This window comes from Fulvivirga sp. AWR4_260, assembly GCF_056158185.1.
Genome location: NZ_JBSWSU010000015.1, coordinates 3,748,643 through 3,806,313 on the forward strand (window position 1 = coordinate 3,748,643; position 57,671 = coordinate 3,806,313).

At 37.8% G+C, this 57,671-nt stretch carries 42 protein-coding genes, 1 tRNA gene and 2 riboswitches (2 of these 45 running past the window's edge); of the genes, 21 read left to right on the top strand and 22 right to left on the bottom strand.

From position 1 onward, the window contains the following. The 4 genes from ACXACQ_RS21660 to ACXACQ_RS21675 all read right to left on the bottom strand — a co-directional run. Positions 1-520, bottom strand: partial view of a cellulase family glycosylhydrolase gene (locus ACXACQ_RS21660; protein WP_474978095.1) — the beginning only. 2,255 nt of this gene lie to the left of the window's left edge; the window shows 520 of its 2,775 coding nt (coding positions 1-520); the start codon lies at positions 518-520; the stop codon falls past the left edge of the window. Between the two features lie 62 nt (positions 521-582). Next, positions 583-1,431, bottom strand: a complete 849-nt coding sequence (locus ACXACQ_RS21665; RefSeq protein ID WP_474978096.1) for a hypothetical protein — start codon at positions 1,429-1,431, stop codon at positions 583-585. Positions 1,432-1,458: 27 nt separating this feature from the next. Further along, positions 1,459-2,994: a RagB/SusD family nutrient uptake outer membrane protein gene (locus ACXACQ_RS21670; protein WP_474978097.1), complete on the bottom strand. Its 1,536-nt coding sequence runs from the start codon at positions 2,992-2,994 to the stop codon at positions 1,459-1,461. A 26-nt stretch (positions 2,995-3,020) separates the two neighbouring features. Then, complete coding sequence (locus tag ACXACQ_RS21675; RefSeq protein WP_474978098.1) at positions 3,021-6,122, bottom strand: SusC/RagA family TonB-linked outer membrane protein; 3,102 nt, start codon at positions 6,120-6,122, stop codon at positions 3,021-3,023. A 347-nt stretch (positions 6,123-6,469) separates the two neighbouring features. Here ACXACQ_RS21675 and ACXACQ_RS21680 point away from each other — a divergent pair, with 347 nt between their 5' ends. The 9 genes from ACXACQ_RS21680 (at position 6,470) to ACXACQ_RS21720 (ending at position 18,128) form a co-directional block, all read left to right on the top strand. Beyond that, positions 6,470-9,367 (top strand): triple tyrosine motif-containing protein, encoded by a 2,898-nt coding sequence (locus tag ACXACQ_RS21680; protein ID WP_474978099.1) that lies wholly within the window; start codon positions 6,470-6,472, stop codon positions 9,365-9,367. A 77-nt stretch (positions 9,368-9,444) separates the two neighbouring features. Further along, a riboswitch (TPP riboswitch) is annotated at positions 9,445-9,535 on the top strand. A 91-nt stretch (positions 9,536-9,626) separates the two neighbouring features. Continuing rightward, positions 9,627-9,830 carry a sulfur carrier protein ThiS gene (gene thiS, locus ACXACQ_RS21685; RefSeq protein ID WP_474978100.1) on the top strand — a complete coding sequence of 68 codons (204 nt, stop codon included), beginning with the start codon at positions 9,627-9,629 and terminating at the stop codon, positions 9,828-9,830. 27 nt (positions 9,831-9,857) lie between these two features. Then, positions 9,858-11,723 (top strand): phosphomethylpyrimidine synthase ThiC, encoded by a 1,866-nt coding sequence (thiC, locus tag ACXACQ_RS21690; protein WP_474978101.1) that lies wholly within the window; start codon positions 9,858-9,860, stop codon positions 11,721-11,723. Beyond that, positions 11,723-12,298, top strand: coding sequence for a thiamine phosphate synthase (locus ACXACQ_RS21695; RefSeq protein WP_474978102.1), 576 nt, complete (start codon positions 11,723-11,725; stop codon positions 12,296-12,298). The genes thiC and ACXACQ_RS21695 overlap by 1 nt, the downstream gene beginning before the upstream one ends. After that, positions 12,295-13,041 (top strand): hydroxymethylpyrimidine/phosphomethylpyrimidine kinase, encoded by a 747-nt coding sequence (locus ACXACQ_RS21700; RefSeq protein ID WP_474978103.1) that lies wholly within the window; start codon positions 12,295-12,297, stop codon positions 13,039-13,041. The genes ACXACQ_RS21695 and ACXACQ_RS21700 overlap by 4 nt, the downstream gene beginning before the upstream one ends. Then, positions 13,038-13,676, top strand: coding sequence for a thiamine phosphate synthase (locus ACXACQ_RS21705; protein ID WP_474978104.1), 639 nt, complete (start codon positions 13,038-13,040; stop codon positions 13,674-13,676). Before ACXACQ_RS21700 ends, ACXACQ_RS21705 begins: the two co-directional genes overlap by 4 nt. Next, entirely contained in the window at positions 13,670-14,434 is a 765-nt protein-coding gene (locus ACXACQ_RS21710; RefSeq protein ID WP_474978105.1) for a thiazole synthase, read from the top strand. The genes ACXACQ_RS21705 and ACXACQ_RS21710 overlap by 7 nt, the downstream gene beginning before the upstream one ends. Continuing rightward, on the top strand, positions 14,431-15,537 hold the full coding sequence (gene thiH / locus ACXACQ_RS21715; protein ID WP_474978106.1) for a 2-iminoacetate synthase ThiH: 1,107 nt from the start codon (positions 14,431-14,433) through the stop codon (positions 15,535-15,537). The genes ACXACQ_RS21710 and thiH overlap by 4 nt, the downstream gene beginning before the upstream one ends. Positions 15,538-15,965: 428 nt before the next feature. Further along, positions 15,966-18,128, top strand: a complete 2,163-nt coding sequence (locus ACXACQ_RS21720) for a family 43 glycosylhydrolase (RefSeq protein ID WP_474978107.1) — start codon at positions 15,966-15,968, stop codon at positions 18,126-18,128. 129 nt (positions 18,129-18,257) lie between these two features. Here the strand turns inward: ACXACQ_RS21720 and ACXACQ_RS21725 are convergent, their stop codons facing one another. The 4 genes from ACXACQ_RS21725 to ACXACQ_RS21740 all read right to left on the bottom strand — a co-directional run bounded on the left by ACXACQ_RS21725 (position 18,258) and on the right by ACXACQ_RS21740 (position 25,549). After that, positions 18,258-18,674, bottom strand: coding sequence for a response regulator (locus ACXACQ_RS21725; RefSeq protein WP_474978108.1), 417 nt, complete (start codon positions 18,672-18,674; stop codon positions 18,258-18,260). A 312-nt stretch (positions 18,675-18,986) separates the two neighbouring features. Further along, complete coding sequence (locus tag ACXACQ_RS21730; protein WP_474978109.1) at positions 18,987-22,214, bottom strand: DUF7948 domain-containing protein; 3,228 nt, start codon at positions 22,212-22,214, stop codon at positions 18,987-18,989. Between the two features lie 85 nt (positions 22,215-22,299). Continuing rightward, positions 22,300-24,864 (bottom strand): ABC transporter permease, encoded by a 2,565-nt coding sequence (locus ACXACQ_RS21735; protein WP_474978110.1) that lies wholly within the window; start codon positions 24,862-24,864, stop codon positions 22,300-22,302. Then, a complete protein-coding gene (locus ACXACQ_RS21740; protein WP_474978111.1) occupies positions 24,851-25,549 on the bottom strand; it encodes an ABC transporter ATP-binding protein in 699 nt (232 codons plus the stop codon). Before ACXACQ_RS21740 ends, ACXACQ_RS21735 begins: the two co-directional genes overlap by 14 nt. Positions 25,550-25,690: 141 nt before the next feature. On the opposite strand from ACXACQ_RS21740, the gene ACXACQ_RS21745 reads away from it, so the two are divergent. Next, positions 25,691-26,314, top strand: coding sequence for an arylesterase (locus ACXACQ_RS21745; protein WP_474978112.1), 624 nt, complete (start codon positions 25,691-25,693; stop codon positions 26,312-26,314). A 1-nt stretch (position 26,315) separates the two neighbouring features. Here ACXACQ_RS21745 and ACXACQ_RS21750 read toward each other — a convergent pair whose 3' ends face one another. After that, the gene (locus tag ACXACQ_RS21750; protein ID WP_474978113.1) at positions 26,316-26,594 is read right to left on the bottom strand and encodes a hypothetical protein; all 279 of its coding nucleotides are present in this window, start codon (positions 26,592-26,594) and stop codon (positions 26,316-26,318) included. A gap of 218 nt (positions 26,595-26,812) precedes the next feature. Between ACXACQ_RS21750 and ACXACQ_RS21755 the strand changes: the two genes are divergently transcribed. Continuing rightward, positions 26,813-27,526: a hypothetical protein gene (locus tag ACXACQ_RS21755; protein WP_474978114.1), complete on the top strand. Its 714-nt coding sequence runs from the start codon at positions 26,813-26,815 to the stop codon at positions 27,524-27,526. 215 nt (positions 27,527-27,741) lie between these two features. On the opposite strand, the gene ACXACQ_RS21760 is transcribed toward ACXACQ_RS21755, so the two are convergent. The 4 genes from ACXACQ_RS21760 to ACXACQ_RS21775 all read right to left on the bottom strand — a co-directional run bounded on the left by ACXACQ_RS21760 (position 27,742) and on the right by ACXACQ_RS21775 (position 32,442). After that, a tRNA-Cys gene (locus ACXACQ_RS21760) sits at positions 27,742-27,812 on the bottom strand. A gap of 115 nt (positions 27,813-27,927) precedes the next feature. Continuing rightward, positions 27,928-28,719, bottom strand: a complete 792-nt coding sequence (locus ACXACQ_RS21765; protein ID WP_474978115.1) for a helix-turn-helix domain-containing protein — start codon at positions 28,717-28,719, stop codon at positions 27,928-27,930. A gap of 27 nt (positions 28,720-28,746) precedes the next feature. Next, positions 28,747-30,162: an aldehyde dehydrogenase family protein gene (locus ACXACQ_RS21770; RefSeq protein ID WP_474978116.1), complete on the bottom strand. Its 1,416-nt coding sequence runs from the start codon at positions 30,160-30,162 to the stop codon at positions 28,747-28,749. Between the two features lie 129 nt (positions 30,163-30,291). After that, the gene (locus ACXACQ_RS21775; RefSeq protein WP_474978117.1) at positions 30,292-32,442 is read right to left on the bottom strand and encodes a glycosyl hydrolase; all 2,151 of its coding nucleotides are present in this window, start codon (positions 32,440-32,442) and stop codon (positions 30,292-30,294) included. A 428-nt stretch (positions 32,443-32,870) separates the two neighbouring features. Here ACXACQ_RS21775 and ACXACQ_RS21780 point away from each other — a divergent pair, with 428 nt between their 5' ends. Further along, positions 32,871-33,548: a hypothetical protein gene (locus ACXACQ_RS21780; protein WP_474978118.1), complete on the top strand. Its 678-nt coding sequence runs from the start codon at positions 32,871-32,873 to the stop codon at positions 33,546-33,548. A 116-nt stretch (positions 33,549-33,664) separates the two neighbouring features. Here ACXACQ_RS21780 and ACXACQ_RS21785 read toward each other — a convergent pair whose 3' ends face one another. From ACXACQ_RS21785 to ACXACQ_RS21820, 8 genes are all read right to left on the bottom strand, one after another. Beyond that, the gene (locus tag ACXACQ_RS21785; protein WP_474978119.1) at positions 33,665-34,834 is read right to left on the bottom strand and encodes an efflux RND transporter periplasmic adaptor subunit; all 1,170 of its coding nucleotides are present in this window, start codon (positions 34,832-34,834) and stop codon (positions 33,665-33,667) included. Between the two features lies 1 nt (position 34,835). Then, positions 34,836-39,179, bottom strand: coding sequence for a CusA/CzcA family heavy metal efflux RND transporter (locus tag ACXACQ_RS21790; protein ID WP_474978120.1), 4,344 nt, complete (start codon positions 39,177-39,179; stop codon positions 34,836-34,838). Positions 39,180-39,291: 112 nt separating this feature from the next. After that, positions 39,292-39,618 (bottom strand): DUF6660 family protein, encoded by a 327-nt coding sequence (locus ACXACQ_RS21795; RefSeq protein ID WP_474978121.1) that lies wholly within the window; start codon positions 39,616-39,618, stop codon positions 39,292-39,294. A gap of 82 nt (positions 39,619-39,700) precedes the next feature. Next, positions 39,701-40,111: a nuclear transport factor 2 family protein gene (locus tag ACXACQ_RS21800; protein WP_474978122.1), complete on the bottom strand. Its 411-nt coding sequence runs from the start codon at positions 40,109-40,111 to the stop codon at positions 39,701-39,703. Position 40,112: 1 nt separating this feature from the next. After that, positions 40,113-40,646 carry a TetR/AcrR family transcriptional regulator gene (locus ACXACQ_RS21805; protein WP_474978123.1) on the bottom strand — a complete coding sequence of 178 codons (534 nt, stop codon included), beginning with the start codon at positions 40,644-40,646 and terminating at the stop codon, positions 40,113-40,115. Between the two features lie 142 nt (positions 40,647-40,788). Then, entirely contained in the window at positions 40,789-41,541 is a 753-nt protein-coding gene (locus tag ACXACQ_RS21810; RefSeq protein ID WP_474978124.1) for an SDR family NAD(P)-dependent oxidoreductase, read from the bottom strand. A 130-nt stretch (positions 41,542-41,671) separates the two neighbouring features. Continuing rightward, positions 41,672-41,944 carry an ArsR/SmtB family transcription factor gene (locus ACXACQ_RS21815; protein WP_474978125.1) on the bottom strand — a complete coding sequence of 91 codons (273 nt, stop codon included), beginning with the start codon at positions 41,942-41,944 and terminating at the stop codon, positions 41,672-41,674. Positions 41,945-42,939: 995 nt separating this feature from the next. Next, complete coding sequence (locus tag ACXACQ_RS21820; protein WP_474978126.1) at positions 42,940-44,247, bottom strand: voltage-gated chloride channel family protein; 1,308 nt, start codon at positions 44,245-44,247, stop codon at positions 42,940-42,942. A gap of 38 nt (positions 44,248-44,285) precedes the next feature. Beyond that, positions 44,286-44,349, bottom strand: a riboswitch (Fluoride riboswitch). 158 nt (positions 44,350-44,507) lie between these two features. On the opposite strand from ACXACQ_RS21820, the gene ACXACQ_RS21825 reads away from it, so the two are divergent. The 3 genes from ACXACQ_RS21825 (at position 44,508) to ACXACQ_RS21835 (ending at position 50,033) form a co-directional block, all read left to right on the top strand. Then, complete coding sequence (locus tag ACXACQ_RS21825; protein WP_474978127.1) at positions 44,508-46,013, top strand: serine hydrolase domain-containing protein; 1,506 nt, start codon at positions 44,508-44,510, stop codon at positions 46,011-46,013. A 310-nt stretch (positions 46,014-46,323) separates the two neighbouring features. Continuing rightward, the gene (locus ACXACQ_RS21830; RefSeq protein WP_474978128.1) at positions 46,324-49,278 is read left to right on the top strand and encodes a BspA family leucine-rich repeat surface protein; all 2,955 of its coding nucleotides are present in this window, start codon (positions 46,324-46,326) and stop codon (positions 49,276-49,278) included. A 131-nt stretch (positions 49,279-49,409) separates the two neighbouring features. Further along, a complete protein-coding gene (locus tag ACXACQ_RS21835) occupies positions 49,410-50,033 on the top strand; it encodes a hypothetical protein (protein WP_474978129.1) in 624 nt (207 codons plus the stop codon). Positions 50,034-50,137: 104 nt separating this feature from the next. Here the strand turns inward: ACXACQ_RS21835 and ACXACQ_RS21840 are convergent, their stop codons facing one another. After that, a complete protein-coding gene (locus tag ACXACQ_RS21840; RefSeq protein WP_474978130.1) occupies positions 50,138-51,682 on the bottom strand; it encodes a tyrosinase family protein in 1,545 nt (514 codons plus the stop codon). 228 nt (positions 51,683-51,910) lie between these two features. Here ACXACQ_RS21840 and ACXACQ_RS21845 point away from each other — a divergent pair, with 228 nt between their 5' ends. The 6 genes from ACXACQ_RS21845 to ACXACQ_RS21870 form a co-directional block, all read left to right on the top strand. Beyond that, positions 51,911-52,669 carry an SOS response-associated peptidase gene (locus ACXACQ_RS21845; RefSeq protein WP_474978131.1) on the top strand — a complete coding sequence of 253 codons (759 nt, stop codon included), beginning with the start codon at positions 51,911-51,913 and terminating at the stop codon, positions 52,667-52,669. A gap of 348 nt (positions 52,670-53,017) precedes the next feature. Then, the gene (gene proC / locus ACXACQ_RS21850; RefSeq protein WP_474978132.1) at positions 53,018-53,818 is read left to right on the top strand and encodes a pyrroline-5-carboxylate reductase; all 801 of its coding nucleotides are present in this window, start codon (positions 53,018-53,020) and stop codon (positions 53,816-53,818) included. Positions 53,819-53,823: 5 nt separating this feature from the next. Next, entirely contained in the window at positions 53,824-54,618 is a 795-nt protein-coding gene (gene proB / locus ACXACQ_RS21855) for a glutamate 5-kinase (RefSeq protein WP_474978133.1), read from the top strand. Between the two features lie 113 nt (positions 54,619-54,731). Beyond that, entirely contained in the window at positions 54,732-55,886 is a 1,155-nt protein-coding gene (locus ACXACQ_RS21860; RefSeq protein ID WP_474978134.1) for a glutamate-5-semialdehyde dehydrogenase, read from the top strand. 176 nt (positions 55,887-56,062) lie between these two features. Continuing rightward, a complete protein-coding gene (locus ACXACQ_RS21865) occupies positions 56,063-56,986 on the top strand; it encodes a sulfotransferase domain-containing protein (protein ID WP_474978135.1) in 924 nt (307 codons plus the stop codon). A gap of 374 nt (positions 56,987-57,360) precedes the next feature. Continuing rightward, a protein-coding gene (locus ACXACQ_RS21870) for a family 43 glycosylhydrolase (RefSeq protein ID WP_474978136.1) crosses the window boundary here: on the top strand, positions 57,361-57,671 show its beginning. 1,789 nt of this gene lie beyond the right edge of the window; the window shows 311 of its 2,100 coding nt (coding positions 1-311); the start codon lies at positions 57,361-57,363; its stop codon lies beyond the right edge, outside the window.

Sequence of the window (57,671 nt, forward strand, 5' to 3'; positions counted from 1 at the left end):
CATTTTCTCCCTGCCCACCAGGCGCAGCATGCAAGTCTAATATTAAGTACATGTTATTGGCTTTACACCATGCTAATAGGTTATCAGTTAATTCAAAGCCTTTATCTATCCAAGTGATCTGCCCTTCTACAGGCTCATCTTCGATAGGTGGTGTAAATAATTTATAGTGCATAGGTAGACGGATCATATTAAATCCCCATGATGCTAGGGAGTCAACATCAGTCTTAGTGGTGTGGTTAGCCAGCCAGGCGTTGTAAAATTCTTCGGTTTTCTCCTCACCTATCAAATCTTGAATATCCGCTTTGATTTGATACTGAGCACCTCCATTAGGCACATTTAGCATGTAGCCCTCTTGAAGCATCCAGCCGCCAAGGCCCATGCCTCGCCAGATTATCGATTTTCCTTCATCATCAACAATTTGCCTACCTTGGGTCTTTAAAAAATCCTGTGCTGATATTGAATGGAGAGACAATAAAATTAAAGAGAGAGAATATATAAATAGTAAATGTCTTGTTTTCATATAGGAGTCGGTTTAAAGAAAATGGCCAGAGAAAACCTCTGGCCAAATTGATTTAAAGTATATTATTTGTAAGCTCTCAAGCGAACATTATCAATAGAAATACCTCCTTCACCTAAATCTTTATTAGTACCTGTCTTAATTAATACATAAATAGTACCTGACTCATCGAAGGTTACTTGTCCTCTTTTACCTACTAAAGATCCTGCACAACCTAAATAAGCTAAATCTCCTTCAAATGGTGAGTTACCACATCCATTCCAAGTATTAAGGGCTATTCTATTACCTCCATCGCCATAATCATTACCTGCTTTTGGTTCCTCTTTTCCAAAGTAAACCTCAAGCCAAGTATCAGTTGCTCCTTCTCCAGAAACATCTGCTGAAAAAGTATACTGTTTACCTGCTTCAACTTGAACTGCCTGATAAATAGCTGCATGTCCACCTTCAGTACCTGATGCAACCATTTTACCATCTTTTAAAGCCCAATCCACATTAGAATTTGCTGCTATAAGTATCTTAGTCCAATAGTCAAAAGCATCTGCTCCCATTTCGCTACCTTCTAAGAAATTAAAGAAATTAGGATCATCTTGAGTTACCTCTACTTCCTGAACATCAGTAGTATCGGCACCAGCCTCTGTTACTGCCACCATTTGAATTTTATAGGTGCCTTTATCAGCATAATAGGCAGATTCCGTTTGATTACCAGGAGCAAAACCACTACCGTAATTCCAATAAGTTATGAACGAACCTGGTGTAGTATTAATTAAAGTAAAAGTATTAGGTTCATCAGCCTTTTCAACTGTGAACGTAGCTTCAGGAATTTCTCCCAATCCCATATCTTCATCATCAGGAGTACAAGCATAAAGGCTTGCTATACCTAGCAGCGGTAGTATATATTTATTTATTAATTTCATCTGAAAGAACTTAAAGTTTATAATTTTTTAATAGGCAGGATCCTGCACAAGACTAGTGTTATTAAGCTCCAATAATGGAATAGGTAAAAATTCATGTTTGCCTTCTGTGAAGCCCATATCACCTAATACAGTAGCCGCTCTGCCATTTCTCACCAAGTCAAACCACCTCATACCTTCACCAGCAAGCTCTAACCTTCTTTCGTTTAGCACTACATCAATATCAGCTACAGTTACAGAGTCAGCCCCTACTCTATTTCTAACAGCATTTACTAAATCTAATGCTCTACCAGTAGTACTTCCTCCTCCTCTTACAAGAGCTTCCGCTTCTAATAAATAAACATCAGCTAAACGGATTTCATAAGTATTTTGTGGGAAGTTCAATTCGTAGTTACCTCCACCTGTAGACTGATTTTCTTTTTTCCCTGAGAATTTTGCTAAGAAATAACCTGTATTATCATAACCAGGATTATAGGTTACTGCTCCCGCAGTTGCCAAGCTATCAATATTATAAATGGTGTATTTATATCTTGGATCGTATTGTCCATTTTTAACAAATGCATTGACTAAACTTTCCGTTACAGGGTTAAAGCTCCACCCCGCAACTAAGTCTGGAGCATCTACCTCAGGGTCTGTTTTACTGTACCCTCTTGGCCCTACCAATATGTTCATTAAGTTACCTTCAGAACAAGCCACACAATCCCAAACACCATTTGAGGAATTTGTATGCGAAACTTCGAGTATAGACTCACTATTAAACTCATTTCCTACTAAAAATAAGTCCCTGAAATTGGGTAATAAACTATAGCCTAACGGGCTAGGTGCGCCAGGGGTACCGTTTACTTTAGCAAATTGCTTAGCAGCATCATCAAATTGGCCTTGTTCCAGATATAATTTACCCAATAAAGTATAAACCACGGCTTTTGAAACGCGCCCTAATTCATCATCAGCAGTTACCATATCAGGTAAATCAGCTTCGGCAGCTAATAAGTCAGCTTCAATAAAATCAAATATAGTTTTTCTATCTACTTGCTTTACATCATATACCTGATCAAAAGGTATTGGCTTATCCATAAGAGGTATGTTCTTAAAGAACCTGATCAAATCAAAGTAGAAGAATGCTCTTAAACATCTAGCTTCAGCAGTAAACCTTGCTTTTGTTTCAGCATCCATATCAATATTTGGAAGCTTATCTAACAATATATTAGCTCTGTAAGCTCCTTGATATCCTTTTGACCATAAACCTTCTTGCGGTCCTTTAGATGGATCAAGAGTATAGTTATTCCACACTTGGAAATTAGTGATATCAGAAGAAGAACCTCCTCCTGCATAAAAATCATCAGAAGCACTATTAATAGCAGGTAATTTTGCTATATAACCACTAGTGGTAAAACCTACTACGTCATACACAGCCACAAGAGCAGCATAAGCCTGATCTTTTGTTTGGTAATAATCTTCTTCCACAGCCTTACCTCTAGGCTCTACTTCTAAGAAGTCTTCAGAGCAACTTCCTGCCAGCATTATAAAGGCAAAAAGTAGAGGGATATATATTAATTTTTTATTCATGTTATGCATGATTTATAAGTTCTTAATTAAAATCCAATGTTTACACCTAACATAATTGATCTCGCTTGAGGATAAATACCTCTATCGATACTCATAACACCACCACCAATTTCGGGATCGTACCCTGTATATTTTGTAAAAGTGATTAGGTTTTCGGCCATTAAATAAACTCTGGCGCTGTTCATGCCTACTTTAGAAATGGCACTTACAGGTAAGTTATAACCGAACTGGATGTTCTTAATTCTGAAGTAATCTCCGTCTTCTAAATAAAAGTCAGAAGGGTTAGTGAAATTATGATTAGGATCTCCATCCACCAACCTTGGATAACTATTAGTAGAACCTTCACCGGTCCATCTGCCTAAAGCTTTAGTTTGGTAGTTAGAAGTAGGAATATCAAGTCTTCTTAAACCTTGGAAAATTTGGTTTCCAGCTACTCCTTGTCCAAAAATCATTAAATCAAAGTTTTTGTACTCTGCTGTAAAAGTTATACCATAAGACCAGTCAGGAATAGGGCTACCAATATACTGACGATCCTCTTGAGTAATACCATCTTTACCGTCAGTATCTTCCCAAATGAAATCCCCTGGCTTAGCATCTGGCTGAATTAAATTCCCTTCACTATCCTTATAGTTTTGAATTTGCTCTTCGTTCTGGAATACACCTAAAGTTTTAAATCCATAAAATGAATTTACTGCCTGACCAACCGCTGTTCTTGTGATAGGGTATGTGCTTGCTTGGAATGACTCTCCTCCATCTAAGTATGCTACATTACCGTACAACTTAGTTACTTCATTTTTCAGGTACGATACGTTACCCGTTAACCCTAAATTAAAATCTCCAACTTTTCTTTTATATCCAACTTCTAGTTCTAGCCCCATATTTTCCATATCGGCCGCATTTCTGGCTGTGTTGCCCACTGTACCATAAAAAGCAGGGATTCTTGGATACTGAAGAATACCTTTAGTAGTCTTCTTATACCAATCGAAAGTAACTGTAACATCGTTTAAAACCGTAGCTTCAAAACCTACGTTGGCTTGGGTAGTTTCCTCCCACTCTAAATCACTGTTACCTGGCGCATCAGGGCTCCAGCCTTGAGAATAAGTACCTGTATTACCAATAGTATAGTTTCTTCCTGGGCTAATGGTTAATAAATAGCCAAAGTCTCCTATATTATCATTTCCTACCACTCCATAGCTACCTCTAATTTTCAAGAAGTTTACAATATCGTTTTTAGGGAAGAAGTTTTCTTCAGATGCAACCCAACCTAATGACCCAGAAGGGAAATATCCATATTTGTTGTCTTTACTGAATCGAGAAGATCCGTCTCTACGTACTGTAGCACTGAATAAGTATTTTTCTTTGTAGTTATAGTTAACACGTGTAAAAAGTGAACTTACCGCATGATCAATATTTTCATACCCTCCAGGGTTAGTGTTTATAGGAGCCGTGTCAAAATTTAATGACGCATCATCAAAATTATCTACTGGCAAATTATAATACGTTACGTTTACTCCTCTAGACCTATTGTCCAAATATGCTCCTTGGCCTAATAAAACACTAAAGTTATGATCTCCTATTACTTTGGAATAAGATACTGTGTTCTCTAAGTTCCAGTCTAACTTCCTATTATCACCCCTGTTAAATGAGTTTTGACCTGTATTAGTAGATCCGTTTAAGTAATACACAGGAGTAAAAGTTTCATCTCCCCAAAATGCCAATTTAGCACCCACTGTAGTTCTGAATTTTAACCCTTCTATAGGCTCAGCCTCTGCATATACGTTACCCACTATATTATCAGACCAGTTATAGTTGCCCAGCCTGGTTTGCACATAAGCGGCAGGGTTAGTTATTTCATTTACCACATATGGCGAAATAGCATAAGGATTGCCATTGGCATCGCGTACTGCTCCATTGTAATTATCATAAGCTGCTGCTTCTTCAGGATCAGTAATTACAACAGGAGTAATAGGGTCTAAATTAATAGCTGAGCTTAATGGCCCCCCAAATTCACTGTTAGTATTGCCTAAACCAATGTTTTTCTCCCTTGAATAACCTAAGTTTTGCCCCACTTTTAACCATTTGGCCAATTTATGAGTTGAGTTTAACCGTATGTTATACCTTTTGTACTCAGAAATATCAGTAGTAACAATACCTTCTTGATCTAAGTAGCCAAATGATAAATAGAAAGTAGAAACATCATTACCTCCACTAATACTTACTTCTTGGTTTTGACGTCTGGCATCATCGTTAAATATTAAATCTTGCCAGTCGGTTCCTTGTCCGAAAGATTGAGGATTCTGAAATACTACACCATTGCCAGCTGCTAAGGAAGCCTCGTTTCTTAGAGTAGCATATTCTGTAGCATTTAATAAGTCTAATTTGCGAGCAGCTTGTGATACACCATAATATCCACTGTAATTAACATTTAGCTGTCCTGACTTACCCTTCTTAGTAGTCACCAAAACTACACCGGCAGCCGCTCTTGCTCCATAAATTGCTTGCGAAGCAGCATCTTTCAACACTTCAATAGACTCAATATCTGATTGATTTAAATAACCGATACCACCGTTATCAACCACTACACCATCAACCACCCATAAAGGGTCGTTATTATTCAATGAAGTAATACCACGAACTCGGATAGTAGCGGCCGAACCAGGCTGACCTGAGTTAGCAGCTATGGTTAAACCTGAAGTTCTTCCTTGCAGAGCCTGCCCTACGTTATTAATTGGCAAAGACTCAAGATCTTCCGCATTAACACTTGTAATAGCTCCGGTTACTACCTTTTTCTTTTGTACACCGTAACCTACCACTACTACTTCTTCAAGAGTTTCAACATCTTGACCTAAAGAAACATTAAAATCAGTTTGTGTTCCCACAGGCATTTCCTGGGTCATGTAACCGATATAAGAAAAAATCAAAACATTATCAGGTGAAGCCTGAAGTGTAAAGGCACCGTTAATGTCTGTTACCGTACCTTTAGAAGTGCCTTTCAAAAGAACACTAACTCCAGGAAGCGGCTCGGCAGTCTCCTCATCTAACACTCGCCCTGTAATAGCGGTAGATTGGGCCATTGCCCAATGTGTCAGAAATAAGAAGCCTAACAATATGTAGCATTTTATTCTCATACATGTAAGAATTTAGTTAAAGAATGATTTAAACGAGGTTGTGATTTCAACAAACGTTTGCAGTCACAAACTCAACTTCAATGGTCAAATCTATTCTTATAAATAATTGTTCTGCAATCGATTACTACACTTTAACTACATCTATAATACAATGCACTACGTTTTAATCACGTCAAATACATATAAAACATTGTAAATCAGATCATTAATGTTAATTTTATATGAGATTTTAAAATAAGATAAGCATGTTAGTTTCTTATCTATTTAAAACGTTTTATTTTCGCATATAGAACTTTTTATATAGAAAAAGGCTTTAGTTTATCTGTAGAAGGCTAATGAAAATATTAATGAAGTATAACTATATCACTAAATACTGGCTTATAACTGCCTTAATATTTATAAATGTACTTCCTGTTTTTGGCCAGATAGCTCCGGAGTTACTCTCAGGAACCCCCTCTTTTACACATTATACCCGATCTGACTTTAAAGCCGATGCCCAATTCTGGGTGGCGTGTGAGGATGAAAATGGCATACTGTACTTCGGAAACAATGATGGTGTATTAGTTTATGACGGTGAAAGGTGGTCTAAAGTAACCTTACCAAACAACTCATCTATAAGATCGCTGGCAGTAGACTCCACCGGCAATGTATTTGCTGGCGGATTCAACGAGTTTGGTCTAATTAAACACCATGATAATGGCGAATATTACTATCAATCTTTATTCGATTCCTTAAAATTTCAGGATTCAAAAATAGAAAACCTATGGCAGGTTAATATAATTAATGGTACAGTCATTTATCGAAGTTTCTGGAAGCTTATTGCTATTACCGGCCAAAAGGTAACTAAACTACCCGCACTTAATGTTTTTGTAAAATCATTTACAGTAAATGGTAATTACTACGTACAAGACATCACCAAAGGCATATTTAAGCTCGATTTTAACCAAATGCGATTAGTGCCCGCATTTGTAGGAAATGACTTAGTAGCTCATAAGCAAATTATTTCTTTGCAGCCATATCACCTACCCGATAAGCTAATGGCTATTACTAAAGAAGGTAGCGTAATGCTCATAGACAAGCAAACGGGCGAATGTAGCATACACCATTACCTGTTTAAGCCTGAAGAAGGTAATCAGGTAGAAAATGTTATTAAAGCGGGCAATAATCTATACATAGCCACACTAAGCACTGGCATTCTCACCACTGATCTGGATGGAAACCTTATTAAGGAAACAAGAAATTTTAAACCAATAAGTAATAAGAGTATACTTAATCTTTTTGCCACACAAAAAGGTGATGTGTGGGCCCTACTCAATAATGGCCTTTATTGTTTTAATTTCAATTCTCCCATCAATACGGTATTCGAAGGGGCATCTGTGTACGATGTTTTGCTTCATCATAATAAAATGTACATTGCCACTAATCAAGGGATATTCTACAATGATTTTAGCACCAAGTCTTCTCGCTACAAGAAATTAAAAGATTTGGAAGGCCAGGCTTGGTCCATTAAGGCTTTCAAAAATGATATAATAGTAGGCCATGACAAGGGGCTGTATCAAATAAAAGAAGACAAAAGCATAAAAATTGGAGACTTTAGCGGCATATGGAAATTAATCCCCACTTCTAAATCACCCAATTTATACATAGCTGCGAGCTATAGCGGCATGTATGTGGTAGAAAATAATAATGGCACTTGGAAGGCTCTGCACAAAATTAAAGGTTTTGAAGAATCTAGCAGAGACATTATAGAATCTGATACCCCCGGTACGTACTGGGTGTGCCATGGTTATAAAGGGGTTTTTAGAATTACGCTAGACAAGGAATACACCAGAGTGATTTCCTTTGAGCATTTCACAACTCAAAACGGTTTCGAGTCGCCATTTAGCATTAACGTTTACCGATGGAACCATCAAATTGTATTTACCACCAATCAAGGAATTTACACATACAATTCGCAAAAAAACCGCTTTGAACCATATGATAAGCTAAACCATATATTAGACCCTAGTAAAAATACTCGAACGCTCATTGAAGATAAAAATAGAACATGGTTTGTTGCCGATGATCAGCTAGGTTATTTTAATGCATCGGACAGCATACTCCATACTGATTATTTTTTAAGGTTTAAGGGCACATTTAATCGCGGCATGGAATGCATCCACCCTATGGGAGATGATAACGTGCTAGTAGGAACCAATACAGGTTTATATAGAGTAAACATAGGCTATCAGAGCCCCAACCTAGCATCAAATACCATCATCACCAAAGGTATCTATAGCATTGAAAATGACATGAGCTACCTTCCTGTATTCACTCAGTCTAACTTTGAGCTGGCGAATAAAACTACTAGCCTAAGGTTTGACTTTGCAGCACCCCAATTACATAACAATGGAGAGATTCAATACAGCTACAAATTGAACCCAATTGATGAAGAATGGTCTACCTGGCAGTCTATACCCTATAAAGAATATGCTCACCTTAAATCTGGCAATTACCAACTAAAAGTAAGAAGCCGTAATATGGTAGGGGTAAAAGGGAACGAAACCAATATTAAGTTCAGAATAAAACCGAAATGGTATCAAACCGTGTGGGCCGTTTTAAGCTATTTCTTTATCGGCATTGTAGCTATTTTGGTTACTATCAAGTATGTAAAGAAAAAGATTGAGAAAGAAAATCAAAAGACACGAGCCGAAGAGCAAAAAGAAAAAAAGCTGCTAGAATTAGAAGTAGAACGACTAAAATTAAAAGCAGAAAAAGAAAAAATCAATAAAGACAAGGCTTCTCTTCAAGAAGACATCATCATCAAAAGTAAAGAGCTGGCAAATTACACCATGCTATTGGTGAAGAAAAAAGACATTTTTGCCGAGATTAAAGAGGACATAAAAGAAATAAGAAGCTCTGTAAAAAATGAAGGGTCTCGTAAAAAGCTTCAAAAGGTTTATAGCAAACTAAACCAACACGCTATAGGAGAAGAATACATGCATATTTTTGAAACCAATTTCGAAAAAGTGCATCACCATTTTTTAACTAACCTAAAAAAATCATTCCCTAATTTATCTCAACGAGAGCTTAGACTTTGTGCATTTATAAAAATGAACCTTACCAATAAAGAAATATCGCCATTGCTCAATATTTCTGTTAGAGGGGTAGAAACTGCGCGTTACCGAATACGCAAAAAATTAAACCTTGAATCAGAACATAATCTGGTAGAGTTTCTCGAAGGTTTATCTGATGATGAAAGCTAAAATAGCTCCACTCCCATCTTAACCAATCTATGAGGATAGATTTGGTAATATGGCGCTTATTACTTAAAATTGAATAAATAATGCTTTAGGGGTGCTGTAAAAGGCTGAGAAATACCCTCAAAACCTGATCCGGGTAATACTGGCGAAGGGAAAAGTGACCGAGGTAGAATAGTATCTGTGCGCAAACCGCTATGTGGTGGTCTGTAAATATTGATCCTTCCTTTTATTCTACACCTCCTAAAGTAAAAAAACTTGTAATATGGAGGTATTTATCAATCAACAATTAACACAAATTCCAGAAAAAGCATCTCTTGACAAAGTTATGCTAGATCGTGGCTTTAATTCGCCAAAAGGCGTTGCTGTAGCCGTTAATGACGAAGTTATTCCTCATACTGATTGGGAGACTCATAGCCTCCTACCCCAAGACAATATTACCATTATAAGAGCCACTCAAGGGGGCTGATTTTACTATTCTAAAAACCTAACAACAATGAGAAAAGACAAAACTCCTAGAGCTGAGGTAATTAGCCGTGCTCCATTTCCTAAAGCCAAGAAAATATATGTTGGTGGTCAGCTACATGATATCCAAGTACCAATGCGCGAAATATCGTTGCATGACACACGCGATCAATCTACCGGTGAGATGATTAAAAATGACAGTATTACTGTTTATGACACCAGTGGGCCATACACGGATCCTAACATAGAGATAGATGTAAACAAAGGCTTGTTACCTGTTAGAGGTCAGTGGATAGAAAAGCGTGAAGACACCATTGCCCTGAACAGTATTTCGTCAGAATATGGCAACGAAAGACTAAAGATGGAAAGCTTAGATAAACTACGTTTTCCAAACTTAAAAAAGCCATTAAAAGCTAAAGAGGGTAAAAATGTTACTCAACTGCACTATGCTCGCAAAGGAATCATCACTCCTGAAATGGAGTACATAGCCATCAGAGAAAACCAAAGGCTACAAGAGGTTTACGATGCCAACAACAGTCTTTTTGATCAGCATCCCGGTCAAAATTTTGGCGCCAATACCCCTAAATTAATTACTCCTGAATTTGTTAGAGAGGAAGTGGCTGCAGGCAGAGCCATAATCCCCGCCAACATTAACCACCCGGAAATTGAACCTATGATAATAGGAAGAAACTTCTTGGTTAAAGTAAATGCCAATATTGGCAACTCCGCAGTTACGTCTTCCATAGAAGAAGAAGTGGAAAAAATGGTTTGGGCCATCCGATGGGGTGCTGATACAGTTATGGACTTATCTACTGGTCAAAATATACATGAAACCAGAGAGTGGGTCATAAGAAACTCACCAGTGCCCATTGGTACGGTGCCCATTTACCAAGCCCTAGAAAAAGTAAATGGTAAAGCTGAAGATTTAACATGGGAGATTTTTAGAGACACACTTATAGAGCAAGCAGAACAAGGAGTAGACTATTTCACCATCCATGCTGGAGTAAGGTTAAAGTACATTCCTTTAACAGCCAAAAGATTGACCGGCATTGTTTCTAGAGGCGGTTCTATTATGGCCAAATGGTGCTTGGCTCATCATAAAGAAAGCTTTCTATACACTCACTTTGAAGAAATATGTGAAATAATGAAAGCATATGATGTTTCATTTTCACTTGGAGATGGCCTTCGTCCGGGCTCATTAGCTGATGCCAATGATGCAGCACAATTCGCAGAGCTAGAAACTCTAGGTGAGCTTACTAAAATAGCTTGGAAGCACGACATACAAGTAATGATTGAAGGGCCAGGGCATGTACCCATGCACATGATTAAAGAAAACATGGACAAGCAACTTGAAGAATGTGACGAAGCTCCATTCTACACCTTAGGGCCGCTCACCACTGATATAGCACCAGGTTATGATCATATTACTTCCGGTATAGGTGCTGCTATGATTGGCTGGTTTGGCACAGCCATGCTATGTTATGTTACTCCTAAAGAACACTTGGGCCTCCCTAATAAAAAAGACGTTAAAGATGGTGTAATCACTTACAAAATAGCCGCACATGCTGCTGACTTAGCCAAAGGGCACCCTGGAGCTCAGTATAGAGACAATACTTTGAGCAAAGCTAGGTTTGAATTCCGCTGGGAAGACCAGTTCAATTTATCACTAGACCCCGACACCGCCAGAGAGTTTCATGATGAAACGTTACCTGCTGAAGGTGCCAAAGTGGCCCATTTCTGCTCCATGTGTGGCCCTCATTTTTGCAGCATGAAAATCACTCAGGATGTAAGAGAATATGCAAAAAACAAAGGCATAGAGCAAGATGAAGCTGTAGAAGCCGGCATGAAAGAAAAGAGCAAAGAATTTAAAAAATCAGGTTCAGAAATATATCTATAGTGAAGAATTTGGCCATAATTACCGATAAAAAAATCATGTCAAATGAACCCGATATTTGGGTTCGTTTGATTGATTTGGGTATAGACAAAATTCATGTGCGCAAGCCACAAGCCAGCAATGCTGCCATAAAAGAACTCATTGAGCCGCTTGGAGAGGCCTATAAAAAAAAACTCATTTTACACTCCAAGCACAAAGAGTTTATAGCATTAGCCCTGGGAGGATATCACATTCCTTCTGATCAACTTGAGGCCCAACAGCATGATAAAAATTACTCTATATCCACTTCAGTACATCATTGGCAAGAAGCTCATAAAGTAGAGGCTCTTTGCGATTATTACTTTATCAGCCCACTTTTTGACAGCATTTCAAAACAAGGCTACAACCAGAATTTATTATTGCAAGAGATACCTCAAAACCTCGATAAGTCTAAAATATATGCTTTGGGGGGTATCAGTATTCATAATATTGAATCAGCATTTAAACTAGGTTATACCAATGTGGCTTGCCTTGGCTATATCTGGGAAGACCCAATTATAAATGCTAAAAAAATGATAGACAAAATAAAGAGTCTATGAGTCACATAACACCGATAACACTTTCATTGGCGGGGTTTGACCCTTCGGCAGGCGCTGGAATCTTGGCTGATTGCAAAACTTTTGAAAAGCTAGGCTGCTACAGCCTAGGAGTAGTTACTGCCAATACTATTCAAAATAGCTCTCTGGTTAAAGATGTGCAATGGGTTGATCTCGAGTTTATTTTTAAACAGCTAGATACCTTATTTGAAGAATTTGAAATTGGTTTTGTGAAAATTGGAATTATAGAAAATTTCGAATCTTTTAAAGAGATCAAAAGCTATTTAATAGGCAAAAATCCTGACGTACAAATTATATGGGATCCTGTCTTAAAGTCCACTTCGGGTTATGCTTTCAGCACTGGAGAATGCGATTTAAATGATATGTTAAAAGGTATCGCGCTATGCACCCCCAACTGGGAAGAAGCTAATATTTTATTCAAAAATGAAGGTAATATAATTAAAGCTTCGCAACAAGCAGCCATACTCCTAAAAGGTGGACACAACCTTCACCTGCTGGGCACCGACCAGCTTTTTCAGAATGGAGAACGGGTTCTCATAACAGGAAACAACAAAAAGCTACCCCCTAAACACGGATCTGGATGCATTTTAAGCAGTGCTATCACGGCCTACTTAAGCAAAGAAAACTCCATAAAAAATGCGTGCACCTTAGGTAAAGCGTACATCGAACAGCACTTAAGTTCTCATCAATCGCTACTCGGATGGCACAACTCATTACAACTATGATCAAAAAATTTCAATTTATAAGTCAGGGAAATACTCCGGAAGCACATATTCAATCTATAAAAAAGGCCTTGGATTGTGGAGTTACATGGGTGCAATTACGGATTAAAAACCATACTGAATCTGAAATAACAAAAACAGCTGAAAAAGCAAAAATAATTTGCGAGGCTTATGAAGCCCAATTAATCATTAATGACCTCCCTACTGTGGCCTTAAAAGTAAATGCAGATGGCCTACACTTAGGCAAAAACGATAAACCCGTAGAGGAAGCCAGGCAAATATTAGGAAAGGATTATATCATAGGAGCTACTGCCAATACATTTGAAGATATTGAATCCATTGCAAAAACAAGTGCAAATTATATCGGTCTTGGTCCTTTTAGATTTACCACTACCAAAGAAAAACTAAGCCCAATTCTAGGGCTAGATGGCTACAAAAGTATTCTTGAACAATGCAGCAAAAGCAGGATCAATCTACCCATTATAGCCATTGGAGGGATTAATGAAAAAGACATTAGCAGTATAATAAAAACGGGTGTATTTGGCATTGCCTCATCGTCTCTGCTGCTTAATCATGTGGAGCCAACAAAAGTCTACCAAGACATCTCAAAAATTTTAAAAGAATCAACATTATGCTAACCATACAAGACAAGAATTTCAGCTCTCGTTTATTTACGGGAACAGGAAAATTTAGCAGTTTACCTCTTATGGAGGAGGCACTATTAAACAGTGGCAGCGAACTAGTGACAGTAGCTCTCCGCAGAGTGGACAATGAAGACCATCAAAACATAGCGTCATACCTTAAGAATGATCAATTCAATTTACTTCCCAATACATCGGGTGTAAGAAATGCCAAGGAAGCCATATTTGCTGCACAGTTAGCAAGAGAGGCATTAGCAACCAACTGGCTAAAACTTGAAATACATCCTGATCCCAAATACCTTATGCCAGATGCTATGGCCACGTTAAAAGCATGTGAAGAATTAAGCAAAATGGGCTTTATAGTATTGCCATATATACATGCTGACCCTGTACTATGCAAACATTTGGAAGATGCTGGAGCCGCAGCTGTAATGCCCCTAGGCTCTCCCATTGGCAGTAACTTAGGCTTAAAGACCAGAGATTTTCTGCAAATTATCATTGAGCAAAGCCATGTACCAGTAGTAGTAGATGCAGGGATTGGCGCACCTTCTCACGCAGCAGAGGCCATGGAACTTGGTGCAGATGCCGTATTGGTAAATACTGCCATAGCAGTATCTGATGAGCCTGTAAAAATGGCAAAGGCTTTTAAACTTGCAGTAGAAGCAGGGAGAATGGCCTACGAAGCCAAGCTAGCGAAACCTCAAATACAAGCCTCCGCATCAAGTCCGTTAACCTCATTTTTAGACCAGTTATGAGTTTTATAGATACATTTAAAAAATACGATTGGGACACCGTACATAAACAGATTTACAGCAAAACTGCTAAAGATGTGGTTCAGGCTTTATCACGTCAAAAAAGAGATTTAAACGATTTTACAGCATTAATTTCACCCGCAGCAGCCCCATTTTTAGAAGAAATGGCTCAACAGAGCCATTCAGTCACTTTGAAAAGGTTTGGTAAAACAATGCAAATGTACGTGCCTTTGTACCTATCAAACGAGTGTCAAAACATTTGCACATACTGTGGTTTCAGCTTAAACAATAAAATCCCCAGAAAAACCTTATCTGACGAAGAGATATTAAAAGAAGTTGACATTATAAAGTCTATGGGCTACGATCATGTATTGTTGGTTACAGGTGAGGCTCAACAGACAGTGGGTTTACATTATTTTAAAAATGTACTAAAACTAATCAAACCCTATTTCTCTCACATTTCTATGGAAGTGCAGCCTTTAGATCTACCTGATTACGAAGAACTGATAGCGCTAGGTTTAAATACTGTATTAGTTTACCAAGAGACATATCACGAAGCAGAATATAAAAAACATCACCCAAAAGGTAAAAAATCAAATTTTGCCTATAGGTTAGATACACCCGATCGATTAGGAAAAGCCAATATCCATAAGATAGGTTTAGGAGCATTATTTGGCTTGGAAGACTGGCGTGCCGATTCTTTTTTCACAGCACTTCATCTACAATATTTAGAAAAAAAATACTGGCAAACTAAATATTCAATTTCCTTTCCAAGATTAAGACCTCATGCTGGCGCCCTCACTCCAAAACTAGAAATGACAGACAGAGATTTAGCTCAACTCATTTGCGCGTACAGGCTACTTAATGAAGAGGTAGAGCTATCACTATCAACTAGAGAGTCGCCCATTTTCCGAGATAATATTATAAAATTAGGTATTACATCTCTAAGTGCCGGTTCTAAAACCAACCCTGGAGGGTACGCAAAAAAAGAGGCCTCTTTGGAGCAATTTGAGATAGATGATAACCGCTCTCCATCTGAAATTGCCGCCATGCTAGCAAACAATGGCTATGATCCGTTATGGAAAGACTGGACAATTTTTCACTAACAATCAAATGTTATCAAAGCCGCGACATTTGTTATCAAAAACAAGCCTATTTCACTACTACAAAGCTAATTCAAACAGTACGCAATGAAATACAACAACTTGACAATCAGTTATATATAAATATATAATCAATTTCACAATTACTACTTAAGGTAAAAATGACTTTTTGGTACAGCCATTCTATTTTCATAACTTGGCATTAAGTTTTATTAGCGCTATAAGGGGTCAGCACCCGTTGTAAAGTGTTAGTAAAGCTAATATAAGCACACATACCTATACCCTAAGTTGATGAACTGACTCTAAGACGACAAGAGAAGGTGAGGCATTCTGAACCTATATGCCGCACTACAAAATTCAACTTAGGGTTTGGTAACTATCCCTCCAATTGATTAATATTATCTACATTTTATAATCAAAACTATTAAGTTGTGAAACAAACAATCAACCTAACCAACCCAAAAAGAAGTAAGATTAGCCTAGTGGTTCTTCTGCTTTTTATGTGCTCAAGTGTGTGGGCGCAAATGACTGGAAATCCAATTTTTCCTGGCGATCACCCTGACCCGGAAGTAAACCTTTTTAATGGAAGGTATTACATTTACCCTACTCAACAAGGTCCTAATGAATTTCATGCATACTCCTCTGCCGATTTAACTAATTGGGTAGATGAAGGACCTATCTTTTCGCTTTTTAATGACTGCAGCTGGGCCAATAACAATGGCTGGGCTCCTTCTGTAATCGAAAGAAATGGCAAGTACTACCTGTACTATACTGCTGAAGTTAAAATCGGGTGTGCCATTAGTGACAGCCCTACAGGCCCTTTTGTTGATCTTGGCTACCCTTTAATTGGTTCTGATCCGTTTACTGTTGACATCATTGATGCCATGGCATTTATTGACGATGACGGACAAGCATACCTCTACTATGGAGGTTCCAACGGGTCACGAATGGCAATGAGAAAGCTTAATCCTGATATGATTTCATTTGCTTCAGAACCAGTGGACATTACTCCTCAAAACTATACTGAAGCTCCATTTTTAATTAAAAGAGATGGCATTTACTATATGACATACTCCAATGGATCATGGTTTAACGAAACATACAATGTTCAATATTCCACTTCTAATTCTCCTATGGGGCCATGGACCTACAGAGGCTCTATATTATCAAGTGCAGATCAAATTACAGGCCCTGGCCACCATTCTGTGTTAAAAATGCCTGGCTGCGATGATTACTACATTGTCTACCATAGATATGATGCTGGAGTGCAAGGCAGAACTTGTAATATCGACAGAATGTATTTCAACCCTGACGGAAGCATTAGAAAAGTTAAGATGACAAAAGATGGAGTAAAAGCAAGAACTCCCAATGGCGGAGAGTGTGGCTCTGGCAACATATTATCTGGTGCTACATACAAACTTATACACAAGGGCACTAACAAAGCTATTGACGTACCTAATAATAGTTCAGAACCTAATACCAACATACACCAATGGACCAGTAATGACAACTTAGCTCAGCAGTGGGTAATTACCCTTGAAGCTGACGGTCATTATAAAATTAGACATAAAGGCACCAACCAATGCTTAGATGCAGTAAACAATAGTTCGGCAGAAGGCACTAACATTATTCAGTATAATGATAATGGTAATGACGCACAAAGATGGATGTTAAGAGCTATGGATGATGGTTATTACAAAATCATACACAAAGGCACTAACCAAGTAATAGATGTAGACTCTAACAGCCCTGATGATGGAGCCAATGTTCATCAATGGACTGATAATGGTAGCAGCGCCCAAAGATTTAAATTACAAATTGTAGCTTCTACAGAAATAGAGCATGATGCTATATATGAATTAGAGCCAGCATGTGCTCCAGGCAAAAGGCTTGATGTAGTAAATGGAGCCAACACTGCCGGAACTAATGTGCAAATATACCAAAGCAACGGGGCTCCGGCTCAGGGCTGGCAAATGCACGGAGTTGGCAATGGCTTTTATGAGCTTATACCAGTATGCGCCCCTAGCTTAAGACTAGATGTTGCCGGAGGACAAAATGAAGCTGGGTCTAACATGCACATTTGGACAGCCAACAACAACCCTGCACAAAGATTTAGATTAATTGATCAAGGAACGGGATACTATGAACTAGAGCCAGAAATAGGACCAGGCAAAAGATTAGATGTTGGAAATACAAGACAAGATAATGGCACTAATGTACTTATGTGGAATGACCTTGATAACCAAGGGCAAAGATGGAGATTAATTAAAAGAAATGGCATTGGAGATCCTGTATCTAAAAAAGCAGCCGCCAGTGCTCAACTGACTGACACAACTCCTTATCCTAATCCTTTTAATGGCACTGTAAACTTTCCTGTAGCGTTAAAAGCTACTAGCAACGTAACCATTACCGTGCGAGACATTACAGGTAAAATTGTAAACAAAGTGGAAGTAGATCAACTACCAGCCGGACAGCACAACATCAAGTGGGATGGAAAAGGCATGCATCAAGCAAGCTTGGAAGCTGGCATTTACACTTATCAAATTAGTGCTGGTGACAGTACTGTTACCGGACGTATAGTAAAAGTCAATTAAGTATATAAACCACACAAAAATAAAGGCAGTCAGAGTATCTGGCTGCCTTTATTTTTGTATGCTAACAATTACCGAGCACCTGTAAGCCTCCATTAGCAGCTAAACAAATACCCTGTAATAAATGAATGTCTAATATTTAGAAGCTAAAATAGTATCTCTTAGCGCATCTAATTTCTCTTCTGTTAATGGTTTAGAAAGATAATGAATTACATCGCTATTGATCTGGATATTCTCCCTATCTTTCATGCTCTTAGAGCTCGTTAAAACTATAATATTAGTTTTCTTCTTAATCTTATCAGAAAAACTAGCGAATTCCATTAAAAACTCATAGCCGTCTACCATAGGCATATTTAAATCTAGAAAGATTAAATCCGGCAAATTCTCTTCTGAGGCAGATTTCAAAAAATCTATTGCCTCTTGTGCTGAATAATGAATTTGAATTTTCTCAGCAAAATTGTCAAATTCCAACACCTTTTGATTAATGAATGTATCGATCTCGTTATCATCAACAAGCATAACAGATCCCATACACTTGCTATTTACCATACCCTATCCTTAGTTAAAAAAGTTATTTAATACATTTTAGTTATAATTCTCATTTTATCCAACGCCTTCCCCACGCTATTTTAGCAGAAAATGGAATTATGCAAAGATTTAGAGATTTAGGAATATAAACCAATCTTTTATTTGGCAAAATTGGGATTACAATTACCTTTTGAGGGGCAAATCTAAGCCTATGCCTTTGATAATTTCAGTCAAATTCATTTTATTTATGATAAATATGAAACTACACAAAGACATAATAGCCACCATAGCATTTTTGATTACAGTACTTATTCTTTGGTTTATTATATAACCTTATTTTATGACCTGCAACCAACCATGGCAAGTTACCTCTTCTTCAATTTCTGCCTCATAATAGTAAACACCTGAAGATACATTATCCCCTACCCAATCGTTTTTATAATTTTCATTTTGATACAGCAACTTACCCCATCGGTTGTAAATAGCTAAATTAACTTGTTCATCTTCACCAGCTATTATTCTAAACTCATCATTATTTCCTAAAACTGCTGGTGTGATAATATTAGGCACCTTGATAGTGGTAACCTTAACCTCTGTGTACTGCTCAAAAACACAAAATTCATTATAAGTCAATAACTTAATCTTATAAGTACCATCCTCCTGATATTGATGATCAAAAACCTGAAGATCGGAAGTAGTACCATCACCCAAATTCCAACTAAAGTTATCCATTCCATTAGTTTCTGCTTCCAAGTGAACTAGAGGTCTAGAAAAACAGTCGTATATTTTATTAGCAGAAAATTCATATTTTATGGAAGGAATAACATTGACAGCAACAGTATCTCTATAAGAGCACCCGTTCACGTCTATCATATCAACAAAATAGCTAGCTGTGTCAGCAGGAGAAACAGTAGTACTAGCAGTGTTACTAGATAAGCTACCATCAATACTGTTTGTCCACTTATAACTCTCAGCACCACTAGCCGTTAATTTAATATTATCACCCTCACATATATCTGCATCATCTGAGACCATAAATTGGGTATCATGAACATCAATGGTTAAGGTGGCAACATCCACTTTTAAACAGGTATTTATATCTTCTGCCACTAAAGTGACCGTATACGTTCCTTCTTTTGCATAATTATGTGCAATGCTAGTTGTATCATCAGTAGTATAATATTCATTATCACCGAAATCCCACTCAAAGGACTTACCTCCTATACTTGCATTTTGAAAAACTATACCGTCAGGCAAACATATAGAAGTGACACCCGGATTATCCAGTGCCAAAGAGTTGGTTTGAATTCCAGCTCTTAATGTGGCCAGATCGAACTTAAAAGCTGCGTTGTTACAATTGTTACTTCGGTTAACACGAGACCAAGCTCCGGGAGTTGTAGGGAAATCAGAAGTAGGGCTACGCGTAGTATTGTTTGCCGAACAACCCGCACATACTGCATGATATACTATTCCTCTTTTATCAAACCGGCTAGTTCCTCCATCAACATGGGTAGCTGAGTTAGGGCCACCTAAAAAAGTAGCATAAAGCAAATCTTTAAAATCGACAGATAAAGCCATAAGGTAAAAATCAGACCCCATGGTAGTTTTTTGAAATGCGTCATCCGTAACCTCCATTCCAATAGTCTCACCTCCAACATATAATGCATTTACTCTTCCGCCCCAACCGGCCAGATATATGTTATTACACTCATTTACCAAAAATGCACTAGGTGATATATCCACTTCATTATCTGCACTACCAAAGGTGGTAGACAATAGCAAATGTTCTAATTCGGGATCGTATTTCTGAATAAACTGTCCATCGCCATAGTTATAAACATTGGCTGTCTCAGGAAATGCCGGAGACTCGGTTTGCCCATATATGTACACATTATCGTCTGTATCCAAATCAAGAAAATAAGCTTGATCGTAATAATTGGTACCAATATATTTACCTGTTATGAAAGCCCCATTAAAAGAAAATTTACCAATCCAGGCATCTATACCTCCTTCATAAGTACCTCCTCCGGGCAAGTCAGGTGAAGTTGTACCTCCGGCTACCAAATAATCTCCCTGAGTGTTTTGCTTAACACTATACAGCGCATCGTAAGAAGTCCCTCCCAAATAAGTAGACCATCTTATCTCTTTTAAATCTGAACTTAACTTTACTAATACACCATCTAGGCTACCCGATAAGGTATCTACATAAGCATTATGCGTAGGAAAATCCGTAGAAAATGTTTTTGAAACAAATACTACATCGCCTTGATTATCGATATAAATATCTCCTCGAGACTCATCTCCATAATTTTGCACCACTAGAGAGGCAATATTAGTCAATCCATCATTACCTGCTCCTCCTAAAAAAGTAGAAGCTAATAATTGACTGCCATCAGCACTAAATTTGGTCACAAAAATATCGCTACCATTATCAAATGCTATGCCTAGTGTATTCAAAGAATCTCCTCGATGATGTATATCCTGCACTACACCATCAGTTACTGGAAAATTAAGACTACCTGTAGCTCCTAATACATAAAGCTCATCCTGTTCATTCACAATTAAACTTTGAGGCAATTCTGATAAAGAACCTCCTAAATAAGTAGCATATTCTAACTTGGTACCTAGGGAATCGTACTTCATAATAGACACATCCCATTTACCTGAGGCCTGCACTTGATAAGCACCTGTAGTAGCAGGAAAACCCTGAGAAGGCTGAGAATCGACTATTCCGGCAGAGTACAAATTACTATGCTTATCATAGGTTGCTGAGTTACCCCAATTATCAGCAGTGCTGCCAGAATAACTACTAAAAACCATAGTAGGATCAATAACCAACTCATAACATGAGTTATATCCGTCCGGAAAATCAAAGCTCACCACATTATCTATGAGCTTAAAATAACACGGCACGATTACTTTCACTCCATTGATCCATTGATAAGCCAAAGGTGTGCTTTCCGTAATAACATTGACAGTGGTAGCTACTTCTAGCTTTTCATGCCTAATGAATAAACTTTCAACATCAGAATATTTCATTTGAATAATAGAGACATCCGCCTCTGGAGCTACTATAAAATCATATTTGGTAGCATCACCGTAACTATAGTAATGCATATCTATACCGGGATATAGCTCAGCATAATTGATTTGAGAGTAAGCCTTCACCTTTGAAGCCCATGTGGATCTATCTCCTAAGAAATAATTATACTCTTCATGGTTAGGGTTTACGCCTATTGGCACTGAAACATTAGAAGCCAAAAACTCAACAGCAAAGGAGTGCCCATGCAAAACCTGATCAGAACTTTCATTATTGTAAATCTTACTCAACAAAGAGTTTTGATCATGATTATGATCTCTAGTGGCAACTTCACTAAAAGAGTAGGTCAACTTGGAGGCCTGAAAGAAAACATGCCCTCCGGGCAATGCTCCATCAAAATAAACTGATTGGTGTTGCTGACCTTTATTTTCTTTAAAATTAATATCACCAGAACCAGCATAATTCACTATGGAATAGCAAAAACAAAATACAAATATCAAAAAATGTAATAAACGTATCATTTTGAAGAGTTGTAGGCAGCTAAAAAGTTACCTTAACATACAAAACTATGCCCTTCAATAAAATGAAAGGGTAAAATAAATTTATTTACACTTCCCTCCTCAACACTTTTAATGGCGATTGTTTTACAACACTCCTAGTGTTAATCCAACCGATAAAAACAGTTAGAAACAACACCACTACTCCTATGAGTAGGATATTAAAATAATTGGGCAGAAATTCTATTTCAAAGAAAAACTTCGCCAGCCCCCACGAAGATATCAATGAGAGGAATATGCCAGAAAAAGCGGCAAAAACACCCAAATAAACATATTCGAAAACGGTAATTTTCACTATCTGCCTAGTGCTTGCTCCAATAGTTCTTAACAAAACATTTTCCTTTAGCCTTAAAAATTTACTGTTAATAACGGCACCAGTCAACACTATAAGTCCTGTAATCAAACTAAATAAAGCCATAAACTGAATAACAAAAGCGACTTTAGAGAAAAAATCATCAATAGTAGACAGTATCAGTCTTAGGTCAATTTGAGAAACATTTGGAAACTGCGCCACCATCTCTCTTTGATAAATATTGGCCTGAGCTTGATCTTCAATGGATGTTGCCAGCACATAGGTCTGGGGCGCTTCTTCAAGGATGCCTGTTGGAAACACAAAAATAAAATTGGGTGGATCTTTGGGCCACTCTACATCTCGAACACCACTAATGTATGTAGTTACAGGATAGCCCTGCACATCAAACTGAATGGTATCACCTATGCCTACATCCAAATCTTCCTGCATTCCTGCTGAAATAGTGACATAGATTGAATCACTTGAAATATGCTGCACCACCCCCTCTTCCATCTTTTCTGAACTGGTTAAAGAATCTCTATAAGTAACTCTGTATTCTCGACCAATAGCCCAATTCTTTATATTGTCAGAGGTATCCTTTTCAATTTCCTCTACGGTTTTTCCATTGAGCTTCTCAATTCTACAAGTAATAATGGGCACCAATTGATTTACTGGCAGGTGGTTATTTTCAGTCAACTTTACCACCTCATCTTTCTGATAGGGCTGAATATCAAACAAAATAGTATTAGATGTATTCTTATTACCTACAAATTCGACCTGATTGAGTAAGCTATCTTGCACAATATTGAGTGTGGCAATCATATAAACCCCTAGCCCAATCACTACAATTAAAATAGTAGTTTGATTATTTGGCCTGAATAAATTGGCCATACTTTGTTTAAATGCAAACGGAAGGTTTTTAGGAAAGTAGCACTTCACAAGAAAAATGAGCAATACAGAAATACCATACAAGCAAACAAAAGCTAACACCAACCCTCCGAAAAAGGCAGCTCCCACAGACCAGCTTTCGGTTTGATATGCGGCAAATAGCAGTGGAAATAAAACAATTACTACCACAACAGCCAACCTAGCCTTCGACCTTACTGTAGTCAATGAATTGCCTGACCTGAGCGCTACTAATGGAGAAACGAAGCGCACATTCATCAATGGCAATGCAGAAAAAAGAAGCGCAATGACTAGCCCCAAAACGATACCCTCTAGCAGTACACTCCATGCAACAGTAATGCTTAATGCTATCGGAATAAAATCTTGCATTAAAACCGGCAATAAGTACTGAATACCCACTCCCAATAACACCCCAACAACACTGCCCAACAACCCTAAAAATGCATTTTGTATAAAAAAGATATTAAAAGCCTGCCAACCAGACGCTCCTACACATCGCAGCATAGCTACAGTTGCTCGCTTTTCTTTAGCATAGATATGCACCGAACTGGCCACACCTATACACCCTAGAATTAGCGCAACAAACGTGAGTAAATTAAAAAACCTATATAGATTTTTGACACCTTTACCAAGATCATCCTTTTGCTCTTGTACCGTATCATAAGAATGGCCATACTTCTGAATAATAGGTTTGAGTTTGCTTAATGCGGCATTGGTTTCCTTCTCTGACCCAAACTTAAAATAATGATTGTACCTCACCCGACTACCGTACTGAACCAAGCCAGTAGAATCAAGATTGGACTTAGAAATGTAAACAGAAGGAGTTAATGAAGACCTTATACCCCCACCACCGGGAATATTGTTTACCTCACCTGCTATTTTAAAAGTGGTATTACCCAGTTTTATAGAATCCTCAGCACTTACATCATAATTACTTGCAAGGCTCGCGTCTACCATAATAAACCGACCTTCCTTAATCTTTTGATAAGCATTAGCTGGGATAGACTCCACCTCCCCATAAAAAGGGAAGTCACCTTCTACGCCCACTACTCGCACAAGCCTAGCACCAGGAGTATTAGTCATAAACATGGCCATGGAAGCTAGTGTAGCATCAGAAGCTTGCGCCTCCCCTAATGAATCAAAACTATTTTCTAGCTCATCCTCAAAAGGACGATTAGCTTTAACGATTAAATCAGCTCCAGTTAAAGATTTCGCCTGATCATTAATGTTATTTTTAAGGTTAATATTAAATGAATTGATAGCCACAAGAGCAGCTATACCCACTACAATAGAAGACATAAAAAGACTCAACCTGCCAAAGTTCTTTTTAGCATCTTTATAGGCCATTTTCCAAACCCACGGATCCTCAAACAACGATCGTTTCTTTCTTATGAGCTTAATTTTATACTGCATCATAAGATTTTGATTTTCTATCTTCTATTAATTTACCACCTCTCAACTGTATTACGCGCTCAGTCAACTCGGCAAGCTCCATATTGTGCGTTACCATAATAAGGGTTGTCCCTTCTTCCTTATTAATGTTAAATAGTAGCTCTGTAACAGTAGAGGCTGTTTCTTCATCTAAATTACCCGTAGGTTCATCCGCAAAAAGTATTTTAGGTGCTGTTATAAATGCTCTGGCTATAGCTACGCGCTGCTGCTCTCCCCCAGAAAGTTGTGATGGGTAATGATGCATTCTGTCTTTAAGCCCCACCCTTTCTAATAGCTCCATTGCCTTTTGTTCAAAACCTTTTTCACCTCTCAACTCCAGCGGCACGGTAACATTTTCAATGGCCGTAAGTGTAGGCAAAAGCTGAAAATTTTGAAATATAAACCCGAGCGACTGATTGCGCACATACGCTCTATCATCTTCATCTAAAGCATTCAACTTTAGCTCTTCAATAGTTACACTGCCCGAGGTAGAAACATCCAAACCTGCACACAACCCCAGCAATGTAGTTTTCCCACTTCCTGATGGCCCTACTATCGCAAGGCTTTCCCCACTATTTACACTGAAAGAGACATTATCCAATACTGTTAATGGCTTATTTCCGGTATTAAATGATTTGGTAAGATTTTCGACTACTAATATTTCTGACATAACATTTATAACAACAAGCTTATAGATTAAGCGTTAAATAATTTAAACAGTTTTTTAAATTCCTTGAGCGGTAAATTCTGGTGTTAAATTTGATAGAATACCATTATATTAACCATTCCAACTATTAAAGAAAAGCCTAAAATGAGAATCAAAAAGAGCATTCCTTTACTTTTAATACCAGTTTCCCTCCTGGTTTGTGCTTTTGCTGACAACGAAAAAAATATTGTATTTTTCGGTGATAGCATCACCGCTGGCTACGGAATAAATAAAACACAAGCATATCCATCAGTTGTGCAAGAATTAATCAATAGCAAAAATTACAATTACAATGTAGTAAATGCAGGCTTAAGTGGTGAAACCAGTGCTGGTGGGCTTTCAAGAATTAACTGGGTATTGAAAAACGAGGTGGACATATTTGTTTTAGAGTTAGGCGCCAACGATGCTTTAAGAGGACTACCTCTGGATCAAACTCAAAAGAATTTGCAAAGTATTATAGACAAGGTGAAACAAAAGTACCCGCAAGCGAAAATAGTAATAGCCGGCATGATGGTGCCCCCCAACCTTGGCAATGACTACACCAATAACTTTCAAAAGATATTTCCAGCATTGGCAGCTAAAAATAATGCTACGCTAATACCATTTTTATTAGAAGGCGTGGCCGGTGACAAATCATTGAACCAGGCTGATGGTATACACCCCAACACACAAGGCCATAAAATAGTGGCAAGTAATGTATGGAAAATACTAGAAGGTGTGATTAAATAAATCACACGGTTCCATCTTCTTTCACAAAAATCCATTGCCGAGTATATATATTTTGTAAGATGTAAATGATATCCTCTTGAAATTTCAAGGATTTTTCATGCCTCCAGATATCAATATGTATTTGCATATGGAGCCTCAACCAAGCTAAGCTCATCCTAGGAATATCGGGAAAATCTTTTTCAATTGTAGATGATATAATGCCTTTTAAATCTTTTTTCTCGATAGCATCAGTAGACTGTAAAAATTGAACCACCATATCTTCGGCATCATTTTTAGACATAATAAATGTGGATTAGCGATGAAAAGGATCAGGTTATTTAGAGCAGCGTATTACTAAAGAAAAATAATATTATATACATAATTTATCAAATGATTTAAAATGTTTTTAGCTTCATATGCAATGAATGCGCAAAAACTCAATAACTTAAAATAAGATAAATTAGAGCAGTTGTTTATTTGCACAAAACAAGAAGGAAACGTCAAAAGTCATAAAACCAAATGAGAAAAAAGTTAATTGTCGCTCTGCTCTTTATTTGTACTACCAACAGTTTTTCTCAAAATAAATGCCATTGGATTAATGATATTGAAGATGATTTAAATAACCTCCAGCAGTTTGATGACTCCTATGTTATAAGCTTAGATTCAAGCTATAGTATATGGAAAAAAGTCATGGCCCACAATAACTATAACTACAGTTACGTCCTCCATGGTTTGGATAATGCGGATAATTACTCCAAAGATTATACTTTTATCAAGGTTCAAGATAGCATTATAACAGAAAGAAAGCATTATAGCTACAGTTTATTCATTGATGGATACAAGATAACATGCTCCCCATCTAAAGATAATTGTGAGTACCTAAATGACATTAGTAAAATAAGTAAATCTGACCCTTCGAGAGCCAGAAAAATTTTAAAGAAACATTTAGAAGAACATTATTCACCTATCTATAAAGAGGGCTTTTACAACTGTTGGGAAGAATACAAAGAATTTGTAGGAGCTCATAAAAAGTTTGCCCCACCACCAAAAACAATGGATCAATTATATAAGGAATGTCAGACTTACCAAAAAGAGAGTAAGAAGAAAGCAGAATATTCTTTCGAATACAAAATTGATAAAGATGGCATTCTATGCGAATGCTACCTTAAGAATGAATTATTAATGGATGGTCAAATTTTACATGGGATCAATATTGTAAAACGTGACTTCTAATCAATTCTGAACAGCGCTAACAGGGCGTACATCACCTTAATTAAATAAATTTTCATCTATCTATTAAGACTCAAAAAGACCTCCTAAAAGTGAAGCTATTTGACTGAATTTATTGTTAAGTTTTACTGTTAAGTTTTGCCGGTTATAAGGCAATTATGTGCAGTTAGAAAAAAAATAAGCCTCTGAAAATCAGAGGCTTATTTTTTTTGGAATAGAGGTGCTGAGCGGATTCGAACCGCTGTACGAGGTTTTGCAGACCTCTGCCTAGCCGCTCGGCCACAGCACCAAATATTAAATTCGGGATTGCAAAACTATAAAATTCTTCGACTTTGAAACAATTCTAGGTAAATAATTTTAAAAAAAATTACACCTTAAAATTTAACCCACTCAAGAACAATAAATTACAACAGCAGATCAGAAGGATTTAGTCCAAAATTATTTTTAAAGGCATATGAAAAATGTGATAGATCCTCAAAACCAACATCCAAATACACCTCGCTGGGCTTCTGCCGCTTCTCTTTTATTAAATAATAAGCCTCTTTAAGTCGTCTTTTCTTCAACCACTTGCCAGGAGCATCATTAAAGATTTTCTTAAAGTCTCTTTTAAATGTAGCAAGACTACGGCCTGTTAAGTAGGCAAATCGATCGATTCCTACATTAAATCTGAAATTTTGGAGCATAAATGCTTCCAAGTCTACCTTACCCGGCTCATTAAAATCAAAAATAATATTCTTCAATTCTGGATTAAATTTCATAATTAACCATAACACCTCACGGGCTTTTAGCTCAAATACTGTTTGTAGATCATCTTTATCATAAGTAAGATAGGGCATCAAAGAGGATATAAAGCTCTCATAAAGCTCATTTTCAGCAAGCTTAAAAGTACCGGGCAGATCTACCTCGTGCCGCCCTTCAATATCTTCCTCAATGCTCATTTCTTTTAATAACCTATCATCTAGCAGTATGGACACAGATTTAAAATCACCTCCAGGCCTGGGGTATTTCACAAATTTGGCTAGTTGATTTCGCCTGATAAATCGATAATCTCCTTCTTCAAAAAAATATACATTGTCACCATCATCCACCTTTAGGCGCCCTTCTATCTGATAACTAAAGATATGGCACGGAACAAATTGCTCCCCCTCCCTACTTACGTCATGATAGCAAGAGTATAATATTCCCAGATTGTCCATTACTGCTAATTTCTAATTGATACGATCTTAAACCAATAAAGATTTAGGTTCTAAGAAACTTTCTAAACCATACACGCCAAATTCGCGCCCAACCCCTGATTGCTTAAAGCCTCCGAATGGCGCTAAAGGATCATGCTTAAAACCATTTACTACAACCCTACCGGCTTCCATGCGCTTAGCTAAGTTAATGGCCGCCTCTTCATTTCCTCCTTGAATATAGGCTGAGAGGCCATAATCTGTATCATTAGCAATATTTACCGCATCATCTAGGTCCTTGTAAGTTATTACGGACAAAACAGGTCCAAAAATTTCCTCTTGCGCAATTTTCATATCGTTAGTTACATTCACAAATACCGTAGGCCGCACAAAATTGCCTTGTTCCAAACCTTCAGGATGCCCTTCTCCTCCAATAAGAATTTCTGCACCTTCAGCTACTCCAGCCTTTATGTACTCCTGCACCCTTTCATATTGTTTCCTGCTTACCATTGGACCTATAGCGGTATCTGCCTCAGCAGGCACGCCTACCTTCATAGCCTGAACGGTAGATTTCAAAAGCGACTTAACTTCATCCAGCTGATCTTCTTGAATGAGTAAACGAGTGGCAGCAATACAAGCCTGACCATTATTCATATAAGCTGCAGCCACCGACAAAGGAATGGCTTCATCAAGGTTAGCATCAGGCATGATAATATTGGGAGATTTACCACCAAGTTCAAGGGTATACCTTTTCACTCCGGCCGCACAGCATTTAGCAATATATTTACCTACCGCAGTAGAGCCCGTAAAGGAAATTTTGGATACATCTGGATGATTAACAATGGCATCACCTACCACTTCTCCTACTCCATTTACAATATTAAAAACTCCTTTAGGCAAACCTGCTTCATGCAAACACTCTGCTATGAGCTGAGTCTGCGCTGCACTCATTTCACTGGGTTTTATCACGGCAGTGCATCCTGCAGCAATAGCTGTAGATAATTTATTACAGATAAAACCATTGCTAGCATTCCAAGGAGTAATAATACCAACTACCCCTACAGCATCTAACTGTACTTGGGTGGAGCCCACCAATTTGGTAAAATCAAATGATTCCAACACCTGAATATTGGAATCCAATCCTCCTACCAAATATTCTGCACTTAACTGACAGAACTGTAGCGGAGCACCATATTCCTCTACCATTACCTGCACAAGTTCCTGCTTTCTGGCATTCACTGCCTCACGCATAGCCTTCAAATAAGCTAGACGTTCAGACTTTGTGGTTTTAGAAAAAGTCTTAAATGCCTCTTTTGCACTAGCTACAGCTGCATTCACATCTTCAGCTGTACCTAATTTAACTCTACCCTTAATCTCATTATTGACAGGGCTTATCAAATCAAAAAAAGTATTACCTGATGCCTCTACAAATGCACCATTGATATAGTTATTATTAATCTCCACCATTATTTCAAATGTATTTTAGTAATTACATCACAAAAATAATGATGGAGATAGGTGCTGCATTTTGCTGTAAAGCTCAAAGCAGCTTTGTTATCCGGCTCATTTCAGAGCTAATTAAAGCACTTGAAATTACTAGTGGTTTATAATTACCTTACGCTGCCACTGCCATGAAGATGATTTAAATTCCAACCAATAAACACCCTCCTTCAACGCTGCCACATCTAACGAAACAGATGCCCCATCTACACTATTTACCCTCAGTACCTCTGAGCCATATACATTATATAAGGATATAGCTCCTTCAGTATTTTGCCTCGGCATCTCCACCTGAAGCACTTTTGATGCTGGGTTAGGGTATATTTTAACGGCCTGAATTTGCTCTGCAGCAGCTGTCTTTAAATTAACGGATCCATTTACCGCTACAAACCTCCAAAGCTGCTCATCGCCCTCAGTATAATTACCGACCGCAATGTTTGCTCCTGTGGAAGTAGATGCAGACTCCACCATCACAGCTTTGCCATTAGACTTATTTAGGATATTATAGTTATCGTCTCCCACCTTACTGATTTTCCACAATTGATTGTCCGCATCAGTACAACCATTTTGCTGTACATTTTCATTGCTAATCTCAAGACAATTATTACTCCAATTACTGATCAATTTCACATATCCATCCTCCACATTTTCCACTCTAAATTGCTGAGCATGCATGCTCCAAAAGTCCCATTGCACAATATTGGCTCCATTAGCTGTTGACCAATCAAGCACATACATGGCCATACCACTATTTTCATTAACCATATAATAATTTCCGTGTGGCAAACTACCACCATTTCCGTCTCCACCGCCATCACCGTCTCCATCACCACCTCCATTGTCATCCTCTCCATACCAATTAGGGAGTTCATCTCTAGTGATAACATCATCATCGTGGTATACCAAATTCAACGTATTAACATTTTGATTGCGGATAAAATCACCACTCCAATTTACAAACCAGCTCCATCGGGTACCAAAAGCTCTAATCTTATCTGGCACAGGCACCGCACCTGTTTCTGACAAGGCTACCATTTTATCCGTTTGCAAAGTACTTAACTGAGTCTGTAATGCATCCCAATTACTACTCATTGAAGAGCCTTCTGGCGCATAAATATCTAGCCCTACAATATCTACATAATCATCTCCAGGGTACCAATCAGCAGAGTTGCCGGCAGTATACACCCAAATGAGGTTGTGCAACTGATGATGGTTTACCAACCTGTCGTGCAACAATTGCCATAAGTCCTTAAAAGGCGCTGCACCTTTTGCACCCCACCAAAACCAGCCTCCTTCTGCCTCATGTAAGGGCCGCCACAACACTGGGATGCCTTCATCATCAAACTTCTTCAATTCAACGGCTATAGCATCAATATCTCGCAAGATTAACTGATACCGCTCGCTCTCTGGATCGCTCAAAGCTGCAGCAATATCAAAAGTAGTAGCCTCCGTGTAAAAGCCTCTCCACCACTGCTTATCAGGTTCTTCATTAATTAAATCAGTTGGGGCATTCCAGTGCCATGATAAGGTAATAATACCAAGACCATTACCTTGCTGCGACCAGTTGATAACACTTTCAGTATACCCCGTAGGCTGCCCTTGAAACTCCACCCTGGAAGGCGAATAATCTATTAAATCAAATGCCCCTACAGCAGGAGTTTTACCAGTAATACTCTCTATATACTGTATTTCCTCAATAGTTTGCTGCCCACTTAAAGTTTTAGTTCCGTACACAGACTTCAGGTAGCCATACAAAGCAACTGCCGATGGTGTGGCCTGTTGATCATGCAAGTTAGGCATAGGAGGTATAGGTGGGGCCACTTCACCATCGCTAACGCGCAACATATCTACCAAATACCACCCCCAATTGGCCACCAGCTTAACTTCATTGTCACCCGCAACAAGTAAAAACTTACCAGCAGAGACTTCACTCCAAGTATCATTCTCTACCATGGTGCCAGTTGAAGCACCGCCATTTACCTCAAGGGTAAAATCTTTAGTACCATATGGTGCACTATATCTAATGAAAATTTCACATAACCGTGAAGTGCTAACATTAACATTTAACACGAAATTATCGGTATTTACATCAAAGCCACCGACATATCCGGTGCCACTATAACCTGGTATTTCGGTAAGAATTTCAGTACCATTCTGCTGAGCCGACTCAGCTTCAAAATATAAATCTTGGGCAATAGCAAAGCCACTAATTAGCCATGCTATTATAATCGAAAAGAACTTTCGCATAGGTTTAGAATTTAGGTTGATTAATAAGAAATAAAAACTAGTTTTCATTTCTTATAAGTTAGTTAATCACCTTCAACTCAATGATGAAATCATGTGCTTAATGGTACACTTATGCTATGAAACCAGAAATATGAAAAGCAGAAAGGAAAGATAATATTCAAATCATAGCTGATTATTATATGCTAATCGTGCACAGTAATTACCAAAGAAGCAAACAATTGTATAAAATAAAGATTTCAAAATTATTTTGCATTGAAAAGCTGACAGCAACCAACTCAAAACGCATAAATGGAATAAAAAAGTTTAAAATCAACAAAGAGGGTTATAATTGAATACCTTAAAAAGATCACCTAAAATCAGAGAAAATAAAGTACTCAACATAAATTGAGAACTCAAAAGAGACACGGTAAATAACAAAACTTACAAACATGAAAAATACCCTTTCATTAATTTACATTTTCCTTTTTTATGCAGCCTGCACCTCTAAAGAAAATAAGAATATATCTACCATAAAAATCAATAGCAAACCGGATACTCTTTACTACGAAACAGGTAATATAAAAACAATTGCTTCACATCTTGATTCAGGAATTCAGGAAAATTTAGATTTTTTTGACACTGGCAGTCTTCAACTTCAGTTCAAATCCACTTCCAAAAAAATTAATGGGGTAAGTCACTACATAACACTATTAGAGTATGATAGCTTGGGCAACTTAATCTCCAACCACAATTATATCAATAGAACAGTTCTAATTGAAAAATCAGCTGACTCCATTTCAATAGGTGATACAATAAGAATTAAAGTGTCTTTAGCAAATCAGAAATATCAATTTAATAGAGCCTATACAGGAAATATAGATCCGGATAGAGGAATTATAAGTACGGATAGTCTTGTCCATTTTATGGGAAATAATAATAGTGTAACTCTGTCTTATGTAGGTAATCATATAGGACAAAATATTATCAAAGGTCATTTAGTAAATTTTGACATCAAACCTGTTGGGAATTCAGTTCATGTGGGCATGAGGGGCTCTGAAATTGGAGATATTATCTACTTTGAATCTTCATATTACGTTACAGAGAAAACAAATGAGAGCAATCAATAAATGAATTAATCCCATGATTCAGCGTTTTCAATTTTACTATAAACCTACTGAGCAGGATACTCTTAATGTTGATTTAACAACAAAAGCCCGATTACTCGGGCTTTTGTTGTATTAAATTAATGATGATGTTCACCTTCTGATTTTGTCATCTCAGCAAGTAGGTAGTAGGCTTTATTTTGGACCACTGGCTGATTCCAATCCATTGCAACTGGGCTTTGAACTTCCACCCAGCCATCAGCTTCAATCCCCTTGGTTATCTCCCTTTTCTCAAACACATACTCCTCTCCTTCGTTAGTCAGTTGAAATATATAATACTTATCACCATCTGCCACCACAGCATCTTCAGGCAATGCCCTTACCCGCTGCTCTCCTACCAACACATATCCCTTCACATACATTCCTGGAATCAAAAGACCTTCTTTATTTTCAATTTCGGCATGAATATGCACCGCCTTGGGCCCTTGCTCAAATGTTTTACCCACTGCATAAACCTCTGCCTTTAGCTCTACATCTGGCGCACTTTCAACCCTAAACCTTACCCTCTGCCCTTTTTTAACCTTATGGACATCTTTTTCAAAAACCATCAAATCGGCATGTATATGTTCATTATTCACTATAGAAAACATCTCATATTGAGGTTCTACATACTGCCCTGTTTTCACCTTAACCTTCTTCACAAACCCTTCAATAGGACTTATAACCGGCACCATTTCATACACTTCACCCACTTTCAACTTCTGTAATCCAAGTCCTACCATTTTTAACTGAGAAGCCAGCCCATTCACCATACCTTTGGTTGAAGCCAATGATGATTTTATCTGCTGTAATTCCTTGCCAGACCCCACTTCAGACTCGTACAAAACCTTTTTCCTTTCGTATTCTTGCTCTAAGAAAATGAGTTCATTGTATGCTTTAATATAATCAGTTTGAAGATTTATTAATTCAGGATGCTTCACCCAAGCCAAAACCTGACCTTTTTCAACTTTATCCCCTTCAATAACATTGATTTTAGACACATTAGCACCAATCACAGCGGTAACAGAGGCTTCATTTTGAGGCGGCACTTCTAGCTCTCCATTTGCAGTAACCATTCCCGCCATTGCTCTTAGACCTACGGTATCTAACTTCACACCCAAGACCTTCAACTGCTGTAAGGTTAAGTGAATTTGATGATCATCAACACTGGCTTCTGTATGTTCATGATCTTCTTTTGCCTGTTTTTGATCACATGAAAATAAGCATGACGCTATCATCAATACTATATTTATTTTATATATCAATTTCATATTAATTGTCTTTTGAGTCTAATGGAGTTAAAAAGAAAAGTAGCTGGTATTTCGCCACCAAAGCATCTTGAAGGGCATCCGCTGCCTCAAATTCGGTTTCAAAAGCATCATTTATTATCTGCACAAAACTTAGGTAGTCTAACTCCCCAGAATTATATGCCTGCAACGCTCCATTTTGCTGCTGCCTGGCCACTTCCAGCGCATTTTCATCATAATATTGCCAAGCATTAAAATATTTGAAGTATTCCTTTTTCTTCAACTCCAGCTCAGCACCTAACTGTATTTGCCACTGTTCTACCTCTGCCGTATTCATTAAACTATTAATTTTAGCAGCCTGAAGCTCTCCCACATCCTTAGAAAAAAACAATGGAATATTGACACCCACCTGAAATGAACGATAGCCAGAAACATCATTCACCTTTTGCCATGCAAACTGACCATTAAGCTTTGGTAAAAATTGTGCCTTCGCTACATTAACCTCTTTATCCGCAACAGCAGCCTCCTGCTCCTTAATACTTATTATGGGATGATTTTCAATACCCATCCCTTCTACATTAATCAATAAAGCGGGATTAACATTATTAAAATCGACATTATAAATTGTATCTGACACCAGCCATTTATTAAATTGTATTAAGGCCATCTGCAAGTCAGCAGCTGCTTCATTTTTGTTTATTTGAAGCTTTTTATACTGATTTTGGGCTGTCAGCCATTCTAACTTACTCGTCTCTTCAGTATCAAAGCGAATTTTAGCTGCCTTCTCAAATCGCCCATAGATAGAATCGAGCTGAATATAAATTTCATAAGTGCGTCCCCTGCCTACAAGATGAGCATAAGCCAATTCCAGTTGCTGTAGTAATTCCAACTTGGTCAGTTGCAACTCCTCTTCAGCTAACGTTACCTTTTCCAATTGTAATTTTTTCTTGGCTGCTACTCCAAAAACATCAATCTGCTGCTGCTGAAGCCCAACAATAGTTTTTACCCCAGCACCATCTTTTAGCTCCTCTCCTCCGGTATACACTTGTGTTCTTCCTAAATCCCATGCTGTTTTTTTCAACTGCTCTTGCCTATGAATATTCAATTCTGATATTCTTTTAGAAGGATAATTCGCCAAACATTTCTGCTGAGCCTCCTCCAATGAGATGACAGGCAGCTGTTGAATCTGTTGCGCATACAATGCATTACCTGAGAAAATAACCAACAAAAGTACAACCACTGCAGCCTTCCCTAATTTAAGCCCCCCACTTCTCAACTCTACTTTTTTATACAAAACAGGTAAAACAAACAGCGTAAGCATAGTAGAGGTAGCCAACCCTCCAATAACCACTGTGGCTAGCGGTCGCTGCACCTCTGCTCCAGATGAAGAGGAAATAGCCATGGGCAAAAAGCCCAAAATATCAGTAAGGGCGGTCAGCAAGATAGGTCTTATCCTCCTTACACTTCCTTCAATTACTCTACGGTCAACATTTTCTTCACCCTCCTCTTTCAGTTCATTAAAACCATTTATCAGCACTAAACCATTAAGCACAGCCACGCCAAATAGCACTATAAATCCTACCCCCGCAGAAATGCTGAAGGGCATACCTCGAAGCCATAAAGAAACTACACCACCTACAGCCGCAAGTGGAATAGCCATATATATCATTAATGTTTGTGTAAAGGATTTGAGAGCAAAAAAGATAAGGATAAAAATGAGTCCCAAAGCAATGGGCACCACTACTTTTAGGCGTTTTGAAGCCCGTTCCAAATTCTCGAATGCCCCTCCATAGCGCACATAATACCCCGGAGGAAGCTGCAGCTCATTCTTTAACTTTTGCTGTATTTCCCTCACCAAGCTCTCTACATCTCTACCTCGTACATTGATCCCTACATTTACCCTGCGTGAGGTGTTATCACGACTGATCTGCATCGGGCCAGATTTATAACTTATTTCGGCTATTTCATTGAGAGGTATTTGCGCTCCATTTTTTGTAGTAACATAGAGTTGTTTTAAATCTCTAATATTCCCCCTATTGCTGTTATTAAGCCTCAACACCACATCAAATCTGCGTTCTCCTTCAAAAATAACTCCTGCCTTACTACCTGCAAATGCTGTCTGAATCAGTGAATTGACGTCACTAATATTTAACCCATATTGAGCTAATTTATCTCGCTGATAATTAACTGTAATCTGTGGCAAGCCAGAAGTAGCCTCCACACGCATATCTGCTACACCATCAATTCCACTAACAATACTACCTATCTGCTGTGCCTTTGAACTCAGCACCTGCAAATCATCTCCAAATAACTTAATGGCTACATCCTCCCTAACACCCGTGAGCAGTTCATTAAACCTCATTTCAATAGGCTGGGTAAACTCAAAACTTAGCCCAGCAACCATAGAAATCTTCTCCTTCATTAAGTCAATCAACTCTTCCTTATTGTCAGTGGTAGTCCACTCTTCACGAGGTTTTAATATCACGAAACAGTCTCCTATATCCATAGGCATTGGGTCTGTAGGCACATCTGCCACACCAAATCGAGTCATGGCGTGTTCTATTTCCGGAAAATTTTCTAACAAGATCTGCTCTACCTGAGTAGAAGCTTGCAAAGACTCTGACAAAGAACTGCCGGGCTTTAATATAACGTGAAAAGCGACATCTCCCTCATCTAATTGTGGAATGAACTCGCCACCTAATCTCGAAAAAAGAAAAACTGCTACCGCCATGAAGACTATTGAAACACCAGCTATCCATTTAAACTTATTTAGTACCGCTATTAATGCATGGTGATATTTTTTCTCTAACCATTTCACCACCTTATCACCCCAACTCTGTTTTTCAGTAGCCTTGGCTCTAATAAAAAAAGATGACATCATAGGCACATAAGTCAGGCACAGTACCATAGCTCCTATTATGGCAAAGCTAAAGGTCAGTGCCATTGGCTTAAACATCTTACCTTCTACGCCTTGTAGTGCTAATATTGGCAAGAACACAATAAGAATAATTAATTGCCCAAAAAAGGCTGAGTTCATCATGTTCTTGGAAGATGACATAGCAATCTCATCTCGCACATTTGCATTAATATTTCTTTTATTGATTTCTGAGTGGAGCATAAAAACCACACTTTCTACTATAATGACAGCTCCATCAACAATAATCCCGAAGTCAATGGCTCCAAGGCTCATCAGGTTAACCCATACACCAAAAGCATTCATCAAAATAAATGCAAACAATAAAGACAGCGGAATGGTAGAAGCCACAATTAAACCGCCTCGCCAGTTACCTAGAAATATAACCAATACAAAAATCACAATCAGCCCGCCTTCAATCAGGTTTTCGGCTATGGTACTTGTTACATCACTTACAAACTCGCTTCTGTCTAAAAATGGCTCTATAGAAACCCCCTCAGGTAAAGATTTTTCAATTTCTAAGACTCTTTCTTGCACTAACGCTATCACCTCACCGGCATTAGCACCTTTAAGCATAAGCACCATACCACCTACAGCCTCTCCTTGTCCATCTTTTGTAAATGCACCGTACCTAATATTAGCCCCAAAGCTAACTGTGGCAACATCTTTTATCCTAATTGGCAAACCATTGACTGATTTAATCACTATATCTTCCAAATCAGCTATATTTTTGGCCAACCCTTCTCCTCTAATAAAATTAGCTCTGTGATCCTTCTCTATATAGGCTCCACCTGTATTTTGATTATTAAGCGTTAGCGCTTCGTACACCTCTTCAATAGTAATGTCAATAGCTCTGAGCTCATCTGGTGACACCGCTACTTCATATTGCTTTATCTTACCACCAAATCCATTGATCTCTACTACACCGGGTATCATAGCCATTTGACGCTTAACAATCCAATCTTGCATGGTGCGCAAATCAGTAATGGAATAATCTCCCTTATGAGCCTTATCTACTTCAAGGGTATACTGGTAAATTTCACCTAAGCCTGTGGATATAGGCCCCATTTCAGGCTCACCAAACCCTTCGGGTATATCATCTTTTACATGGTTCAACTTCTCTGCCACCAATTGGCGCGGAAGATAAGTACCCATTTCATCGTCAAAAACTATGGTTACCACCGAGAGGCCAAACCTACTTACCGAACGTATTTCATTAACTCCCGGCAAATTAGCCATTGTCAACTCTACAGGGTAAGTAACAAACTGTTCGATATCTTCTGTACCTAAATTGGGAGCTTGCGTTATGATCTGCACCTGATTATTAGTAATATCTGGTTCAGCGTCAATAGGTACTTGAAACATGCTCCACACACCAGCTCCAATCATTGCTAGCGTTAATAAGCCGATGACAAGCTTATTCTTTATTGAAAACTCAATAAGATTGCTAATCATTAAAGTAATGTTTTACATAGCATATCTGTGTTTCTACATTATAGAAACTCATTTGCTATAGAATGAATAATTAATAAAATTGACCTTTAGAATTATAGGCCGAGGAAGGTTATTAATTATAGAATATGGGCGGCTTAATAGCTAAGGCTGACTCACCTTCAGGATAACTGGGAATATAACTCTGATATTGTTTTAATGGAGAAACTTCTAAAGAAGTCATTAACATATCAGGCATAAAAAAATGAACGTGGCAGCAATGACAAAAACAAAGGGGAGAACAAAGGTCTTCTCCTGCAGAATGATCATGTCCGAAATTACTGTCCTGCGCTACAAGGCATTCATATCCATCTTTACTGCCGGCATCCGCATGTGCATCAGCACACGGCATAAATATGAGCAGCAGGAAATAAACCCCTAATATGTAACACAAATTTTTCATTAGCATTACAAAGTTAGGGATTAAAATCATGCAATAGGAGTGCATACATGAATTAATTAAAATCCATGTATCTAAAACAAAACTAAAGCCTACGATCAGCCTCAGTTATAGCCAAGTCGTTAATACTTGCATATCTCTTAGCCATTAACCCGTTTTCATCAAACTCCCAATTCTCATTTCCATAAGAACGAAACCATTGACCTTCAGCATTATGCCATTCGTATTCGAACCGCACAGCTATCCGATTACCTCCAAAAGCCCAAAGTTCTTTTTTCAGTTTATAATCATGCTCTTTATTCCACTTGGCAGTCAGAAATTCTTGCACTTCGTCTCTACCATTAATAAATAAATCACGATTTCTCCACTCTGTATCCAGAGTATATGCTTGAGATACCTTAATTGGATCTTTGGTATTCCAAGCATCTTCAGCCATTTGCACTTTTTGGCGAGCTGTTTCCTCACTAAATGGAGGTAAAGGCATTTTTCTTTCCATATTAAATAATGTTATTCAGTAATTTGATAGCCTCATCTACGGGCCATTGTTTTTTAAAAAGCTGGCTTTCAATAAAGGCCGCTTCAAAAAGAAGATGAATATGAATTGCCTTTTCTGTAGGCAATAGGTCCTTAAAAAATAGCAGCAAATCGTGCTTATGTTGTTGAGCTTCTTTCAATATTTCCTGCTGTTCATGCCCTATTTCAGAAATGATATTAAAAAAACTACAGCCGTTGAAATGCTCTTCTTCATTTAATTTCTTAAGAAACTCAAAAGCCAAAATCACTTTAGTTCTATTGTCAGGCCCATTACTTATGAAACTCTCCAAAGCAGAAAACCAATAAGTATGCCTCTGTTGTAAATAGGCCACACATAAGCTTTCCTTTGATTTAAAATGATGATAAAAACTGGCCTTTGATACAGCCGCCTCTGCTATTATCTGATTAATGCCAGTAGAATTATAACCTTGAGCATGAAATAAGCTAGAAGCCGTTTCCATTATTCTATCACGTACTGATTTTTTCACTCCATCCATAAGACAAAAATGGCTAAATTAAAACGAACAGACAAGTCTGTTCATTTTAATTTACAAAAAAGCAGATAGAAAAATCTATCCGCTTTTAAGAGTGTAAATAAATAGGATCTATGTATTAACTATAGGAAAATTCAAATTTTCATTATGCAAAACCACCAGCCACTTTAATATCTTCACCTGAGATCCAAAACGACTCATCAGAAGCCAAAAAAACGGCCACCTTAGCCACATCATCAGGCTGACCTATTCTGCCCAGTGGAGTATTTTTAACCGATTCTGTTTCAAAATCAGAACCGATTATACCAATACCCTGGGTTCCTTCCGTTTCAATCATACCTGGAGAAATGGCATTTACTCTGATTTTCTGAGGCCCTAACTCCTGCGCCCATGAGGCTGTCAATGCATTTAGTGCCGCTTTAGTAGAACCATAAAGGCCACCAACCGGAAAAGCCTTACTACCAGCTACTGAGCTTACATTTATAATGCTACCTCCTTGCTCAGTAAAAAGTTTTAAACTTTCATTTGTAACCGATAAAGTCCCTAAAATATTAATATCATACTGCCACCTGTAATCTTCTTCAGTCGTATCTTTTAGGCTATTGAGCTTATAAACACCAGCATTATTTACTACTATATCAAGTTGCCCGTAAGCGTCTTTAGTCTGTGCTATTAAAAACTTAACTTCGTCTAAAATATTTACCCTGGCCTTTACGGCAATTGCCTCTCCCCCTTTAGATTGAATTTCGCCAACTACCTTATCAGCACCTTCTTTACTAGACGCATAATTAACGACCACTTTTGCTCCCGCTTCTGCTAAGCCTTTAGCAATGGAAGCCCCTATTCCCTTTGAAGCTCCTGTAACGAGAGCCACTTTATTTTGCAAATTGTTTTTCATTGTTTTTGAGATTTAAAATATCGATACATTGAAATATATCGATAGGTTGATATAAAAAATATATGTTTATCTCATATACGGGGACAAAGAAAACAAGTTATAGATATATCGAAATATGTTGATGTTTTTTTTATTCTTTGAATTGTTTCAGATAGTTAATATATGCTCCTAAAACTTCATGATCCACTCTGTACCTCATATTTCTACCTTCTTTTTCAGGAATAAGCAATTCTGCATCCACTAATTGCTTTACGTGGTGTGAAATAGAAGATTGCGCCAGGCCAAACAAATCGCACATTAAGGCACAGGGTAAAATATCTCTTTTTGTAACCTCTTCAAGAATTTTTAAACGATTAACATCACCTAGGGCCTTCGAAATTCTTTCTATCTTCTTTAATTCCATGACTATATAACGAAAAAACGGAGGTACAAAGTTACTACATAGAACATAAAAGGGGAAACAAACATTATTAAAGGAAAGGAAAATAAAGCAAGGGCCTCTGCAAACTGACCTTAAGCAGAGACCGCTCTTGCCACTCACTAATTGATTTATTTTTACAAACATTCTAACGTTAAAGAATGCCCATTTATTCGTTTTTAATAAAATTATCTTACAAACTGAAGGTATTAAAATCGATAAATTTATTTCTTATGTAAGATATTAGTTTGTCGTATTACAGTTTATTCTTTAACTCCTTTTACAGGTAACCCCATTTATCTCATTCATTTTAAATAAATTTCAAAAAATAAATAAAGATCTAATTACCAGTTATTTGTAAAGAAAAATAAAAACTCAATACTCGCTCTTCCCTTATATCATTATACTAATAATCAACCATCTTACTATAAGCTTTAATTAATAATGACAAGATGTTGATTAAAGCCTTACTTTTACTTATGAAATAATCAGGAGTATAATTTTATAAATTCTTTAAAATATCACCTTCCTGAGCCATAGTTATTTATACCAAAAGGTACAAAGTAACTTTATAAATTATCAAATAAGCATGGGTGAATCAGCCAGCTGACTACCAACTATTATCTTATAGTAACAATGACCTTAAACGTAAGAAGTACGATTAAAGTTTAATTTACGTAGATATACGTATAAAAAAAATGAATTATTGCATATTTCCACTTCCAGAAAAACAAATAATCGCCTATAAATCAATTCACTACAAAAGAGTTACATTGCCAATTTTCGGAAAAATAAAATTCTTTTTTTATTAACAATACCTCACCATTGCGTACATGAACCTTATCCGACTACACCCAAATGATATTACACTACAACACACCTGAGAAATTACAGCCTCAGGGATAAATATTAACCTATCAATCAGTGACAGATAGAGCGCATTACTCTGAAATGATATATCGTTTTCTCTTTACGATATATCAAGTTCTTTTATTCCTTCTAGATTTAATTTCGGATAGATGAAGGCCTTTCTCTCTCATAAAAAATGGGTGCTTAGGGCTTCCTACAATCTGAGAAGCGTAAACACCACTGTGCCCAGAAAACAAATAAGCGGTGCTGCAGGCAATGGCTATAAACACACCTGCTTCTATTCCAAAAAGTTCTATACCCATTACTGTACATGCAATAGGTGTATTGGTGGCTCCTGCAAAAACAGCCACAAACCCCATACCTGCCAACAAGCTCATAGGCAATGGAATAAACCATATGAGTACATTACCCAATGCCGCTCCTATATAAAATAAGGGAGTTACCTCTCCTCCTTTAAAACCGGCCCCAAGAGTAAATGATGTAAATAGCAATTTGGCCAAAAAATCATAAGAGTTTAAGTTAATGTTAAAAGCATCAACTATAGTTGGCAAGCCTAAGCCTATATATTTTGTATTACCTACCAAGTATATAGCTATAGCCAAGATCACACCTCCTACCACGGGGCGCAATGGAGGATAATTAATGTATCTCTTAAATAAATCTCCCCACATATGTGTAGCCTTTGAAAATAGCATGGCCACGATGCCAAATATTATCCCTGCTAACAATGCCCAAAGCAAATTGGCCGGGTTCATTTCTGCCACTTCATGAATATGATAATGTGTATGAGAAACATTCCATATTTTGCAAAAATAATCAGCCAAAACAGCGGCCATAAAACTAGGAATGATAGCCTCTAACCTAATACGACCTAATACCAATACCTCTAACGCAAAAATACCTCCTGCCAGCGGAGTGCCAAAAACAGAGGCAAATCCAGCACTTATACCAGCTATAATCACCACTCTTCGGTCACGTTTAGAAAGCTTAAAAACTTTTGTAAACCTATCTGCCACTGCCCCTCCTATTTGTACAGCAGTTCCTTCTCTACCGGCAGACCCGCCAAATAAGTGTGTCACCACAGTGCCAAACAATACTAATGGAGCCATTTTAAAAGGAATTATTTTTTTCGGAGAGTGAAATTCCTCAAGCAATAAGTTATTACCTTTCACTACACTATTGCCATATAAATGATATGACAAGCCTACAATAAAACCACCTACCGGTAGTAAAGCAATTATCCACAAATTCGCCTCTCGCCAGTCTGTTGCCCACTTTAAGCTAATTAAGAAAAATGCTGATATACTACCTGCCACCACGCCAATTAATGTACAAATAAGTACCCATTTCAGTAGATATAGCAATGCAGGAATCTGCTCCACTGAATTAAAAAGTCTTTTAAATTTATTGATTTTCATTCTGCCTTATAATAAATAAAATACTCTGGCCTAAGCCTTTACGATTAGAAGTCATCAGCTCTAGAAGAGCGGTTTAAGGCAGACCTCATTGCCAGAGATGGAGCAAATTTAATATTATATTTAGCTTAGCTGTATAATTAAAGGAAATAATTCCCTTTTGCATCGGCAAAAAGAAAATCCGCCTGCTGTTGCAACCTTATGGTTGTATTCTGCATCATATAATTATGAATCGAGGCCTTTACCAACCTTACGCCAGCTCAATGTTCAAGTATTTTCAAAAGTCGCTATTTAAACTACCCCTTCTCTCTATCTTATTATTACTTGGTACTTCAGGTTGCAATCTCACCCTAAACAAAACTGCTCCACATAAAGATTACTCTTTTCTGACTACCAACCTGATGCTTGAACTACAAATGAAGAAAAACAACTTGCCGGGCTTTAGCCTTGCAGTATTCGATGATTACAAAATAGTATACTCACATCAATGGGGCGTTAAGTCAACAGAAAACCAAGCTCCCCTCAATGATGACACCGCATTTTCAACAGCCTCTATGTCCAAGCCTGTAACCGCCTTACTATGCTTTTTATTAGATGAACAAAAACTTATAGACCTAGATGATCCTGTTGACAATTACCTCAAAAGATGGCACCTGCCTCCCTCTAAATTGATAGAAAACAACTCGCCAACATGGAAGCAATTTCTTAATCATACCGCTGGCACTTCGCAACATGGCTTTACTGATTATTATAAAGGAGACACTATACCTACTATTGTAGAAAGTTTAGAGGGAAAGCTACCCCGATATGGCAAAGAAATAGAATTTCTATTTACCCCTGGCACTGACTGGTCTTATAGCGGAGGTGGTTATGTCATTATTCAAATGGCGCTAGAAGATCATTTAGGAAAAACGCTAGCCGCCTTAGCTGAAGAGTACATATTTAAACCGCTGGAAATGCATAATACCACTATGCTACAGCCTCATGAAGTTAATTTTCCTTCCAATGTTGCATTAGTGCATAACGACAGTGCCAAGGTTATAAAAACAGGCTTGCCGATTTGCCCACAAGTAGCGGCATCTGGTATGTGGTCTACCCCGCTCGATCTTGCCAAACTTTGTATTGAATTTCAGAATGCACTAAGAAATAAGCACAATACCATCATATCTCACCAAATAGCTAAAGAAATGACTAAAACCTCCATTTTAAAAAATGCTGTAGGAGGCTGGGGGTACGGCTGGCAAAAATCATTTGGTTTTAGTAACTATCAGTGGTTTTCATCCAATGGATCTAACACTGGCGTAGGCGGAGATATTTATGCGACTACAACAGACGGCAGAGGATTTATCATGCTGGCTAACGGTGAAAAAAGCAACAGGTTTCCGGTAATAGATTATACCACCCATAAACTTCTTTCTATATTAAATTGGGATATAAAAACAGCAGACAGTAATACTTCCACTATTCCTGACTCATTGATATCATCATTACCCGGCATCTACAAAGATTTCCTATATGGCCTAGATTCTGACACCAAAATTTATGAGAAAAACCATAAGCTTTTTGTAGAATCACCTTTCTTCACCAGTTTCATGGGAAAAAACAGCAGTGAACTTATTTACCTGAAAAGTGGACAGTTCAAGCTCCTAGACTATCCCAATCTAATTACATTTAAATCTGTTGCCCCAGACTCTGCCAAAGTTACCCTCCAGAACAAAGACATTACATACACTTCAAATCTACAACGCAAATTAAACCCTTCAGAATAACCTAAGCACAAAACACACCTGCCACTATTAAGAAAAAATTAGCACTATTCTTTCCACTCTTTCAAGCAGCAACTCAAAATTTTAATAATATTAAATTTACAATACAAAATATCACTAATTTCATTAATTATTGATTTTTTTTACATAAATTGACTACACAAACACTCTAAACTAACGCCTATGTAACAAAAATCATCCCTCCAAAACTGTTGTCTGCCTTATTCTTAGGCCTCATGTCCTTGTGCAATGCCACTGCGCATTGAATCCTAACAACCTACACATCAAAATAGAATAGTTGACTTTAATTAAAATGAAAACATTATTTACTCTACTGACCGTATTGTGCCTTAACTACGCGCTCTACGCACAAAGTCCATTTGTTTCTACATGGAAAACTAACAATCCTGGAAAAAATAGCGACAATCAGATTACGATCCCCACCATAGGGGAAGGATACTTCTACTCAATTTACTGGGGTGATGGCTATAAAAATGAAGGTGTAACCGGTAGCATTACGCACACTTACTCGACTCCTGGAGAATATACCATTGCCATTTTAGGAAATTTTCCGAGAATATACTTCAAGGATACTATTAACAATGAAAAAATTATTAGCATAAAACAGTGGGGAGACATTGAATGGAAAAGTATGGAAAGTGCTTTCTATAAGTGCTACAACCTCACTATAGACGCACCCGATACACCTGACCTAAGACAAGTTTCCAATCTTGACTACATGTTTTACTACAACCGCAGCCTTAACCAGCCTTTGACTCACTGGGATGTAAGTCATGTTACTAGCATGAAAGGGACATTCTTCGGAGCCAGTAGCTTCAACCAGCCTATTAACAACTGGGATGTAAGCCAGGTAAAAATCATGAAAAATATGTTTTACCATGCTGATAACTTCAATCAGCCACTAAACCAATGGCAGGTAGGTAATGTAGAAGATTTTAGTTATATGTTTCGATTTGCCAGAAATTTCGATCAAAACATTAATAACTGGGATATTAGCTCAGCCAAAGACATTTCCCATATGTTTGACAACGCCAACGAGTACAATCAACCTTTAAATAAATGGGATGTAAGCCATGTAACTGACATGAGCTACCTGTTCCATAAAAACTTCAATTTCAATCAGGATCTTAGCAGTTGGGATGTTTCTAAGGTAGTATCAATGGATCATATGTTTTTCCTTGCTTATCATTTTAACCAAGACATATCGGGCTGGGACATCTCCAACGTTACCACTACAAAACTAATGTTCCGCTCGGCATTAAAATTCGATCAAGATCTAAGCAAATGGAACACCAGCAAAGTCACCGATATGGCCGGTATGCTCTATGGTGCGGAAAGCTTTGACCAAGACATCAGCTCATGGGATGTAAGCAATGTCAGCAGTATGAAAAATATGCTAATGGGCACAGCACTTTCTCCTTTTAATTATGATAATGCACTAATAAGCTGGTCTCAGCAGGAGGTTCAACAAGGCGTAGAGCTTGACGCCTCGCTTTATTATTGTCAGAGTTCATCTGCACGCAATAAACTAAAGCATAATTTCAACTGGGACATCATCGACAAAGGGTCTAACTGCAGTGAAGAGTTCATTACTACATGGAAAACTAATAATAGCGGCAGATCTGGCAACAAAGAGATATTTATCACCACTAAAGGCAGCGGATACGACTACCTTATCAACTGGGGTGACGGATCCTTTGACACTCACGTTACAGGAAACATACAGCACAACTACAATACACCAGGCACATACTCCATTGCTATCAGTGGAGATTTCCCGCGCCTTTACATACAAGATAGTGGAGATAATGAAAAGCTTTTATCAATAGATCAGTGGGGAGCGATAAAATGGACCAGCATGGAAAATGCCTTTTACGAATGCTACAACCTCACTATTAACGCAACCGATGCTCCTGATTTAAGCGAAGTAACCAATATGGATTACATGTTTTATTTCAATCGCAATCTTAATCAGCCTCTAGACCATTGGGATGTAAGCCATGTTACCAGCATGAAAGGGCTATTCTACGGGGCTAGCCTCTTTAACCAACCACTCAATAGCTGGGATGTAAGCAAGGTAACAAACATGAAAAACATGTTTTATCACGCTGATAACTTCAATCAGCCTCTCAATAACTGGTCGTTATATAGTGCCGAAGACTTAAGTTATATGTTCCGATTTGCTCGAGACTTCAATGGCGATATTACTGGCTGGGATGTCAGTACTGCAAATAATATGACACACATGTTTGACAATGCCAATAAGTTTAACCAGCCCATTGGCGGTTGGGACGTAAGCAATGTAAATGACATGAGCTATATGTTTCATAAGAACTTCAATTTCAATCAGCCTATCGGCAATTGGGACGTAAGCAATGTAAAAACGATGGATCATATGTTTTTCTTAGCTTACAATTTTAACCAAGACATATCCTCTTGGGATGTATCTCAGGTTACCGACATGAAATTAATGTTTCGCTCTACATTGAAGTTTAATCAGGACATTAGTGAGTGGGACATGAGTAATGTTACCACTACCGAAGGCATGTTTTATGATGCAATCAGCTTTAACCAAGACCTTTCTAATTGGGATTTGAGCAATGTCACTAGCACAAAATTCATGTTTTACCATGCAGTGGCATTTAACCAAGATGTAAGCCAATGGAACGTAAGCCAAGTAAATGATATGTCTAGTATGTTTTTAGAAGCATCTAACTTTAATCAAAGTTTGGCCAACTGGGACATAAGCAATACTTATGACATGAATAACATGCTCGACAACGCCTCTCTCTCTACAGAAAATTATGATGCTACTTTAATGGGATGGGCGCAACTTGAAGTGAGACCTGATGTTACATTAAGTGTGTCATCGAGCTACTGCAATGCTATAGATGCACACAATAAACTAGTGAATGATTTCGGATGGACAATAAACGACTTAGGCACAGGATGTCAGGTAATTAAATTACCAAACCCTACTAATCGCCTAGCAGCTGATAACGTAAGCGAAAATACACTAACGGGCAGTATTCTCCCCTACCCTAATCCGGTTAGCTCCATACTTAATGTAAACAATAAAGAAGATGCCAATATTTACATTAAAGACATGCACGGAAGATCTGTAGGCGAAACATACAGCGGTACCGATGTTAAAATAGACTTCAGTAACTTGGCTAATGGCACTTATTTTATTACTATACAAAGTGCCAAAGGCTATCAAACCAGTAAAATAATAAAGACAAATTAACTTTTATATTCATCAAATTAAATAATGGAGGGGGTTGTGGCCCCCTTCATTATTTAATTTATTTAAAAGAATTTCATCTATTTAGGCTAATTATCGAGAACACCGTAGTTTTACCTTTTAAGGTGCTCATAATGGATGAATTAGAAACAAAATACTACCTTCAATACAAACAAAATTTTCCTCTGCTAGCGGAAGCTGTTGTTAAAAAAATGGCTATAGACAAAGCCATATGGGAGCGAGATACAGAAAGACTTGCCTCAGAAGATGTCCGTTCCTTAATTCAGAAATTATCACTACCTACTGTTATTTTAGATCTTTTTAATGAGACCGCAACTGCAGAAACCTCGGAATTAAATGATGATTTCAGGTGCCCTGAAGAGTTCTTTCTCATGACAAAAAAGGAACAAGACAACTACGAAGTTGATCAAATAAAGCCCCTCTTATCTGATCTAGACTTCTACACCATTTATGCCTATGACACTGCAAATCAATCTTATCTAATTTATGACATTGAAGAAAGCATACCCCAAGAAAGGTTAAAATGGGAAGGCCTTTTCATCTACTGCATATTAAAATGGGTAGACGATGAAGAAGATGAAATAACCATTATTAAACGCGCTAAATCACTTGGCATAACTAGTATTGAGAAGATTTTAGCACTAGTTAACTCAACGTTAAACACTCACCCTGAAATAGAACTCGGTGAACTAAAAGAAAAAATACTATCTGACCTTGACTTGAAAGTTCGCTTCTAAAAACTTCATCACTGTCTATAATTAAAATAGGCGTACACTGGGCTTACACCAAAAGTCATTTGAAAAAATAAAGCAGAGGCGCAAACCACCTCTGCTTCAACTGATTAATACCTGTTAATCTGAATACTTTCAATAGTTACTCCTGTGGTATTACCCCCAATCTTTTTAAAGATAAGGTGTGGTGTTTCTCCTGCTTTCATCAGCTCATCAGTAACGTCAAAAAGAAACTTACGGCTCATTTTCATGTCTTCTTTACCCATCATTTTATGCATTCCTCCATGGTGCGATGCTCCAAAGAATGTCATCATACCTATAAATTCACCTTCAGCATTAGCATCATCAGTATTGTTAATAAACACAGCAAACCCACCGGTTGGCTCTTTTTTAAACGATACGTCAATTTCAATAATAAAATCACCAGATTGGGAATTTTGCAACATGCCCTTGGTCGTTTCATCGGTAAAGGCAGACTTTAGCTTACCCGTTAGCGCCAATACAGAAGTTCCTTTCCCAATAAATTTCTTAGCCGCTAATTTTGCGACTTCACTACCTTCTGGCATAGTTAACTGGGCTCCTGTTGTTAATTTCTTATGCTTTTCGGTGTCCATTGCTATAAGCGGAGAAGCTGAAGCATAGCTATAATCCGGGTTAAAAGCCCTTTCGTATGCTTCGCTCATGGTATAAGTGGTGAAAGTACCATCAGGCTCAGGAAAAGTAAAAGACCATGGAAATTTCTTCATTTGCTCAAAACTAGGGCGTTCACCGTTTGGGCCATTTTCCCACTCATTCCACAAATAGTCAATATTGGCATGGTGCAGCCAAAATACAGGATCAAATCCAGCGCTTGGCACGTGCGACATCCAACCATACAGCGTGTCTGTTTTGGTGTAAGGGCCTGCCTGATAAATTTCATTAAACATAGGAGTTTGAGACCATGCACCTCCAATATAATCATGCATAGCCCCGTGTGGAGCTTTGTCTATAGAGCTATTAAAAACCATATATGTTTTAGCTTCATAAGCTTCCTCAGTAGCCGCAGTTAAACTATATTTTGCAAACTCATCGCTTATAGCATCACCTTTATTCAGGCTATCGAGCCTCCCTGATGTAAATAACGATGATTTTCCATTCCTCAACTCATCAGGCATTACCCTATATTTATCACTCACATATTTCCAATACGGCAGTGCAAAATCAGCTTTACCAGAAAGAGACCTTATAATTTTCTCAAAATGCCAAATGTATAATCTATGCCATATTAAAAACTGATAATCAGAATTGGCATCACCATTAACGTGCGTACAATTATCCCATGCTTTTAAAGTATCCATGCGCGATTGGTACATCGGACATAAAGGGTTCTTATTTTTTACTGTGTCAGGCACCCAGTGAATAGCCCCTTGGTAGTACCAACTTATTGGGTTTTCACATGGCAGGCTCTTCATCTTTTCTAAAGCAACAGCCATCGCTTTTAACTGCTCTGCGCCCTCTGCACTATGAGCTACAGGCCGCACAAAGGTCATTTGAGCACTGTCAGCCACTTTTTCAGTTGGGGTTGATGTAGCTTTTTTCTCCTTTTGAGAACAGCTCCATATAATCAGCAATAGTAAAAAAAGTAATAATCGGTAAGGTTGTAATGAGTAATTCATAATGATATTTAGGTAAATAGTTGTTAATGAAATGGTTTGAATAATATTCAAAAGAACCATCAAATACTATTATATAATTTACACGAAATACACCATTTGTACAATATCAAATCAGCTAATATGGGAATAACAAAAAACAAGGATTAAATTAATTCAACAACCGTTTACAATTTGATTAAAATTCGTTATTTTCTATAGTAATATTTATTGACTGATTAAAAAGTAAACATGTGCTATGACCACAGTTATTTAACGAAGAAAAACAAGCGCTACAAAGAGTATATGGGGCTTACTAAAAACGAAATGGAGCATATAAGACAGCACATTGCCCCTACCTACCACGTTAATGCTTACGCCCACCCCGATATACCTGCACTTACCTCTGCTGGATTAACAAGCTTATCATGGGGCTTAATCCCATTCTGGGTCAAGGATTCAAAAACGGCCGTTGGCATCTCAAAAAAAACGATCAATTGCCGCGGTGAAGAAATGTTTGACAAACCCGCATTTAGAGAGGCTGCAAAAAAAAGACGTTGCTTATTGTTGAGCGATGGTTTTTTCGAACATCATTGGTATAATGAAAAATCGTATCCGTTTTACATACAGCGAAAAGATGAAGCGCCCTTTTTTATTGCAGGCTTGCATGAAACCTGCAATTTCAATGGTATGCAGCGCCAGACAGTAAGTATGGTCACCTGTGCGGCCAACTCCTTAATGGCATACATACATAACAAACCCAGCGCCTCTGAAACACATAGAATGCCATTGATTATAGAATACGCGCTGAAAGATCGATGGCTACATACAGAAGTACATAGCAATGCTGACAAAAGTGAAATTTTAGAAATGATTAAACCCTATGACACCAGCCTACTCAAAGCCTATACTGTAAACAGGTTAAGAGGCAAAGAATATATGGGTAATAAGGCTAAGATTTTACTGCCAAAATTGTACATAAACCTCACCGATATGCCTTCAGATATATGACACCTTTTCAGACATTTTTTCGTGCGTGACAGCACAATATCATTGCGCCAATATGTTCGACATGTAAAAAAATTGAAAATTTCAATGTACACCGCTTTTTTAGGTGTATTTATGACATATTTACAAAATTGTGACTTAATGACACCTTTTATGTCATTTTTGACAAACGACAAATATTTTTTTTGATATTAGTCAAAATCACCCATTGGGGAGAGATAGCCCCGATGCAAGTCCCTTTTTCACTCCTCTAAAACCAATTAATTTTTCAATTTGCCCAGTAATGCACAATGGTTGCACTCTACACACTGATTTTATTAATGACAAAACATTAACATTAACAATTACAAAATGAAAGTATTAGTAATAGGAGCCGGCAACATGGGGTTGGCTTATGCAAAAGCTCTAGTAAAGTCAGAGCTTTTATCGAGTCACAACCTGATGATTTCGGATACCGATAAAGAGAAAACAGAACAACTTAAAACAGTAAGCAGATTTGATGTTTTCACTGATCTGGAAGAATGCCTGCCAATAGCTGATATTATATTTATTGCAGTAAAGCCTTTTCACTCAGAGCAATTATTTGAAGACATTAAAGCTAAAATGAGTGAAGACCAGTTGGTAATTTCATTAATGGCTGGTGTAACTATTCAAACTATACAAGAAGGTTTAGGCATATCTAAGGTGGTAAGAGCAATGCCCAACTTACCTGCACAGGTAGGTAAAGGTCTTACTTCATTTACAGCATCAGATTCGGTATCAAGACTTGAGTTATCTACAGTAGAAAACTTATTAAACACCACAGGTAAGTCGGTAAGATTAGATACAGAAAATGATATTGATGCCTCTACAGGTATTTCGGGCAGTGGGCCAGCATATGTATTTTACTTTATGCAGTCTATGATGGATGCAGCAAAGAAAATGGGCTTTTCTGACCATGACTCAAAAGTACTAGTGAGCCAAACCTTTGAAGGAGCAGTAGAATTATTTAACAAATCAGACCTTTCTCCGCAATCATGGATGAACCGTGTAGCATCTAAAGGAGGTACCACTCGCGCAGCATTAGATTCTATGGAAGATAATAATGTGAAGCAATTAATCGAAGAAGCAGCATATGCAGCATTTGATAGAGCGGTAGAATTAGGCAAATAATTTATATGGAGATTGATAAACAATATAAAAAACGAATTGTAATAAAAGTAGGGACCAATGTGATGACCAATAAGGATAATCGCATAGTAGTGCCCACCCTTAGAAAGTTAGTAGATCAAATAGCCCGACTCTATGAGGAAGATATCATATGCGTGCTGATTTCCTCAGGATCGGTAATTGCCGGAAAAGAAGTACTGGATGGCAATAGTATTGAAGACCCAACCACACGCAGGCAGGTTTATTCTGCAGTGGGTCAACCCCGAATGATGCGACATTACTATAGTCTGTTTCATCATTACGGAATGCGCTGCGCGCAAGTGCTTGCAACTAAGCGTGATTTCGCTCCGGGTAAATACCGTGACAATATGATTAATTGTTATGAAGGTTTGCTAAACCAGGGTATTGTACCCATTGCTAATGAAGATGATGCCGTTTCGTTATCTATGTCTATGTTCACTGATAACGATGAGTTGGCTAGTCTGGTCGCTGAGTTGATCAATGCCGATACGTTAATTCTTTTAACGGATACAGAGGGTGTATTTGACGGACACCCCGATGATGAAGATTCTAGTTTAATTAAGACTGTAACTACCGACCAAGAAGTAGAGCAGTTTATAAAATCATCTGGCAAAAAAGAAGGCGAAGGTCGTGGTGGAATGAAGTCGAAAATTAATGTAGCCAAAAAAGCTGCTGCCAAAGACATTCCTACTTATATAGCAAATGGTAAACGGGAAGATGTTATTGTTGACATCGCACACGGAAAAAATGTGGGCACCCGAATCTATCAAGAAGAAGATTAATTTTTCTTGTTACCAGTAATACTGGGCACTATAGAATTATTATAAATCAAAATTCAAGAAGACAATTTATGCTATTAATAAACACAGATAAAAAAAACGCAGTATTAAATTCTATGATCCAATACCTAGATAGTGATAGGGAAGCGATTATTACTGCAAACAAAAAAGACTTAGCTGCTTTTGACAAAGATGACCAGGCACTTTATGACAGGTTAGTGGTTAACGATGCCAAAGTAGATGATATGATTCGTGCCGTAAAGGAAGTATTGGCACAGGAGGATCCTGTAGGCCAAACTATCAGCAAAGGCACATTAGACAATGGATTGAGCATTACCAACAAAACAGCTCCATTCGGAACAATTATGATCATTTATGAATCACGTCCGGATGTTACCATAGAGGCTGCAGTGCTCGCCTTCAAAGCTAATAATAAAATATTGCTCAAAGGAGGTAAAGAAGCTCACAGCAGTAATGAAGCCTTAGTAGAATGCTGGCATAAGGCCTTAGTAGATAATGGTCTGGAAAAAGACTGGATCCAATATTTAAAAATGGACAGGGCCACCACTCAGGAATTTTTGAGAAACCCTGATCAACCATTAGATCTTATAGTGCCACGTGGTGGTGAAAGACTAATAGAATTTGTAAAACAACATGCAAAATGCGCTGTATTAGTAAGTGGCCGAGGCAATAATTTCGCCTATGTAGCCCCAGACGCTGATATGGAGAAAGTTATTCCGGTAATAGTAAATGCCAAAACCAATAAAATATCTGGCTGCAATGCGTTAGATAAAATTTTAGTAGATAAAAATCACCCCCAACTCAACGATGTACTGCTAAAAATAGAAGCTGCATTAACTGAAAAAGGCGTACATATAGTAGCTGGTGAAGAGGTGATCGATATACTTTCTGCTACAGATAAAATTACCAATGATGACATTTGGTATGAAGAGTTCTTAGCCATGAAAGCGGCAATTTCTACAATTGATGGACTAGACAGTACCATCGAATTCATTAATAAATATTCTGGAGGACATTCGAATGTAATACTTACGGAAAATGTTAGTGATGCCGAAAAATTTATGGAGAGAGTAGATAGTGCAGCAGTGTATCATAATGCTTCTACTCGCTTTACTGATGGAGGACAAATGGGCGTAGGTGCTGAATTAGCTATAAGCACTGACAAGCTACACCATAGAGGACCATTGGGCTTAAAACAATTAGTTACCAATAAGTATTATGTTTTTGGTAGCGGCCAAGTTAGGAATTAAGTAAATTGTATATAAAGTTAAAAGCCCCGTTGCTGCTCGTAACGGGGCTTTTTTTATGCCTACCTGAGCTCAACATTATTCCATATTACACAAAAAAGCTAATGTTTTAGATAAACTTCATTAACAAATCACAAAGAATAGTATTATTATTACAACCACCTTCTCCTTACCTAGCCATGAATAACTTAAACAACCAAATACACTTTATCGGTATCGGAGCCCAAAAGGCGGGCACCAGTTGGCTCTATGCCAACCTTTGTAAACTTCCCGAATACACTTTACCCCCTTTCAAGGAACTTCACTATTTCGACCGGGATTTAAAATACTCTTCACCAAACACCCTGTACCACTCCCACCCTTTATTAAGGTTTAAGGATGAAATTTGGCTGAAATTCACCTTTAAGGAAACTCTTAAAAACGCATACAGACTAAAATTCAATCCCTTATGGCTCTCCAACTGGGTGTTTTCAAAATATAATGACAACTGGTACTTATCACTATTTAAAAACCTAAAAGGCATAAAAGGAGAAATCACGCCTAGCTACTCTATTTTGGACAAAGAAGATATAGAGCGTATGTACAAGATAGCGCCAAATGCCAAAATAGTACTCATACTCCGCAACCCTATAGAAAGAGCCTGGTCACACTACAAATTTGCTAGCAAAAAAAGTGGGTTTGACTTTGCTCCGGCTTCATATGAAAATGTAGTGAAATTTGTGGAGTCAGAAGATCAACTCCGTAGATCTGATTACATCACTACTATAAAAAATTATAAAGCGGTATTTCCAAAAAACCAGATTTTGATTTGTTTTTATGACGCCATTATTGACTGTCCTGAACTGCTTCTGCATGAAATTACGAGCTTCATTAGCGGAAAAGTACAGTCACTACCGTCTGACCTCAGCTTGCGAAAAAAAGTACATGCCACCAAGCCTGACAGCTGCCCTAAAAAAGTGGTTGATTTTCTCAAAAGTAAATACCACGCGCAAATACAAACTTTAGCCGAAGAACATGGGAGTTACTTTCAACAATGGCTAGAGCAATATTATGAAAGTAAATTTCAACCAACGAGAGATTTAGCTCCGGTAATCCACCTTTAAGGCATCCTCTCACTACAGCTTTAGCTACTAAAGTGTCACTATCATGCCATCAGTCTGCCGCGCTACTCCCCTACTTCTCCATTCCTATACCAATTAGCAAACTCTATGCTGCGCATCAATAATTGTAATATTTACATCTATTAAATAAAAATATTACAAACTTTCACTAGCTAGCCCTCACAATCTGCCCCTCCTCATTAATCAATATGCCAACTAAATATTATAATATTTTACAGAAAAATGAATGTAAAATATACACAGAAAATACAAAAAAATCGGTTTAGTAAGTTTGATTAATTGTTCGATTAGAAATTAGTGAATATATTGTATTCGCATTTTTATGCATAAATAAACATTATAAACCAAAAATTATTATGAAAAAACCTATTTACGCGATTGTGCTGTGGATGGCTATGATTATTAGCTCATTCACAAACGTATCAGCACAGTGCACATTCGCACACCCACTGTCACCCGACAGTCACGCAGATCCATACGTGATATTTCACGAAGGATTTTATTATTACACGTTTACTACCGGATTGCATGTTGAAGTAAGGAAATCAGCAACCTTAGAAGGCATAGCAGCAGCGGAACCAGTAGGCGTATGGAGATCATGGGAAGAGCCAGCAGTTGATGGACCACCATGGGCTCCCGAGTTACACTACCTCAATGGCAAGTGGTA

Bases quoted from the DNA above. Each gene is read 5' to 3' on its own strand.
- ACXACQ_RS21665 (WP_474978096.1), bottom strand. From the start codon at position 1,431: ATGAAATTAATAAATAAATATATACTACCGCTGCTAGGTATAGCAAGC.
- ACXACQ_RS21670 (WP_474978097.1), bottom strand. From the start codon at position 2,994: ATGAATAAAAAATTAATATATATCCCTCTACTTTTTGCCTTTATAATG.
- ACXACQ_RS21675 (WP_474978098.1), bottom strand. From the start codon at position 6,122: ATGAGAATAAAATGCTACATATTGTTAGGCTTCTTATTTCTGACACAT.
- ACXACQ_RS21680 (WP_474978099.1), top strand. From the start codon at position 6,470: ATGAAGTATAACTATATCACTAAATACTGGCTTATAACTGCCTTAATA.
- thiS (WP_474978100.1), top strand. From the start codon at position 9,627: ATGGAGGTATTTATCAATCAACAATTAACACAAATTCCAGAAAAAGCA.
- thiC (WP_474978101.1), top strand. From the start codon at position 9,858: ATGAGAAAAGACAAAACTCCTAGAGCTGAGGTAATTAGCCGTGCTCCA.
- ACXACQ_RS21700 (WP_474978103.1), top strand. From the start codon at position 12,295: ATGAGTCACATAACACCGATAACACTTTCATTGGCGGGGTTTGACCCT.
- ACXACQ_RS21705 (WP_474978104.1), top strand. From the start codon at position 13,038: ATGATCAAAAAATTTCAATTTATAAGTCAGGGAAATACTCCGGAAGCA.
- ACXACQ_RS21710 (WP_474978105.1), top strand. From the start codon at position 13,670: ATGCTAACCATACAAGACAAGAATTTCAGCTCTCGTTTATTTACGGGA.
- thiH (WP_474978106.1), top strand. From the start codon at position 14,431: ATGAGTTTTATAGATACATTTAAAAAATACGATTGGGACACCGTACAT.
- ACXACQ_RS21725 (WP_474978108.1), bottom strand. From the start codon at position 18,674: ATGGTAAATAGCAAGTGTATGGGATCTGTTATGCTTGTTGATGATAAC.
- ACXACQ_RS21730 (WP_474978109.1), bottom strand. From the start codon at position 22,214: ATGATACGTTTATTACATTTTTTGATATTTGTATTTTGTTTTTGCTAT.
- ACXACQ_RS21735 (WP_474978110.1), bottom strand. From the start codon at position 24,864: ATGATGCAGTATAAAATTAAGCTCATAAGAAAGAAACGATCGTTGTTT.
- ACXACQ_RS21740 (WP_474978111.1), bottom strand. From the start codon at position 25,549: ATGTCAGAAATATTAGTAGTCGAAAATCTTACCAAATCATTTAATACC.
- ACXACQ_RS21745 (WP_474978112.1), top strand. From the start codon at position 25,691: ATGAGAATCAAAAAGAGCATTCCTTTACTTTTAATACCAGTTTCCCTC.
- ACXACQ_RS21750 (WP_474978113.1), bottom strand. From the start codon at position 26,594: ATGTCTAAAAATGATGCCGAAGATATGGTGGTTCAATTTTTACAGTCT.
- ACXACQ_RS21755 (WP_474978114.1), top strand. From the start codon at position 26,813: ATGAGAAAAAAGTTAATTGTCGCTCTGCTCTTTATTTGTACTACCAAC.
- ACXACQ_RS21765 (WP_474978115.1), bottom strand. From the start codon at position 28,719: ATGGACAATCTGGGAATATTATACTCTTGCTATCATGACGTAAGTAGG.
- ACXACQ_RS21770 (WP_474978116.1), bottom strand. From the start codon at position 30,162: ATGGTGGAGATTAATAATAACTATATCAATGGTGCATTTGTAGAGGCA.
- ACXACQ_RS21775 (WP_474978117.1), bottom strand. From the start codon at position 32,442: ATGCGAAAGTTCTTTTCGATTATAATAGCATGGCTAATTAGTGGCTTT.
- ACXACQ_RS21780 (WP_474978118.1), top strand. From the start codon at position 32,871: ATGAAAAATACCCTTTCATTAATTTACATTTTCCTTTTTTATGCAGCC.
- ACXACQ_RS21785 (WP_474978119.1), bottom strand. From the start codon at position 34,834: ATGAAATTGATATATAAAATAAATATAGTATTGATGATAGCGTCATGC.
- ACXACQ_RS21790 (WP_474978120.1), bottom strand. From the start codon at position 39,179: ATGATTAGCAATCTTATTGAGTTTTCAATAAAGAATAAGCTTGTCATC.
- ACXACQ_RS21795 (WP_474978121.1), bottom strand. From the start codon at position 39,618: ATGAAAAATTTGTGTTACATATTAGGGGTTTATTTCCTGCTGCTCATA.
- ACXACQ_RS21800 (WP_474978122.1), bottom strand. From the start codon at position 40,111: ATGGAAAGAAAAATGCCTTTACCTCCATTTAGTGAGGAAACAGCTCGC.
- ACXACQ_RS21805 (WP_474978123.1), bottom strand. From the start codon at position 40,646: ATGGATGGAGTGAAAAAATCAGTACGTGATAGAATAATGGAAACGGCT.
- ACXACQ_RS21810 (WP_474978124.1), bottom strand. From the start codon at position 41,541: ATGAAAAACAATTTGCAAAATAAAGTGGCTCTCGTTACAGGAGCTTCA.
- ACXACQ_RS21815 (WP_474978125.1), bottom strand. From the start codon at position 41,944: ATGGAATTAAAGAAGATAGAAAGAATTTCGAAGGCCCTAGGTGATGTT.
- ACXACQ_RS21820 (WP_474978126.1), bottom strand. From the start codon at position 44,247: ATGAAAATCAATAAATTTAAAAGACTTTTTAATTCAGTGGAGCAGATT.
- ACXACQ_RS21825 (WP_474978127.1), top strand. From the start codon at position 44,508: ATGTTCAAGTATTTTCAAAAGTCGCTATTTAAACTACCCCTTCTCTCT.
- ACXACQ_RS21830 (WP_474978128.1), top strand. From the start codon at position 46,324: ATGAAAACATTATTTACTCTACTGACCGTATTGTGCCTTAACTACGCG.
- ACXACQ_RS21835 (WP_474978129.1), top strand. From the start codon at position 49,410: ATGGATGAATTAGAAACAAAATACTACCTTCAATACAAACAAAATTTT.
- ACXACQ_RS21840 (WP_474978130.1), bottom strand. From the start codon at position 51,682: ATGAATTACTCATTACAACCTTACCGATTATTACTTTTTTTACTATTG.
- ACXACQ_RS21845 (WP_474978131.1), top strand. From the start codon at position 51,911: ATGTGCTATGACCACAGTTATTTAACGAAGAAAAACAAGCGCTACAAA.
- proC (WP_474978132.1), top strand. From the start codon at position 53,018: ATGAAAGTATTAGTAATAGGAGCCGGCAACATGGGGTTGGCTTATGCA.
- proB (WP_474978133.1), top strand. From the start codon at position 53,824: ATGGAGATTGATAAACAATATAAAAAACGAATTGTAATAAAAGTAGGG.
- ACXACQ_RS21860 (WP_474978134.1), top strand. From the start codon at position 54,732: ATGATCCAATACCTAGATAGTGATAGGGAAGCGATTATTACTGCAAAC.
- ACXACQ_RS21865 (WP_474978135.1), top strand. From the start codon at position 56,063: ATGAATAACTTAAACAACCAAATACACTTTATCGGTATCGGAGCCCAA.